Annotated in this window: 56 protein-coding genes, 1 tRNA gene, 1 pseudogene and 1 CRISPR repeat array (1 of these 59 running past the window's edge); of the genes and pseudogenes, 29 read left to right on the top strand and 29 right to left on the bottom strand. The window is 65.6% G+C overall.

Features of this window, described 5'->3' with window-relative positions; all coding sequences use genetic code 11:
- The 3 genes in view from H7841_02825 to H7841_02815 are tightly spaced (at most 4 nt apart) and all read left to right on the top strand, a layout consistent with a single transcriptional unit that may run on beyond the window.
- On the top strand, positions 1–693 hold the 3' portion of the coding sequence (locus H7841_02825) for a 16S rRNA (uracil(1498)-N(3))-methyltransferase (GenBank protein ID MEO5335817.1). Its footprint begins 60 nt before the window's first position; 693 of the gene's 753 nt are visible here — the last part of the coding sequence; the start codon falls outside the window, past its left edge; it ends in the stop codon at positions 691–693.
- 4 nt (positions 694–697) lie between these two features.
- Complete coding sequence (locus H7841_02820) at positions 698–2,065, top strand: glutamate--cysteine ligase (protein ID MEO5335816.1); 1,368 nt, start codon at positions 698–700, stop codon at positions 2,063–2,065.
- The gene (locus H7841_02815) at positions 2,055–3,041 is read left to right on the top strand and encodes a hypothetical protein (GenBank protein ID MEO5335815.1); all 987 of its coding nucleotides are present in this window, start codon (positions 2,055–2,057) and stop codon (positions 3,039–3,041) included. The genes H7841_02820 and H7841_02815 overlap by 11 nt, the downstream gene beginning before the upstream one ends.
- Positions 3,042–3,107: 66 nt before the next feature.
- Here H7841_02815 and H7841_02810 read toward each other — a convergent pair whose 3' ends face one another.
- From H7841_02810 to gltX, 3 genes are all read right to left on the bottom strand, one after another.
- The gene (locus H7841_02810; GenBank protein ID MEO5335814.1) at positions 3,108–3,437 is read right to left on the bottom strand and encodes a hypothetical protein; all 330 of its coding nucleotides are present in this window, start codon (positions 3,435–3,437) and stop codon (positions 3,108–3,110) included.
- 146 nt (positions 3,438–3,583) lie between these two features.
- Entirely contained in the window at positions 3,584–4,897 is a 1,314-nt protein-coding gene (gltA, locus tag H7841_02805; protein MEO5335813.1) for a citrate synthase, read from the bottom strand.
- A gap of 79 nt (positions 4,898–4,976) precedes the next feature.
- The gene (gene gltX, locus H7841_02800; GenBank protein MEO5335812.1) at positions 4,977–6,386 is read right to left on the bottom strand and encodes a glutamate--tRNA ligase; all 1,410 of its coding nucleotides are present in this window, start codon (positions 6,384–6,386) and stop codon (positions 4,977–4,979) included.
- 171 nt (positions 6,387–6,557) lie between these two features.
- On the opposite strand from gltX, the gene H7841_02795 reads away from it, so the two are divergent.
- The gene (locus tag H7841_02795; GenBank protein ID MEO5335811.1) at positions 6,558–8,627 is read left to right on the top strand and encodes a ComEC family competence protein; all 2,070 of its coding nucleotides are present in this window, start codon (positions 6,558–6,560) and stop codon (positions 8,625–8,627) included.
- Between the two features lie 89 nt (positions 8,628–8,716).
- Here the strand turns inward: H7841_02795 and lexA are convergent, their stop codons facing one another.
- Positions 8,717–9,451: a transcriptional repressor LexA gene (lexA, locus tag H7841_02790; GenBank protein MEO5335810.1), complete on the bottom strand. Its 735-nt coding sequence runs from the start codon at positions 9,449–9,451 to the stop codon at positions 8,717–8,719.
- 371 nt (positions 9,452–9,822) lie between these two features.
- Here lexA and H7841_02785 point away from each other — a divergent pair, with 371 nt between their 5' ends.
- From H7841_02785 to H7841_02765, 5 genes are all read left to right on the top strand, one after another.
- A complete protein-coding gene (locus tag H7841_02785; protein ID MEO5335809.1) occupies positions 9,823–9,990 on the top strand; it encodes a hypothetical protein in 168 nt (55 codons plus the stop codon).
- On the top strand, positions 9,983–10,780 hold the full coding sequence (gene hisN / locus H7841_02780; protein ID MEO5335808.1) for a histidinol-phosphatase: 798 nt from the start codon (positions 9,983–9,985) through the stop codon (positions 10,778–10,780). The genes H7841_02785 and hisN overlap by 8 nt, the downstream gene beginning before the upstream one ends.
- Positions 10,777–12,063 (top strand): diguanylate cyclase, encoded by a 1,287-nt coding sequence (locus H7841_02775; protein ID MEO5335807.1) that lies wholly within the window; start codon positions 10,777–10,779, stop codon positions 12,061–12,063. The genes hisN and H7841_02775 overlap by 4 nt, the downstream gene beginning before the upstream one ends.
- Before the next feature lie 20 nt (positions 12,064–12,083).
- Complete coding sequence (locus tag H7841_02770) at positions 12,084–13,901, top strand: extracellular solute-binding protein (protein ID MEO5335806.1); 1,818 nt, start codon at positions 12,084–12,086, stop codon at positions 13,899–13,901.
- 72 nt (positions 13,902–13,973) lie between these two features.
- The gene (locus H7841_02765) at positions 13,974–14,543 is read left to right on the top strand and encodes a response regulator (GenBank protein MEO5335805.1); all 570 of its coding nucleotides are present in this window, start codon (positions 13,974–13,976) and stop codon (positions 14,541–14,543) included.
- Here the strand turns inward: H7841_02765 and H7841_02760 are convergent.
- The gene (locus H7841_02760) at positions 14,538–14,894 is read right to left on the bottom strand and encodes a nucleotide pyrophosphohydrolase (protein MEO5335804.1); all 357 of its coding nucleotides are present in this window, start codon (positions 14,892–14,894) and stop codon (positions 14,538–14,540) included. The genes H7841_02765 and H7841_02760 overlap by 6 nt on opposite strands.
- A gap of 365 nt (positions 14,895–15,259) precedes the next feature.
- Between H7841_02760 and aprB the strand changes: the two genes are divergently transcribed.
- The 4 genes from aprB (at position 15,260) to H7841_02740 (ending at position 20,015) form a co-directional block, all read left to right on the top strand.
- Positions 15,260–15,682: an adenylyl-sulfate reductase subunit beta gene (aprB, locus tag H7841_02755; GenBank protein MEO5335803.1), complete on the top strand. Its 423-nt coding sequence runs from the start codon at positions 15,260–15,262 to the stop codon at positions 15,680–15,682.
- Between the two features lie 83 nt (positions 15,683–15,765).
- The gene (gene aprA, locus H7841_02750; protein MEO5335802.1) at positions 15,766–17,682 is read left to right on the top strand and encodes an adenylyl-sulfate reductase subunit alpha; all 1,917 of its coding nucleotides are present in this window, start codon (positions 15,766–15,768) and stop codon (positions 17,680–17,682) included.
- A 111-nt stretch (positions 17,683–17,793) separates the two neighbouring features.
- A complete protein-coding gene (locus H7841_02745; protein ID MEO5335801.1) occupies positions 17,794–18,696 on the top strand; it encodes a YkgJ family cysteine cluster protein in 903 nt (300 codons plus the stop codon).
- 26 nt (positions 18,697–18,722) lie between these two features.
- The gene (locus H7841_02740; protein MEO5335800.1) at positions 18,723–20,015 is read left to right on the top strand and encodes a FecR family protein; all 1,293 of its coding nucleotides are present in this window, start codon (positions 18,723–18,725) and stop codon (positions 20,013–20,015) included.
- A 4-nt stretch (positions 20,016–20,019) separates the two neighbouring features.
- On the opposite strand, the gene H7841_02735 is transcribed toward H7841_02740, so the two are convergent.
- Entirely contained in the window at positions 20,020–20,892 is an 873-nt protein-coding gene (locus H7841_02735; GenBank protein ID MEO5335799.1) for an FkbM family methyltransferase, read from the bottom strand.
- 16 nt (positions 20,893–20,908) lie between these two features.
- Complete coding sequence (locus H7841_02730; GenBank protein ID MEO5335798.1) at positions 20,909–21,487, bottom strand: hypothetical protein; 579 nt, start codon at positions 21,485–21,487, stop codon at positions 20,909–20,911.
- A 131-nt stretch (positions 21,488–21,618) separates the two neighbouring features.
- On the opposite strand from H7841_02730, the gene H7841_02725 reads away from it, so the two are divergent.
- Positions 21,619–22,071 (top strand): toxin-antitoxin system HicB family antitoxin, encoded by a 453-nt coding sequence (locus H7841_02725; GenBank protein ID MEO5335797.1) that lies wholly within the window; start codon positions 21,619–21,621, stop codon positions 22,069–22,071.
- 485 nt (positions 22,072–22,556) lie between these two features.
- Here the strand turns inward: H7841_02725 and H7841_02720 are convergent, their stop codons facing one another.
- The 7 genes from H7841_02720 to H7841_02690 form a co-directional block, all read right to left on the bottom strand.
- Positions 22,557–23,171 carry a cytochrome b/b6 domain-containing protein gene (locus H7841_02720; GenBank protein MEO5335796.1) on the bottom strand — a complete coding sequence of 205 codons (615 nt, stop codon included), beginning with the start codon at positions 23,169–23,171 and terminating at the stop codon, positions 22,557–22,559.
- On the bottom strand, positions 23,168–24,166 hold the full coding sequence (locus tag H7841_02715) for a hypothetical protein (protein ID MEO5335795.1): 999 nt from the start codon (positions 24,164–24,166) through the stop codon (positions 23,168–23,170). The genes H7841_02720 and H7841_02715 overlap by 4 nt, the downstream gene beginning before the upstream one ends.
- 47 nt (positions 24,167–24,213) lie before the next feature.
- Positions 24,214–24,843 (bottom strand): molecular chaperone TorD family protein, encoded by a 630-nt coding sequence (locus tag H7841_02710; GenBank protein MEO5335794.1) that lies wholly within the window; start codon positions 24,841–24,843, stop codon positions 24,214–24,216.
- Entirely contained in the window at positions 24,843–25,214 is a 372-nt protein-coding gene (locus H7841_02705; GenBank protein MEO5335793.1) for a hypothetical protein, read from the bottom strand. Before H7841_02705 ends, H7841_02710 begins: the two co-directional genes overlap by 1 nt.
- Positions 25,214–25,903, bottom strand: coding sequence for a 4Fe-4S dicluster domain-containing protein (locus H7841_02700; GenBank protein ID MEO5335792.1), 690 nt, complete (start codon positions 25,901–25,903; stop codon positions 25,214–25,216). The genes H7841_02705 and H7841_02700 overlap by 1 nt, the downstream gene beginning before the upstream one ends.
- Positions 25,904–25,916: 13 nt before the next feature.
- On the bottom strand, positions 25,917–28,496 hold the full coding sequence (locus H7841_02695) for a molybdopterin-dependent oxidoreductase (GenBank protein ID MEO5335791.1): 2,580 nt from the start codon (positions 28,494–28,496) through the stop codon (positions 25,917–25,919).
- Positions 28,497–28,740: 244 nt separating this feature from the next.
- Positions 28,741–28,817: transfer RNA gene (locus H7841_02690), tRNA-Arg, on the bottom strand.
- Between the two features lie 135 nt (positions 28,818–28,952).
- On the opposite strand from H7841_02690, the gene H7841_02685 reads away from it, so the two are divergent.
- Positions 28,953–29,690, top strand: a complete 738-nt coding sequence (locus H7841_02685; protein ID MEO5335790.1) for a DUF1223 domain-containing protein — start codon at positions 28,953–28,955, stop codon at positions 29,688–29,690.
- Between the two features lie 113 nt (positions 29,691–29,803).
- Entirely contained in the window at positions 29,804–29,998 is a 195-nt protein-coding gene (locus H7841_02680; protein ID MEO5335789.1) for a hypothetical protein, read from the top strand.
- Between the two features lie 79 nt (positions 29,999–30,077).
- On the opposite strand, the gene H7841_02675 is transcribed toward H7841_02680, so the two are convergent.
- From H7841_02675 to H7841_02630, 10 genes and pseudogenes are all read right to left on the bottom strand, one after another.
- Positions 30,078–31,373, bottom strand: coding sequence for an adenylosuccinate synthase (locus H7841_02675; protein ID MEO5335788.1), 1,296 nt, complete (start codon positions 31,371–31,373; stop codon positions 30,078–30,080).
- Positions 31,374–31,398: 25 nt separating this feature from the next.
- Entirely contained in the window at positions 31,399–32,553 is a 1,155-nt protein-coding gene (locus tag H7841_02670; protein ID MEO5335787.1) for an ATP phosphoribosyltransferase regulatory subunit, read from the bottom strand.
- A gap of 42 nt (positions 32,554–32,595) precedes the next feature.
- Positions 32,596–33,099 carry a complement resistance protein TraT gene (locus H7841_02665; protein MEO5335786.1) on the bottom strand — a complete coding sequence of 168 codons (504 nt, stop codon included), beginning with the start codon at positions 33,097–33,099 and terminating at the stop codon, positions 32,596–32,598.
- A gap of 165 nt (positions 33,100–33,264) precedes the next feature.
- A CRISPR array of direct repeats spans positions 33,265–35,534; the repeat unit is 36 nt; unit sequence GCCGTGGTTTCCCCCCGGCCTTCCCTTTGCTAAGCT.
- 101 nt (positions 35,535–35,635) lie between these two features.
- A complete protein-coding gene (gene cas2 / locus H7841_02660) occupies positions 35,636–35,965 on the bottom strand; it encodes a CRISPR-associated endonuclease Cas2 (GenBank protein MEO5335785.1) in 330 nt (109 codons plus the stop codon).
- Complete coding sequence (gene cas1, locus H7841_02655) at positions 35,962–36,864, bottom strand: type II CRISPR-associated endonuclease Cas1 (protein MEO5335784.1); 903 nt, start codon at positions 36,862–36,864, stop codon at positions 35,962–35,964. The genes cas2 and cas1 overlap by 4 nt, the downstream gene beginning before the upstream one ends.
- Positions 36,840–39,956 carry a type II CRISPR RNA-guided endonuclease Cas9 gene (cas9, locus tag H7841_02650; protein MEO5335783.1) on the bottom strand — a complete coding sequence of 1,039 codons (3,117 nt, stop codon included), beginning with the start codon at positions 39,954–39,956 and terminating at the stop codon, positions 36,840–36,842. The genes cas1 and cas9 overlap by 25 nt, the downstream gene beginning before the upstream one ends.
- 321 nt (positions 39,957–40,277) lie before the next feature.
- The gene (locus tag H7841_02645) at positions 40,278–40,760 is read right to left on the bottom strand and encodes a peroxiredoxin (protein ID MEO5335782.1); all 483 of its coding nucleotides are present in this window, start codon (positions 40,758–40,760) and stop codon (positions 40,278–40,280) included.
- Positions 40,761–40,873: 113 nt separating this feature from the next.
- Positions 40,874–41,230, bottom strand: coding sequence for a thioredoxin family protein (locus tag H7841_02640; GenBank protein ID MEO5335781.1), 357 nt, complete (start codon positions 41,228–41,230; stop codon positions 40,874–40,876).
- Positions 41,231–41,497: 267 nt separating this feature from the next.
- Positions 41,498–42,937 (bottom strand): annotated as a pseudogene (locus H7841_02635) (hypothetical protein).
- An 18-nt stretch (positions 42,938–42,955) separates the two neighbouring features.
- Positions 42,956–43,543, bottom strand: a complete 588-nt coding sequence (locus H7841_02630) for a uracil-DNA glycosylase family protein (protein MEO5335780.1) — start codon at positions 43,541–43,543, stop codon at positions 42,956–42,958.
- 65 nt (positions 43,544–43,608) lie between these two features.
- Here H7841_02630 and H7841_02625 point away from each other — a divergent pair, with 65 nt between their 5' ends.
- From H7841_02625 to H7841_02610, 4 genes are all read left to right on the top strand, one after another.
- On the top strand, positions 43,609–44,325 hold the full coding sequence (locus H7841_02625) for a class I SAM-dependent methyltransferase (protein MEO5335779.1): 717 nt from the start codon (positions 43,609–43,611) through the stop codon (positions 44,323–44,325).
- Positions 44,326–44,397: 72 nt separating this feature from the next.
- Positions 44,398–44,871, top strand: a complete 474-nt coding sequence (locus H7841_02620) for a low molecular weight phosphotyrosine protein phosphatase (GenBank protein ID MEO5335778.1) — start codon at positions 44,398–44,400, stop codon at positions 44,869–44,871.
- Positions 44,868–45,707: a fructosamine kinase family protein gene (locus tag H7841_02615; protein MEO5335777.1), complete on the top strand. Its 840-nt coding sequence runs from the start codon at positions 44,868–44,870 to the stop codon at positions 45,705–45,707. The genes H7841_02620 and H7841_02615 overlap by 4 nt, the downstream gene beginning before the upstream one ends.
- Entirely contained in the window at positions 45,701–46,360 is a 660-nt protein-coding gene (locus tag H7841_02610; protein MEO5335776.1) for an HAD family hydrolase, read from the top strand. Before H7841_02615 ends, H7841_02610 begins: the two co-directional genes overlap by 7 nt.
- On the opposite strand, the gene thpR is transcribed toward H7841_02610, so the two are convergent.
- From thpR to rpsU, 5 genes are all read right to left on the bottom strand, one after another.
- On the bottom strand, positions 46,352–46,891 hold the full coding sequence (gene thpR / locus H7841_02605) for an RNA 2',3'-cyclic phosphodiesterase (GenBank protein MEO5335775.1): 540 nt from the start codon (positions 46,889–46,891) through the stop codon (positions 46,352–46,354). The genes H7841_02610 and thpR overlap by 9 nt on opposite strands.
- 10 nt (positions 46,892–46,901) lie before the next feature.
- Complete coding sequence (locus tag H7841_02600) at positions 46,902–47,168, bottom strand: CCDC90 family protein (protein ID MEO5335774.1); 267 nt, start codon at positions 47,166–47,168, stop codon at positions 46,902–46,904.
- Between the two features lie 31 nt (positions 47,169–47,199).
- Positions 47,200–47,409 carry a hypothetical protein gene (locus H7841_02595; GenBank protein ID MEO5335773.1) on the bottom strand — a complete coding sequence of 70 codons (210 nt, stop codon included), beginning with the start codon at positions 47,407–47,409 and terminating at the stop codon, positions 47,200–47,202.
- 7 nt (positions 47,410–47,416) lie between these two features.
- Positions 47,417–47,851 carry a CBS domain-containing protein gene (locus H7841_02590; GenBank protein MEO5335772.1) on the bottom strand — a complete coding sequence of 145 codons (435 nt, stop codon included), beginning with the start codon at positions 47,849–47,851 and terminating at the stop codon, positions 47,417–47,419.
- A 190-nt stretch (positions 47,852–48,041) separates the two neighbouring features.
- On the bottom strand, positions 48,042–48,245 hold the full coding sequence (gene rpsU / locus H7841_02585) for a 30S ribosomal protein S21 (protein ID MEO5335771.1): 204 nt from the start codon (positions 48,243–48,245) through the stop codon (positions 48,042–48,044).
- A gap of 158 nt (positions 48,246–48,403) precedes the next feature.
- On the opposite strand from rpsU, the gene H7841_02580 reads away from it, so the two are divergent.
- The 9 genes from H7841_02580 to H7841_02540 all read left to right on the top strand — a co-directional run.
- A complete protein-coding gene (locus H7841_02580) occupies positions 48,404–48,988 on the top strand; it encodes a peptide deformylase (GenBank protein MEO5335770.1) in 585 nt (194 codons plus the stop codon).
- Positions 48,989–49,128: 140 nt separating this feature from the next.
- Positions 49,129–49,338 carry a hypothetical protein gene (locus H7841_02575; protein MEO5335769.1) on the top strand — a complete coding sequence of 70 codons (210 nt, stop codon included), beginning with the start codon at positions 49,129–49,131 and terminating at the stop codon, positions 49,336–49,338.
- Positions 49,339–49,459: 121 nt separating this feature from the next.
- Positions 49,460–49,669: a hypothetical protein gene (locus H7841_02570; protein MEO5335768.1), complete on the top strand. Its 210-nt coding sequence runs from the start codon at positions 49,460–49,462 to the stop codon at positions 49,667–49,669.
- A gap of 115 nt (positions 49,670–49,784) precedes the next feature.
- Positions 49,785–50,630: a 23S rRNA (adenine(2030)-N(6))-methyltransferase RlmJ gene (gene rlmJ, locus H7841_02565; protein ID MEO5335767.1), complete on the top strand. Its 846-nt coding sequence runs from the start codon at positions 49,785–49,787 to the stop codon at positions 50,628–50,630.
- A gap of 202 nt (positions 50,631–50,832) precedes the next feature.
- Entirely contained in the window at positions 50,833–51,036 is a 204-nt protein-coding gene (locus tag H7841_02560; GenBank protein MEO5335766.1) for a cold-shock protein, read from the top strand.
- A gap of 252 nt (positions 51,037–51,288) precedes the next feature.
- Entirely contained in the window at positions 51,289–51,492 is a 204-nt protein-coding gene (locus tag H7841_02555; GenBank protein ID MEO5335765.1) for a cold-shock protein, read from the top strand.
- 164 nt (positions 51,493–51,656) lie between these two features.
- Positions 51,657–52,094, top strand: coding sequence for a hypothetical protein (locus H7841_02550; GenBank protein MEO5335764.1), 438 nt, complete (start codon positions 51,657–51,659; stop codon positions 52,092–52,094).
- Positions 52,095–52,183: 89 nt separating this feature from the next.
- Positions 52,184–54,199, top strand: a complete 2,016-nt coding sequence (locus tag H7841_02545; GenBank protein MEO5335763.1) for a TonB-dependent copper receptor — start codon at positions 52,184–52,186, stop codon at positions 54,197–54,199.
- A gap of 97 nt (positions 54,200–54,296) precedes the next feature.
- A partial coding sequence (locus H7841_02540; protein ID MEO5335762.1) for a hypothetical protein occupies positions 54,297–54,509 on the top strand: 213 nt, incomplete at its 3' end.

Genomic DNA, 54,509 nt, shown 5'->3' with positions numbered 1-54,509 from the left:
ATCGCGCCCGCGCCCAACCAGGCGCATTACCTCGCCCACGTCCTGCGTCTCGCCACCGGAGACGCCGTCGCCCTGTTCAACGGCCGCGACGGCGAATGGCGGGCGACCGCCATTTCGTTCGGCAAGAACAAAGCGCTGTTGCGGGTCGAGACCCAGTTTCGGCCCCAGGTTTCCGAGCCCGACATCTGGCTGGCCTTCGCGCCGCTCAAGAAGGATCGCACCGACTTCCTGGTGGAAAAGGCGACCGAATTGGGCGTCGCCCGCCTGCTGCCGGTCTTCACCCGCCATACCGCCGCCGGACGGGTGAACCGGGACCGCCTGGCGGCGCAGGCCGTGGAAGCGGCGGAACAATGCGAACGCTTGTCGGTGCCCGATGTGGCGGAGCCGTGCTCCCTTGATCGGCTCCTGGAATCCTGGCCGCCGAGCCGGCTGCTTTTCGTCTCCGACGAAACGGGCGGCGGCGGCCCCTTGGCCGACGCCCTGGCGGCGCGGCCGGACTTGGCTTCCTGGGGCTTGCTGGTCGGGCCGGAAGGGGGATTCGCCACGATGGAGCTTGACGGGTTGGCCCGTTATTCCCTTGTTGTCAAGATCGGCCTGGGGCCGCGCATCCTGCGCGCCGAAACGGCGGCCCTGGCGGCCCTGGCCATCGGTCAGGCCTTCCGGGGCGATTGGACGAAGAAGCCAAGGAGCTAGAACCATGTCGGGTGTCGTCGAGGGCCAGAGCGAGATCGTCGCCTCCAAGCGGACGCTGGTCGAATACATGGAGGCCGGCTGCAAGCCGCCCGAAGCCTGGCGCATCGGCACCGAGCATGAGAAGTTCGCCTACCGCCTGGAGGATCTGCGGCCGCTGGACTACGAGGGCGGGCGGGGCATCCGCGCGCTGCTGACGGGGCTTTCCCGCTTTGGCTGGCAGCCCATCCTCGAAGGCGGGAACGTCATCGCCTTGAAGGACGCCGGGGGCGGTTTCGTATCTCTGGAACCGGCCGGACAGGTGGAACTGTCGGGTGCCCCCGTCCAGGACATCCACGAGACCTGCACCGAGTTGCAGGAACACCTGCGCCAAGTGAAGATCCTGGCCGGCGAGATGGGCATCGGCTTTTTGGGGCTGGGCTATCAGCCCAAGTGGCCCTTGGCCGAAATGCCCTGGATGCCCAAGGGCCGCTACAAGATCATGCGGGACTACATGCCCAAGGTGGGCGGCAAGGGGCTGGAGATGATGCAGGCCACCTGCACCGTGCAGGTCAACCTGGACTTTTCCAGCGAGGCCACCATGGTACAGATGTTCCGCGTCTCGCTGGCACTGCAGCCCATCGCCACCGCGTTGTGGGCCAATTCGCCCTTCAAGGAGGGCAAGCCGTCGGGGTTCCTCAGCTACCGCAGCCACGTCTGGACCGACACGGACGGGGCGCGTAGCGGCATCCCCGCCTTCGTCTTCGAGGACGGGTTCGGCTTCGAGCGCTACGTGGACTACGCCCTCGACGTGCCCATGTACTTCGTCTACCGGGACGGACGCTACATCGACGCCTCCGGCCAGTCGTTCCGCGACTTCATGGACGCCAGGCTTCCCGCCTTGGCGGGCGAACGGCCGACCCTGGCCGACTGGGCCAACCACCTGAGCACCCTGTTCCCCGAGGTGCGGCTCAAGCGCTATCTGGAAATGCGGGGCGCCGACGGCGGGCCCTGGAACCGGCTTTGCGCCTTGTCGGCCTTCTGGACCGGGCTGCTCTACGACCCGGTGTCGCGGGATGCCGCCTGGCAGATGGTCAAGGACTGGACTCCGGCCGAAATCCAGGAGTTGCGCCGGGAAGTGCCCTATCTGGCGCTCAACACGCCCTTTCGCGGCACTTCGGTGGGCGACATCGCCATCGACGTGTTGGAATTGGCCCACCGCGGGCTTTGCCACCGCAAGCGCTTCGACGCCTTGGGACGGGACGAGACCCATTTTCTCAATCCCCTGTTCCAGATCGCCGATTCCGGCTTCACCCTGGCCGAGGAGCTGCTGTTCGCCTACGAACGGCGCTGGAAGGGCAGCGTCGATCCGGTATTCCGCGAATATGCCTACTGACCTGCCGACCATCCCGCTGATCGAGGTCGGCCGCGCCGGCCCCATCCTGCTCATCGAGGAGGAGCCGGAACGGCTGGAGGAGCTGCTGGACGGCGCCCGCAAGCTTTATACCGAGCCTCTGCTGCGCCTGGGCGACCACCTCGCCAGACGCTGGTTCGCCAAGGCCGCCACGCCCTACGTGCCGGAGATCGCCGCCGTCGCCGAACTGGCGGCGCCGGTCGGGGCCTGGGCGCTGAACTTCAGCTTCGAATGGGCCTGCACCACCGGCGTTGTCGCCGACCCCTGCGGTGTCGGCAACCGGCTTCTCCGCACCCTCGACTGGCCGCTGGACGGCCTGGGCCGCAGCTTGGTGGTGGCCGGCATGGAGGGCACGGCGGGTCGCTTCCTGTCGGTCACTTGGCCCGGATATGCCGGGGTGTTGACGGCCATGGCGCCCGGCCGCTTCTCCGCCGCCATCAACGTGCCGCCCATGCGTCGCCTGACCTTCGTCAAGCCGGCCGACTGGCTGCTCAATCGGCTGCGGGTGCTGTCGCGCCGCGAACAGCCACCCAGTCACCTGCTGCGCCAGGTTTGCGAGACCTGCGCCGCCTACGACGACGCCCGCGACATGCTGATGTCCACCCCGGTCTGCGCCCCCGTCTTCTATACCTTGAGCGGCCGGGAGCCGGGCGAATGCTGCGTGATCGAACGAACCGAGGACGAAGCCTGGGTCCACGACGGACCGGGCAGCATCGCCAATCGCTGGCTGAAATGGCCGCAAGCCGGCCACGACCGCGGCTGGGACAGCCCCGGCCGCTTGGCGCGGATGGAAGCCTGTCGGACGAACGGGGCCCCCGACGGCTTCGACTGGGTCTCCCCGCCCATTCTCAACCCCACCACCCGCCTGGCCGCGGTTGCCAACGCGGCACTTGGAACCCTGCGGGTGCGGGGCTACGAGAAGGATGGGACCGCCACCAAGGACTTCGCCACCGGATGAAGCCGCCCGAGACGGCGAACCCAGCGGTTCCGGCCGGCCCATCGCGGAAATTCGTGCAAATAGGGTTCAGCGCCAACCCCGGTCACGGTTCCGGCCGTGCTCCCGCCGGCTTCGGTCGTCCCGGCGGTCCGGTGCGGCATAGGGGTTCCGAGACCTTGCGGGGACGTCATAGGCATGAGCCGGGTTCGGTGCCTGCACGACGACCGGATAATAGGTGGGGCTGGGCGGCGCGGCGTAAGCCGGCTGGGCGGGATAGCCGGAAACGCCGCCGTAAGGGCCGGCGCCGTACATGGCATCCGCGAGGCCAGCCAGATCGTTCATGGTGCAGGCCGACAAACCCAAGCTTCCCAGGCCGATAAGCATCGCGATCCTGGTATGGCGGAACGGCTTCGACATTTTCTCCTCCCCTCCGGCGGGCTTGCCGGTCGGGGACGATATGACCTCGCCATCGTGGCGGAATTTCGCCGAAAATGTGGAAAGATCGGGGCAAGAGCTTTCCCGGAAAGCGGGAAGGGGGCCTCGCGGCCCCCTTCTTGATTCTATCAGCGCTTGTCCATCGGCAGGTAGGGCCGTTCGACGGCGCCGGTGTAGAGCTGACGGGGGCGGCCGATCTTCTGAGTGGGATCTTCGATCATCTCGTTCCACTGGGCGACCCAGCCGACAATACGGGCCACCGCGAACAACACGGTGAACATCGATGTCGGGATGCCGAGAGCCTGGAAGATGATGCCCGAGTAGAAATCGACGTTGGGATAGAGCTTCTTCCCGACGAAGTACTCGTCTTCCAGCGCGATGCGCTCCAGTTCCATGGCCAGTTTGAGCAGGGGCTCGTCCCGCTTGCCCAGCACGTCCAGCACCTCGTGGCAGGTCTGGCGCATGATCTTGGCGCGCGGGTCGTAGTTCTTGTAGACCCGGTGGCCGAAGCCCATCAGGCGGAAGGAATCGTTCTTGTCCTTGGCCCGCTTGATATATTCGGGGACACGATCCACGCTGCCGATTTCGGTGAGCATGGTCAGCACGGCCTCGTTGGCGCCGCCGTGCGCCGGCCCCCAGAGCGAGGCGATGCCGGCCGCGATGCAGGCGAACGGATTGGCGCCCGAGGAGCCGGCCAGGCGCACCGTCGAGGTGGAGGCATTCTGCTCGTGGTCCGCATGCAGGATCAGGATGCGATCCATGGCGCGGGCGATGATGGGATCGACCTCGTAGGGCTCGCAGGGGTTGGAGAACATCATGTGCAGGAAGTTGGCCGCATAGCCAAGCTTGTTGCACGGATAGACGAAGGGTTGGCCGATCGAATACTTGTAGGCTGCCGCCGCGATGGTCGGCATCTTCGCGATCATGCGGTAGGAGGCGATCATGCGGTGGTTGGGATTATTGATGTCCAGGCTGTCGTGGTAGAAGGCCGACAGCGCGCCCACGATGCCCACCATCACCGCCATGGGATGCGAGTCGCGGCGGAACCCGCGGAAGAAGAACTGCATCTGCTCGTGCATCATGGTGTGGTAGCGGATGTCGTGCTCGAAGTGCGCCCATTCGTCGGGCGTCGGCAGGTGGCCGTATAGCAGCAGGTAGCAGGTTTCCAGGAAGTTGGAATGTTCCGCCAACTGCTCGATGGGGTAGCCGCGGTAGCGCAGGATGCCGACGTCGCCGTCGATATAGGTGATCTTGGATTCGCAACTGCCCGTCGAGGTGAAGCCGGGGTCGTAGGTGAAAAAGCCGGTATCCTGATAGAGACGCCGTACGTCGATCACTTCGGGGCCGGTCGACCCCTTGAGGATCGGGAACTCCCACGCCTTGCCCGACCGGTTGTCGGTGAGCGTCACGGTTTCCCGCTTGGTGTCGGTGGTGTCGGTCATGGCCGCCATATCCCCATGTCTATCCCGTTGAGACGATCCGTTGCATCTGATCGGTACTTGGGCAGGTAGCCCCGCCTCTTCAACCATTCCCCCCGAGGGCGTCCCCGATCCGCCCCAAGGTCTCGTCGCGTCCCAGGATCGCCGCCACCGCGAAGACCGGCGGCGAGACGTTGGAACCCGATAGCGCCGCCCGCAAGGGCTGCGCCACGTCTCCCAGCTTGAGCCCGGCGGCTTCCGCGAAGCCTCGTGCCTCCTCTTCAAGGGCCGCTTCCTTCCAGTCGCCCAAGCCGCTCAAACGGTCGCGGAGCGCCGCCAAGCGGGCGGCTCCTTCGCCTTCCAGGAGCTTGGCCGCCTTGTCGTTGAGGACGAGCGGCCGGACGCGGGCGTAGAAAGCCGCACTGTCCGCCAGTTCCACCAAGGTCTTGGCCCGTTCCTTGAGGCCCTTCATGCCGGCCGCGAGGCGCGATTCCGCCTCCGGCGCCACGGGGCCACCGACCCGTTCCCGGACCTTGGCCAGGATCAGGTCGGCAAGGCGGGCGTCGTCCGCCTGGCGGATATAGTGGGCATTCAGGTTGGTCAGCTTGGCCAGGTCGAAGCGGGCCGCCGCCCGGCCGACGCCGTCCAGGTCGAACCATTCGATGGCTTGTTCGGTGGAGATGATCTCGTCGTTGCCGTGGCTCCAGCCGATACGCAGCAGGTAGTTGCGCATGGCTTCCGGCAGGAAGCCCTGGTCACGGTACCATTCGATGCCCACCGCGCCGTGGCGTTTGGACAGTTTGGCGCCGTCGGCCCCGTGCATCAGCGGCATGTGGGCGAACAGCGGATGCTCCCAGCCCAGCGCCTGGTAAAGCTGGTACTGGCGGAAGGCGTTGGTCAAGTGGTCGTCGCCGCGCACGATGTGGGTGACGCCCATGTCGTGGTCGTCGACCACCACCGCCAGCATGTAGGTGGGCGTGCCGTCGGCGCGCAGCAGGATCATGTCGTCCAACTGGTCGTTGGCGACCTTGACCTCGCCCTGGATGGCGTCCTGGATGACCGTCTCGCCGGAGAGCGGCGCCTTGAGGCGGATCACCGGCTTGACGCCGGCCGGGGCTTCGGAGGGATCGCGGTCGCGCCAGCGGCCATCGTAGCGCGCCGGCCGCTTCTCGGCGATGGCCGCATCGCGCATCGCCTGGAGTTCCTCGGGAGAGCAGTAGCAGTGATAGGCCTTGCCCTCGGCGACCAGGCGCCGGGCCGCCTCGGCATGGCGCTCGGCACGGGCGAACTGCGATATGGCTTCGCCGTCCCAGTCCAGCCCCAGCCACTTCAGGCCGTCCAGGATGGCGTCCACCGCCGCCTGGGTGGAGCGGGCGCGGTCGGTGTCTTCGATGCGCAGCAGGAACTTTCCGCCATGGTGCTTGGCGAACAGCCAGTTGAACAGCGCAGTCCGGGCGCCCCCGATATGGAGGAAGCCGGTGGGCGAGGGGGCAAAGCGGGTAACGACTGTCATGGCGCGATTTGGTACAGTAGTTCGCGTCGGATGTACACCACATTACATCCCGTTCGCAGGCGCAGCAACCAGAATGCGGATATGAACCTACCGGTTAACTCACATCCTGGCAATCCTTGGGCCTCCGGTTGCGAGTGGCTTCGTGCTGCATTGCGGGGTCCCAGGGCTCAGATGACCGCGGACGCCGACCGTTGGGTGCTCTGGCTGCCGGCGTTGCTGGGGGTGGGGATCGGCCTCTACTTCGCCTTGCCGGCCGAACCGGTCCTTTGGGTTGGGCCGGCATTGGTGGGCGTCGCGCTGCTGGCGGCGCGGGTGGAACGGCTTTTCCTATTGGCCACCGCCCTGGGGACGGTGGCACTTGGGTTCGCGGTGGCCGAATGGCGAACGGCCCTGGTGGCGGCGCCCAGTCTCGACGAACGGCTGGGGCCGGCCCAGGTCGCCGGGCGGGTGGTGCTGGTGGAAAGCCTGGAAAAGGGGCGGCGCGCTCTGCTGGAACGGCTTCAGGTCGCCGGTCTGGGGCCGGAACGGACGCCTGAAAGGGTGCGCTTGACCCTGAAGGGGGAACAGCCGGACTTTTCCGCCGGGGACTGGCTCCGGGTGAAGGCCGTGCTGGCGCCGCCCCGGGCGCCCAACGCGCCCGGCGCCTTCGATTTCCAGCGCATGGCCTATTTCATGGAACTGGGCGGGGTGGGCTACGCGGTGGGCAAGGCCGAAGTGGTGGCCCCCCGCGAGGCCGGGCGGCGCGGTATCGACGATTTCGCCGAGGCCATGGCCGACCTGCGCCATCGCATCACCCAACGCATCCTCGCCACCCTGGAAGGGCCGCGCGGCGCCATCGCGGCGGCTCTGATGTCGGGCGAGCGGGGCGCCATCCCGGAAGACCTCATGGACGCCATCCGGGATTCCGGGCTTGCCCACCTGCTGTCCATTTCCGGCCTGCATATCGGGCTGGTGGCGGGCATCCTGTTTGTCGGCCTGCGCGGCCTGCTGGCCCTGATCCCCTTCATCGCCTTGCGCCATCCGATCAAGAAGTGGGCGGCGGCGGCGGCCATCGGCGGCGCCTTGTTCTATTCCCTGCTGGCCGGGGCGACGGTCCCGACGGTCCGTTCCTTCCTGATGATCCTGCTGGTCCTGGCCGGCGTGCTGCTGGACCGGCGCGTCCTGTCCATGCGCTTGGTTGCTTGGGCGGCGGCGGCCATTCTGCTGTTCCGTCCGGAAAGCCTCCTGGAAGCCAGCTTCCAGATGTCCTTTGGGGCCGTGGTGGCGTTGATTGCCGCCTACGAGTGGTTGGCCGACCGGCGGCGCGAGCGACCTGCCGAGACGCGGCCTCTGGCTTGGCGTCTGGTCGCCTATCCGGCCGGCATCCTGCTCACCACCCTGATCGCGACGCTGGCCACCACGCCCTATGGCGTCTACCACTTCAACCGGCTGGCGCTCTACGGCATCGCCGGCAATCTGATCGCCATCCCGGCGACCTCGTTCTGGATCATGCCTTGGGCGGTCCTGGCCTTCCTGCTCATGCCCTTCGGCCTGGAGGATTGGGCCCTGGTGCCGCTGGGCTGGGGCGTCGACCTGGTGATCTGGGGAGCGGAGACCGTTGCCGCCTGGCCCGGTGCCGCCGTCGTTCTGCCGACCATGCCCGTGGCCGCCCTGACCGCCATGACGGCCGGCGGGCTGTGGCTCTCCTTGTGGCGGCGCCCCGTGCGCCTTTGGGGATTGGCGGGAGTCGCGGCGGGTATCCTGTTGAGCCTTTCCGGCCGCCTGCCCGATGTCCTGGTGGATGGCCAGGGCAAGCTGCTGGCGGTACGCACCGCCGATGGCGGCCTATCCGTTTCCAGCCTGGCGGCAGGGCGGTTCGAGCGCGAGGCTTGGTTGCAACGCGCCGGCCTGGAGGACGAGACGCCCTGGGATGAGGCCGAGGAAGAGGAGGGAGGAGACCGCCTGCGTTGCGATTCCCTGGGCTGTGTGCTGCGCACCGGAGGCCGCAGCCTGGCCCTGGTCCGCCAGCCGGGGGCGCTGCTGGAAGATTGCCGGATGGCAGACGCTGTAATCAGCTTGGTGCCGATCCGAAGGACCTGCCGGGGGCCGCAGGTGGTCATCGACCGCTTCGACCTTTGGCGCGAAGGCGCCCATGCCCTCTGGGTGGAAGGCGATGGGCGCATCCGGGTGGAAAGCGTCAACGGCAACCGGGGGAACCGCCCCTGGGTGATCCGGCCCCGCAGCCGCGACAAGGGGTTGTAGGAACTAGAAGGAAACCACCCGCGCCGGGCGCCGCCTCCTCAACGGCCGCTCGATACCGGCCAACGAATCAGTTCGTGTGTTGGCCCGCATCAATACTTGCGGATCAGTCCCACCAGGGTACCCTGGACGCGGACCTGATCGGGCCCGAAGACGCGGACCTCGTAGTCTTTGTTGGCCGGTTCCAGGGCGACGGCATGGCCTTTTCGGCGCATGCGCTTCAGGGTCACTTCTTCATTGTTGACCAAGGCCACCACGATGGTGCCGTTCTCCGCATTCTCGGCGTAGCGGACGACCACCACGTCGCCATCGTGGATTCCGGCTTCGATCATCGAGTCGCCTTCCACTTCCAGGGCGTAGTGTTCGCCAGCCCCAAGCAGGCTGGCCGGGATTTCGACGAATTCGGTATTGTCGCGCAACGCCTCGATGGGCGTGCCGGCGGCGATCTTGCCCCACAGCGGAAGTTCGACCGAGGCCCCGCGCGGCCGTGCCTGGGTGTTGATGCCGGCCAAACGGAATTCGCCGCGATGGAACAGCGAGGGGACACTGCGGCCGCGGGCCATGCGTCGGGTATAGGGCGCACGGGTTGGCAAGCTGACCCCGGCCCCCATGTTTTCCGGCAGGCGGATGACTTCCAAGGCCCGCGCCCGGTGGGCGAGGCGGCGCAGGAAACCCCGTTCCTCCAGCCCGGTGATCAGGCGGTGGATGCCCGACTTGGACTTGAGCTGCAGAGCCTCCTTCATTTCCTCGAAGGACGGCGAGATGCCGGTGTCGCGCAGGCGCTGGTCGATGAAGATCAGCAAATCGTATTGCTTCTTGGTCAGCATGGGGCGTCCCTCGATTCTCTTGTTCTTCGGATGACGGCTCCGAACGGGCCGCGCAACCTTCCAGCCCGAACAAACAACAAACGCAACACTGTTCTATTTTAGTTCCACGCGAAGGTCAAGTCCTTTTTTGCCAGGGGGTTACCTGGCGTCACCCGGAACGGGAGGGGACCGGAAAATCCCTGGAAATCAGAAGGATATCGGCCCCACCGGCAAACGGGGATAGGCCAAATCGAACCGAACGGATCGCAGGCTGCAAAATCCGGTCATATCGTGTGCTGGCGACACTCGTATCCGCCGCCGTTGAACCGGCCGGGGCTTGGCGGTAGACTGCGCCGCAAAGCGCATGGGCTTCATGGGGATTGGGCCAACGGATGTTCGATTTGTTTCTGAAGTTGATCGGCGTGGCGACCTTGGTCACGTGGTTGTTGTGGGCCGTCAGCATGACCGGCAACCTGCTGGTGCCGCGCCCCGAATTCGCCGGGGCGCCCATGGAGGTGCCGCTCACGCCCATCTACCGGATCAAGCCGCAGCATGAGTGAGCCCACCGGCCGCGACCTCGACGTCTTCGCCGCGCTGGCCATCCGGCTGGCGGACGCCGCCCGTCCCATCGCCAGGAAGTACTTCCGCGGCGCTTTTGCCGTGGACGACAAGGCCGATTCCTCGCCGGTCACCATCGCCGACCGGGAAATCGAAGCGGCGTTGCGCGCCCTGATCGAACAGGCCTTCCCCGACCACGGCATCTTCGGCGAGGAACACGGCCGCACCCGCATGGAAGCCGATTACATCTGGGTGATCGACCCCATCGACGGCACCCAGGGCTTCGTCACCGGCAAGCCCTTGTTCGGTAGCCTGATCGCCCTGACCTACAAGGGCCGGCCGGTGGTCGGCGTCATCGAGACCCCGGCGACCGGCGAGCGCTGGGTCGGCGTCAAGGGCCGCCCCACCCTCTTCGATGGGCGGGAAGTCCGGGTCCGGGCCTGCGCCGACCTCGCGCGGGGCTGGCTCTACGCCACCACGCCCCACATGTTCGCGGGGGCCGAGGCGGAAGCCTTCGACCGCCTGCGCGGCCGGGTCAAGAAATCCCTCTATGGGGCCGACTGCTACGCCTACGGCCTGCTGGCCAACGGCACCGTGGACCTGGTCTGCGAGGCGTCCCTGAAGCCTTACGACTACTGCGCCCTGGTGCCGGTGGTGGAAGGCGCCGGTGGCGTCATCAGCGACTGGGAGGGTCGGCCCTTGACCGTCGCCTCCGGCAGCCGCGTGCTTGCGGCCGGCGACGCGGCCGCCCACCGCGCGGCTCTGACCGCGCTGGCGGGGGAAAGCGGGTGAACGACGGCTGGGTCGGCAGCGTGGCAAGGAACGATGACGAAGACGTCGGGCTGCGCCTGGTCAAGTCCGTCGTCAATCTGGTCTGCCTGTGCCACGGCGATCGCATCGTCTACATCAATCCGGCGGGCGCGCGGATGTTGGGAGCGGAAGGCGCGGCCCACCTGATCGGCCGCACCTTGCCCGACTTCATCGATCCCGACTATGCGGAGCTGATGGCCGCCGGGCTCGACACCTTCGCCGAGGAAGAAAACGGCGTCCCGCTCAAGATGCTGCCGCTGAAGGGAGAGCCGCGCGACGTCAAGCTGTTCGTCACCCGGCTGGAACTGGCCGACGAACCGGTGTTCATGGTCGAGGCGCTCGACATCACCGAATTCATCCGCGCCGCCGAGGCCACCAAGCTGCGCGAACAGCGGCTCAAGGGCATCCTGGACACGGTGGCCGAAGGCATTGTCGCCATCAACGAACAGGGCCAGATCCTCGCCTTCAATCCGGCGGCCGAACGTCTGTTCGGCTACAAGGCACGCGAGGTGATCAACCAGAATGTCTCGATCCTGATGCCCGAGCCCCATCGCGGCCAGCACGACGGCTATATCGCCCGCTACCTGGAAACCCGCCAACCCAAGGTGATCGGCCGCTTGGTCGAGATGGACGGCCAGCGCAAGGATGGCACCCATTTCCCCATGGAGATGAGCGTTTCGGAACTGCGCGAGGGCCGCTCTCGGGCCTTCATCGGCGCCATGCGCGACGTCACCAAACGCAGGGAGTACGAAGCCCAGATCAAGAAGATGGCCCATCACGACACCCTGACCGGGCTGCCCAACCGCAATCTCTACAACGACCGCCTGGCGGGCTGCCTGGCCCGTTCCTACCGCAGCCAGGCGATGTTCGCCCTGATGTTCATCGACCTGGACAAATTCAAGCCGATCAACGACACCTACGGCCACGACGCCGGCGATTTCGTGCTGAAGGGCGTCGCCCACCGCCTGCGCCAGCACCTGCGTGGTTCCGACACCATCGCCCGGGTCGGCGGCGACGAATTCGTGGTCATCCTGGAAAGCATCCACGGCAAGCAAGATGCCGCCCGGGTCGCCGGCACGCTGATCACCTCTCTCACCAGCTCCCTGGACTTCAACGGCGTCTCGCTGACCGTCGGGGCCAGCATCGGCATCGCCCTCTACCCCGACGACGGCAAGGATGCCGAAAGCCTGACCAAATGCGCCGACGAAGCCATGTACAAGGTCAAGGACGCGGGCCGCAACCACTACCGCTTCTACGGCGACTGACCATCCGAAGGAGGCCCCCCATGCGCCTGTTCCCCGCTCTGCTGGCCGTCCTGGTGGCCGCCCCGGCCTTAGCCGCCGATCCGGCGCCGCGCCACGGGCTCGCCATGCACGGCGAACCCAAGTACCAGGCCGGCTTCGCCCATTTCGACTATGTCGATCCGGCGGCACCGAAGGGCGGGAGCGTGCGCCTGGGCTCGGTCGGCAGCTTCGACGACCTGAACGGCTTCATCGTCAAGGGCGATGCGGCCGACGGGCTGGGACAGATATACGACTCGCTGCTGGTTTCCTCGGCCGACGAGGCCTTCACCGAATACGGCCTCCTGGCGGAATCGGTCGAGGTTCCCGAGGACCGGTCCTGGGTCGTCTTCAACCTGCGCAAGGAGGCCCGCTGGCACGACGGCCGGCCGGTCACCGCCGATGACGTGATCTTCACCTTCGCCACCTTGATGGAAAAGGGCCAGCCCCACTACCGGCTTTATTACGCCGGCGTCGCCAGGACGGAAAAGCTGGGCCCCCATAAGGTCAAATTCTCCTTCAAGCCGGGCGAAAACCGGGAACTTCCCCTCATCCTGGGCCAGATCGAGATCCTGCCCAAGCACTGGTGGGAAGGGCGGGACTTTTCCAGGACGACGCTGGAACCACCTTTGGGCAGCGGGCCCTATCGCATCAAATCGGTCGATGCCGGGCGCTCCGTCGCCTACGAGCGGGTGGCCGACTACTGGGGCAAGGACCTGCCGGTCAACAAGGGCAGCCACAACTTCGATACCATCCGCTACGACTACTACCGCGACGGCACGGTGGCGCTGGAAGCCTTCAAAGCCGGCGAATTCGACTACCGGGCCGAGAACTCATCCAAGGACTGGGCGACCGGCTACGACGTTCCCGCGGTCAAGAAGGGCTGGATCAAGAAGAGCGAAATCAAGCACGACCGCCCCGCCGGCATGCAGGGCTTCGTCTACAACCTGCGCCGCGACCTGTTCAAGGACCGGCGCGTGCGCGAGGCTCTCGCCTACGCCTTCGACTTCGAATGGTCAAACAAGAACCTGTTCCACGGCCAGTACCGCCGCAGCCGCAGTTACTTCGACAATTCGGAGCTGGCCGCCACCGGCCTGCCGTCGCCCGACGAGATGAGTATTCTGGAGAAGTTCCGCGGCCGGGTGCCGGACGAGGTCTTCGCCAAGGCATACGCTCCGCCCGGCACCGACGGCTCCGGCCAGATCCGAACCAACCTGAAGGAAGCCGACCGGTTGCTCAAGGAAGCTGGCTGGACCATCAAGGATGGCGTCCGGGCGAATGCCGCCGGCAAGCCCTTCGAGTTCGAGATCCTGCTGGTCAGCCCGCTGTTCGAACGCATCGCGCTGCCCTTCGTCGGGAACCTGGAACGCCTGGGCGTCAAGGCCCGCGTGCGAACCATCGATTCCGCCCAGTACGTCCGGCGCGCCGAGACCTTCGACTACGACATGGTGGTGATGACCTGGGGCCAGTCGGAATCGCCGGGGAACGAGCAGCGCAACTACTGGACCGCGGCCGCCGCCGACCAGCCGGGCAGCCGAAACTTTCCGGGCATCAAGGACCCGGTGGTCGACGAGTTGGTCGACCGGCTGATCGCCGCCCCGGATCGCCAGTCCCTGGTGACCCGCACGCGGGCCCTGGACCGAGTGCTGCAATGGGGATTCTACGTCATCCCCCATTGGCACCTGGACTACGACCGCATGGCCTACTGGGACAAGTTCGGCATGCCCAAGGTCACGCCCCGGCGCGGTGCCCAGTTCACCACTTGGTGGATCGACCCGGCCAAGGAGAAGTCCCTGGAGGAACGCCGCAAAAGCGGGCAGTGACGACTGGCGACCCGTATTGATCTTTTCGGCCAAGTGAATTAAACGGCCAGTCATGCCCTTGGGGGGCCAGACATGGCGAAGCTGCCCGAGTATGTCCTGACGCGCCTGCGTTTCATGGTCATCGACGACGACCCGCACATGCGGTCCATGGTCATTAACATTTTGCGTTCCTTCGGCGTTCGCGAGATCGAGGAGGCCGAGGACGGCGAAAGCGCGTTCGAGCGGCTCAAGGATTTCTCTCCCGATATCGTGTTCTGCGACTGGCAGATGGGGCCCATGGACGGGCTGGCCTTCACGCGGCGAATTCGGGGCAACGCGGATAGCTCGGGCGCCTTCGTGCCGCTGATCATGATCACCGCCCATACCGAAGTGGGCAGAGTATGCACGGCTCGCGATTCAGGAATTACGGAATTCCTCGCCAAGCCGATATCGGCCACCACGCTCTATGCCCGAATCTGTGCCGTGATCAACCGGCCGCGCCCCTTCATTCGGGCCAAATCCTTCGTCGGTCCCGACCGACGGCGGCGGCGCGATCCTTACCAGGCCGGCAAGGCCCGCCGGCAGGAGGACCAAGTCGCCGTCAAGGAAAGCGGCGTCGATGTATCGCAGGACGATATCGACAAGATGCTGGCCGGCTTATAGCTCGGTGTACTTCCGCGCCGAACCTCGCGCCTTGTGGGCCGGGTACTTGGCGGCGTTGAGGTCGATCTTGCGTTCCGCCGCCCGGGCGAGGTCGATGCCTGCCCGCTCGCAGACCAGCAGCAAATAGAGAAAGACATCCGCCACCTCTTCCTCGAGGCGGGCCTTGACCTCGGGACGGTGCAGGTCGGCCTCCAGGGCGCCGTCTTCCTTCCATTGCGCCAGTTCCAGAAGCTCGGCCGATTCGATGGTCAGCGACATCAGCAGGTTCTTCAGGCTGTGGAACTGGGCCCAGTCCCGCTCTTCGCGGAATTCCACCAGGCGGCGCGTCAAATGGGCGATGGTCTCGGGCATCCTCGGTCCTCCCTGTCGGGCTCCATGGGAGCACAGCCGCCCTCGGATGGCAACGCGATTGCTTGCCGGGGGGCTCGGGCTACCAAAAAATTACCCTTGTTCGCCAATACCTTGAAAGGATCGTGCGCCAGGCGGCGCGGACATCGATCCAAGTCATTTGACAGCCTTCGCGGACCCGCGTATATGAATAAACCATAATATATTCGGGTCACCGAAGTCTGGGAGCGGCCATTTGGCTTTCCGGATGGCGCAACGGGGTTGCGTCGTGCGGTCGCTATATGGGTGGGGGCGGAGAAGTTCCCCGCTTCTGGATGTCATCTCAACCCGGATGTCATCTCAACTGAGGAAATCAGGGGAAACGCTCAATGCCCACCTTCGTGCACACCGAGAAGTGCGATGGCTGCAAGGGCGGTCAGGTGACCGCTTGCATGTACATCTGCCCGAACAACCTCATGAAGCTCGATACCGAGCGCATGAAGGCCTTCAATCAGGAGCCCGACCAGTGCTGGGAATGCCAGTGCTGCGTGAAGGCTTGCCCGCAGCAGGCCATCGAGGTTCGCGCCTACCAGGACGTGGTGCCGATGGGCGGCGCCTGCATCCCGCTGCGTACCGATACCGCCATCATGTGGACCATCAAGTTCCGCGACGGTGAAGTGAAGCGCTTCAAGTTCCCGGTCCGCACCACGCCGGTCGGTTCCATCGACCCGTACGGCAACAAGCCGGCACCCGGCAGCCTGGACGACAACCTGCTGTTCACCGAGACCGGCAAGACCCTGCCGACTCCCTGACACGGGACCGTTCCGAGACATATTTCCACACGCGGGAGGCCCGTCGGGACGACGGGTAACCGCGCAGACAGGAGAATGAGACAATGGCTGGTACTTTCGGGGATCCCGAAATCATCGACGTCGAAACCGACATCCTGATCGTCGGCGGCGGTATGGCGGCTTGCGGCGCGGCCTTCGAGGCGAAGCGCTGGGCCGGCGACGACGTCAAGATCACCCTGGTCGACAAGGCTGCCATGGACCGCTCCGGCGCGGTCGCCATGGGCCTGTCCGCCATCAACACCTACCTGGGCGACCAGGACCCGAAGGACTACGTCCGCATGGTCAGCGCCGACCTGATGGGTTTGACCCGCGACGACTTGGTCTTCGACGTGGGCCGTCATGTGGATGCCACCGTGCAGCTCTTCGAAGAGTGGGGCCTGCCCGTGTGGAAGGAAAAGGGCAGCGAAGGCGTGCCCCTGAAGGACGGCGGCAAGCCGGTCCGTTCCGGCCGCTGGCAGATCATGATCAACGGCGAAAGCTACAAGCCCATCGTCGCCGAAGCCGCCAAGAAGGCGCTCGGTATCGAGAACATCATCGAGCGTTGCTTCATCGTGAAGTACCTGCTCGACACCAACGAGCCCAACCGCATCGCCGGTGCCGTCGGCCTCAGCGTCCGCGAGCACAAGCTGTTCGTCTTCCGCGCCAACACCATCCTGAACGTCTGCGGCGGCGCGGTGAACATCTTCCGTCCGCGGTCCAACGGCGAAGGCAACGGCCGCACCTGGTACCCGGTGTGGAATGCCGGTTCGACCTACGCCATGGCGGCGGAAGTCGGCGCCGAGCTGACCATGATGGAAAACCGCTTCGTGCCCGCCCGCTTCAAGGACGGTTACGGCCCGGTGGGCGCTTGGTTCCTGCTGTTCAAGTCGCAGGCCACCAACGGCGCGGGCGAGAACTACGTGATCAAGAACGCCGACATGCTGAAGGAGTTCGCTCCCTACGATACGGCCGCCGTGGTCCCGACCTGCCTGCGTAACCACGCCATGCTGAAGGAAATGAAGGAAGGGCGCGGCCCCATCCTCATGAACACCCACACGGCCATGAAGAAGCTGGCCGAGACCATGACCCCGCAGGAAATCAAGCACCTCGAAGCCGAGGCTTGGGAAGACTTCCTGGATATGTGCATCGGTCAGGCCGGCGTGTGGGCCGGTATGAACATCCGTCCGGAAGAGACTCCGTCCGAACTGATGCCGACCGAGCCGTACCTGCTGGGTTCGCACTCCGGTTGCTCCGGCATCTGGGTGTCCGGTCCCACCGACATCGCTCCGAAGGAGTGGCAGTGGGGCTACAACCGCATGACCACCGTCAAGGGCATGTTCACCGCCGGTGACGGCGTGGGCGCTTCCGGCCACAAGTTCTCTTCGGGCTCCCACACCGAAGGCCGCATCGCCGGCAAGGAAATGGTCCGCTTCGTCCGCGACCACAAGGGCTTCAAGCCCTCGCTCAAGGGCGACATCAAGGCCATCGCCGAGGAAATCTACCTGCCTGTGCGCAACTACTTCCAGCACAAGGACAAGACGACCGCCGAGGACGTCAACCCGTTCTACATCACCCCGGCCATGTTCCAGAAGCGTCTGCAGAAGTACATGGACGAGTATGTGGCCGGCGTGTCCACCTACTACCAGACCAATGCGAAGATGCTGGAAATCGGCCTGCAGCAGCTGACTTGGCTGAAGGAAGACTCCAAGAACCTGCGTGCGAAGGACCTGCACGAACTGATGCGCGCCTGGGAGAACTACCACCGCCTGTGGGCGGCGGAAGCTCACCTGCGCCACATCATGTTCCGCGAGGAAACCCGGTATCCGGGCTTCTACTATCGCACCGACTTCCCGAAGCTGGACAACAACAACTGGAAGTGCTTCGTCAACTCCCGCCACAACCCGGATACGGGCGAGTGGGAGATGAAGAAGATTCCGCACATCGACATCGTCGAGAAGTTCTACGGCGGCCAGAAGCACTAAGCTTCGACTGCCGGGGAATTCCGGAAATCGGGGGGGCGCCGGCTTGACCGGCGCCCCTTTCCGTTCTTGAATAAGATGCCGCGCCGCCAGGACCAGGAAGGAAGATACGCGATGACCGAAGGCTACGAACGGAACTACCTCGACCGCGAGATCGAGGTCGATATCCTCGATGCCACGCGCGTCAAGACACAGAAGAACCCGGTGATGCCGGTCCGCCTCACGGCCGCGGATTCCTTCTGCTTTTCCTGCAAGCGCGAAAATTCCTGCTGGAACAAGTGCTGCCATGGCGCCGACATTACGTTGACACCCTACGATATCCTGCGGTTGTCCAGAAACCTGGGTGTCCGTCCGGCCGAGTTTCTGCTCGAACACACCTTTCCGGCGCTCTGGGACAAGGCCGATCTTCCGGTCGCCAAGCTCAAGATGGCCGGTGAGGACGGCAAGGGGGCCTGTCCCTTCATGCGCGAGAACGGCTGTTCCGTTTACGAGGACCGACCCGCCACCTGCCGCTATTATCCGCTGGGCTTGGCCAGCGTGAAAATGAAGGGCAGCGAGGAAAAGGAGGATTTCTTTTTCCTGGTGAAGGAAGACCATTGCGAAGGCCACACCAAAACCAAGGAATTGTCTGTCAGCGCCTTCCGCGAGGAACAGGGCGTTCCCCATTACGACGACGTCAACCGCGGCTGGATCGACATCCTGATGAAGATGGCCTCCTGGAAGGTGGTCGGCGGGCCTTTCGGCCAGGACCTCACGGCCCAGACCAAAAAGATGTTCTTCATGGTATCGACGGACGTCGATTCCTTCCGCCGTTTCGTGTTTGGCAGCAAGTTCCTGGAGACCTACGACATCGACGCGGAGGCGCTCGAAACCCTGAAGACCGACGACGAGGCGCTGGTCCGTCTGGGATTCGACTGGATGAAGAATGTGATTTTTAACGATCCGACGATTAATCTCAAGCAGGAAGTCCTGCAGAGAGCGATCGTCAAGGCCCGTCAAGACATGGGAGCCTGCTGATCGGCATTTAGGGGGGCGGAAAGGGCATGGCCCTGGGGCTGGGACGCTGGGAGTTGACCGACGACGAGCCGGCGCCGCAGGCGCTGGCCATCGACCCGTCGGGACGGGTGCGCCTGCCGGCGGATCGGCCGCCGGCCCTGGCCGCCTATTCTCGCGAGGAAGGCAATTTGGTGCTGACTTGGCGGGATGGGAGCGCCTTGTCGGTCGCGGGCTTCTTCATGGCCGCGGAGCCTCCCGACCTGCAGGGCGACGACGGCTGCCGGGTTCCCGGTTCCCTGGCCCGCCATCTGGGAGATCCGCAGCCGACCGCCGGCGAGTCGGTGGCTAAGGTCGCCCTGACCGGTGGCGAGACCTTTATTCATCGCGCCGGAAAGTCGGAGGCGGCCGGGCCTGGTTCGGTGCTGATGGCGGGCGACATCCTGGACACGGGCGAGGCGGCCGTGCTTGCGCTGCTGCTGCGCAAGGGCGGGGTGGTGGTACTGGGGGAGGCTTCGCGGCTCGCCTTGTATGTGGTCGACGGGTCCACCCTATCGATGCTTAAAGGCAACATGGTTTTCCAGACGACGGCGGACCCGGGCTTGAGCGTCGACACCCCGGTCGCGACCCTGCGGCTGCAGGGCTTGCGTTGCGGCCTGGACCTGCCCGACGGCCGCAACCTGACGGCGGTGCACATGGGCGGCAAGGGCGAGGCCTCCATCGTCAATGGACGGGGAACCCGCGCCCTGAAGGCGCCGGGCACCTTTACCACCGTAACCTCCTTTGGTTTGGAGGCTTCGTCGGTCGGCGTCATGGAAAAGGACGATGCCAATCACCTGTTCGAGGCGCCCCTGGGCGCAATGGGGATGTTGGAGGGGGCGGCGAAATCGGCACCTCAGGGGCCGGCGGGCGAGGCCAAGGAACCCCTAAGGCAAGCCTTGGGAACGGTGGCGGAGGCAGTCAAAGGCAACGTCGCACCGAAGTCCGGACCGGAGGTCGAACCCGCCAAGCCGGAACATTCCGCCGTCGAGTCTCCGAAGGCGGTCATCAAGGCGGCCATCAGTGCCAAGCCTGCACCGCAGCCCGCACCCAAGCCGGCACCGCAGCCCGCACCCAAGCCGGCTCCCCCACCGGTTCAAGGCCCTGTTCCTGTGGCAGGTTCGTTGGGGCCCGCGCCTCGGAGGGAGATACGCTACTTCCTGGCTCCCGATATGGAAACGGCGCGGCGGGGGGGGATCGGCATCGATTTTCTCTATGGTGGCGCTCCGGACGAGCGCCTGGGCAGCGGACTGCCGGACGGAACCGTGGTGCGTGGCCGCTCGCGGCGCGAGGGCGACGGCTGAGCGCCTACTTCTTTCTCTTTCTCTTTTTTGGCGTCGGTGCCGAGGGCTCGATCGTTTCCGGGACGCGCCACCAGTCCTCGGCCCCTGCCACCGGGCGCAGGCCCTGGACCGAGGGGCCTTTCTCGCGCGGCAGTGCCAGTAGGTTGATCGATACGATGACGCCGAAAATGTTGTCCGGATTGCGGTGGAAATTGTCGACCCGGAACAGGGGGGGCAGATGCCACCAGAGGGCGTAGTCCATCTCTTGCAAGAGGGCGATGAGGGCCGCCGACTTCTCGCGACGGTCGTTTTCGACGTACAGGGCGGGGCGCAGGCGGCGGATGGTCTCGGCAGTCCCGACAAGGACCTCCGACTCGCTGCCTTCAACGTCGATCTTGAGCAGGTCGAGTCTGGGCAGCTTGAGGTCGTCGAGAGCGATTACGGCAATGGCCTCCCTGGCTTCGGCGCCCTGGATATCGCCCACCGAAACCCCGCCGTAATTACCCTTTCCGTGGTAGGGAAAGACGGGAAGAATCGTCTGGCCGGCGACACGGCCGGCGGCGGCGCGCAGGGGCACGACGTTGAGCAGGCCGTTGAGGGCCAGATTACCGCAAAGGACGTTGAACAGGGCACGTTGGGGCTCGATCGCCACCACCCTTCCGGTGGGCCCCGCCAAGCGGGCCAGGGGGATCGTAAGGGCGCCGATGTTGGCGCCCGCTTCGACCACCACGGCGCCGGGCTTGACGAACTGGCGAAACAGCAGGACCTCATCCTCGGAATATTCGCCGTAGAGTTCCAGGCTGCGCCCAACATAGGCATCGCCGCGGAGATACATGAAATGACCATGCCGGCCCCGGCGAATGGCGACGGAGGCTTCGGCGGCGGGGGCCTTGTTCATGGAGGGATATTCCTTTCTAGTCGGGGCGAACGGGATCGTTGCCGGAGATCCGACGGTAGGCCTCGCCGTCACCAAACTCGGCGAACCGCCAGTAGCGGCGGTGCGGGTCCCGGGTGCGACGGGCGTGCTTGATCGGGCACCAGTGCGCTTCGGAACGGCTGGCGACCTCGCGAGCATAAGCGATCACTCCGTTGGCGTACCCGCAGTAGACGCAGTTCAGCTTCTCGATCAGGTTGAGATAGGCCAGTTGATGGCGGTCGAAAACCACGTAGTCGGCGCGTCGTACCTTGGCGATGCCGTAAACCGGAAAGCCCAGGTGGACGAACATCAGGACCAGCAGGTCGAGCAACGCCAGCGGCAGGAAGAGCGCGTAAACCAAGGGCGAGGCCAAAAGAGCCAATACCCCGGACTCGGCAAGGAACCGCCCCGGCCCCTTCCGTAGCCGGCGGTGCAGATCGATCCTCTGCTGTTCGAAGCGGACCTTCTTGGCGACGACTTGGTAGTGGAAGCGGCGGCGACCTTCCTCAAGCTCGCGCTCGAAGGTCTCCTCCAATTCATTGAGCTTGTCGAGGATCTTCGAAAAGTCGACGGGCATGGACGGCTCCTTTACCTCGTCCCCAGGGTGTGCCATCCGGTTCCATCTGGCAAGGGCCCGACGCCTTCACGCAAGATATCAAAGGGTCCTGCACCGCACCGTCTGGAAAATCTGGCCGAACTGGAAGCGTCATGCATCCTTCCCGCCGATCCGACAAACGGAAGGTATTCATTAGATCAGCCGGGCGGCATGGCTTTGCCTCGCTTGCGAATGAAAAGGGCCGTACCGAGCCCACCGTCGTCGCCCTGTTGGGCCATTCCACCGGCAGCGTGACGCGGCGCTATATCGCCACGGTCGAATTGGACGAAGAGGCCGGGTTGTTCCACGGGGAGGTGGTCAACACCCGTGACGTGTTGACCTTTCAGGGACGAACCATCATTGAACTGAAAACTGCCTTTGCCGACACTATCGCGGACTATAGGGAGTGGTGCCGGGAAAGGGGGAAGGAGCCGGAGAAGCCGTATTCGGGAAGCTTCACGGTGCGGATTGGCCCGGAGCTACATCGCCGCATCGCCGATGCAGCGGCACGGAAGGGAAAGAGCCTCAACGGCTTCGTCGCCGAGACCCTTGAGCATGTCGCCTGAGCGCGATTTAGGCAAAAAATCGCAAACCAGTTGAAGCCATGGGCCAACGGCGACCGCCTTGCCGATTTTATCATTCCGATAAACGCTGTATGTCTTCATGCTTCGCCCCTGCCCCCATCTGCATGCCTTCGGCCTTCCCCGAGGGACGTCTTTTCGGCTGCCGAACGATCCACGAAAACCGACCGCGCCATCTCGGATTCGATGACCGCCGCCCAGGCCTCGGCCTCGGGCTTGGTGTCGAAGGTCGCCGTCTGGACGGCGTAGCCGACCTTGCGGACCTTCGCCTGCCAGGCCTTGCCGCGCTACATGAGGGTCGCCATCGCCAACCTCCGGGGAACTTTGGGAGCCGACTGTCCCAAAATTGTCCCAAATCACGGTCTGGCGGGGAAGGGATTCTTTCTAAGTCATTGAAAGAATGGCGCACCGGACGGAATGAAGATGGTCACTGGAAAATCAGGATTCCTTTGCCTGAACGAGGAGAGAGCCTATTCCTCGTGCCAGCCGGTGATCATCATCTTGAACAGGCTGGTGACCTTGACGCCGGTGGTACCCAGGTAGATGTGGGCGACCATAAAACTGACGATGACGATGCCGACCAAGTAGTGAAGCACCGCCACCGGCACCAGGCCATCCATGCCGAAGATGCGCTTCGGGGCCAGGTCGGGCCACTGGAAGATGAGCCCCGTCAGCACCAGCAGCGGCATGAAGAAATACATGATGATCCAGTAGACGATCTGCTGCAGCGAATTGAAGTTCGCCTCCTTGGTCGGCGGATATGGGTGGACCTCGCCCTTGAAGATGCCGAACAGGTAGAACCGGGTCTGGCGGGCGCAGCGTTCCACGAACCCTCCGGGCTTGGGAACGTACTGCCACCAGTTGCCGCTGACGATGTTGGCGATCACGAAGAAGCCGTATAGGCCGGCCAGGGACAATCCGGCGACGTCATGGACCCGCGCCGCCGTGGCGAAGGGAACCAGCGGAAGTGTGGGATCGGCGAAGTGGAGGCTGGCCCCGGTGACCGTCAGGGTGATGATCAGCAGGGCATTGGTCCAGTGCCAAAGCCGGATCCACAGCGGCAGGATGAAGATGCGATGGCTCATGGATCCCTCCTCTTCCGCCCGACCAGGATGCGGATGATGCCGTGGCCCACCACACCGGCGAAGGTCAACCCCACCAGTCCCAGGCCGAAGAAATCGAGATAGGCGTTGCGGGTGGCGCCGATGACGTAGGACTCGCCCAGGATGGCGCTATTCAGGAAGCCGAGCTTGGAGGCCTCTTCCTCGGCGGTCCAGCGGTAGAGGCTGGTCCGGAGCGCGGTGTCCTTGGTATGGCAGACGACGCAATCCTTCTGCGCCTTCTCCTTGTTCAGAACCTCATGGGACATGGCCAGGGTCCGGGTGGTGGCCTTGGGCGTATGGCATTCGATGCAGCGCACCGCCTGCCAGTGCCGCTTGGTGTTGGGCAGCCACTTGTGGATGGCGTCGATGTCGGGTCGCTTCTTGCCTGGAATCAGGATGCCGCCGAATTCGACGAATTTCTTGTCGGAGTCGTGGCAGCCCATGCACATGCCGTTGTCCTGGGCGACGATCTTCGCCGAATCTTTCAGGATCTCCGCCTTGGCGTAGACGTGGGCGTTGTGGCAGGTGTTGCAGGTGAACTTGTCCTTCAGCTTCTTGGCGTGGGTACTTTTCGCCACCTGCTCCTCGACCCGCCAAGTCTGCTGGGCGTGGCACTCGTTGCACTCCAGGGTCCTGGCCTTTTCCTTCACGGCTCCGGCGTGGGGATATTCCCGATAGGCGCCCAGATGGCAGGTCTTGCAGGCCATGCCGGCGTGATTGGACTTGGCGTAAGCCTCGGGATCGGTCAGAGCTTGGCCAAGCTTGACCAAATCCATGCCCTCACGGGGCGGCCGGCGCAACGCGGCCTCGACATGGCATTCCAGGCATTCCGCGTTCCATTTGCGGACCTGCTCGATGGTTTCCGGGTCCTTGGGTGCGGCGCCCAGGGTCTGTGCCCAGGCCGGCCCCGCCAGCAGCAAGGCGGCCAGAAGAAGCAGCGCGACCCCGACCGGGCGATGGTGCAGAGCGGTGATCATCTCTCCCCCTTGGAGCCGTTCGCGGCTCCGATCAATCTCTCTCATCCTCAGTCGAGGCCATCCTCGCGCAGATAACGGGCGTCTCCCGCCACGGTTTCCACGGTGATCCTGGCGAGTGCCTGGTACAGCGGCTCCCTCGCTTGGCTTTCCAGGGCGCGGCAATAATCGGGAACCCAGCCCATCAGGTGGCGTTCGACGAAATCGGCCTGACGTTCCCGCGCCCACCAAGCCTCGTCCTTCCGCCCTGCCTCCCGGGCATCGCCCTCGCCATTGGCCAGAGCGGCGACGAAGCGCAGTTCCTCGGCCAGATGGTCCGGCGGACCCCAGCGCCCCTCGGGCTGGAAGCCGGCCTCCCCATAGGCCCGCATGGCGGCGGCGGCGGCCTCGCCCATCATGCGCCCTTCGCGCCACAGGGATTCATACGGGGGCGGGGGGCCATACCCCTCGCGCAGACCTCCGAACAGCCGGATGTGCTCGACCGCCAAGCGATCCGCCAATTCGGCTGGGGACTCGCTCCGTAAGGTAGCGACGATTTCGCCGGCCGGTCCATCCGACTGGACGTCCAGGGCCGTCAGCCGGACCAGTTGGTTGGCTTCCGGCGGGCCGGCGAACAGGGAGGCCAGGAACCAGTAGGCCTCGGCCCGCTGCCGGCTTTCCGGGGACCGTTCCGCCCCCATCACTTCACCGTCGCTTCGTAGAATTGGGTAGCCATGTTGTCCTTGCCGCGATGGCAGCCCAGGCAAGTTCCGCGATCCACGGCACCGGGGTAGGCGGCTAGGGGGAATTCCTCGCGGCGCAGGAACTGGACGTTCTCGGGGAACTTCACTCCGGCATGGCAGGTCTGGCAGCCGATGGCCATGTACTTGGTGTGGATGCTGTGGAAGCGGCTCCCCACTTCCAGATTGTACTTGTCGCCGGGATTAATGTCCCCCTCGCGCAGCTTGACCGCCAGGATGCCGGCGCCTTCCGGCTTGGGCGGCGCGGCCTCCTGGGCGAAGGCCGTGGAGAGGGAAAGCACGAAGGCGGCGAGCAGAACCAGAGTTCTCATCACACTTCTCCCGCTTCCAGCACGTAGTAGACTTGAGGCCGGGTACCGTAATCCCGCTTGATCTGGGCCGCCTTGCGCGCGCCGATCTGGCGGGCGACGTTGGAGTTCGGGTCCTCGATGTCCCCAAAGACGCGGGCGTCCACGGGGCAGACGATGTCGCAGGCCGGCGTGAATTCCGGGTCCTTGCCGATGCGATCGGCCTTGCCCGCCTGGATCGCCTTTTCCAGCTTGTGCCAGCAGAAGGTACATTTCTCCGCGACATTGGGTTTCTTGCGGTGGGTGGGATGGCGCCCTTCCGCGGGCAATGCCTCGGGCGGGGTCGGCCCCTGTCCGGGATAGAGGGCTCCCAGCTTGGCGCCGTTGACCTGGGGCACGCCGTAGGGACAGACGGCCGCGCAGTAGCCGCATCCGGAACACTTCTCGTAATCGATCAGCACCACGCCCTGGGCATTCTTGGAGATGGCCTTGAAGCCGGCCTTGTCGCAGGCCAGCTTGCAAGACGGATTCTCGCAGTGCATGCAGTTCATGGTGACGAAGGTGCGGTAGACGTTGGGGAACGTCCCGCCCTCGGACTCGATCATCACGTTCCAGGGCGCCCCCGGCGTGAAGTGGTTTTCCACCGCGCAGGCGGCCACGCAGGCCCGGCATCCCATGCAGCGCTTGGTATCGATCACCCGAACCAGCTTCATGACCGTGGCCCCCCTATGCCTTCGTGACGTTGCACTTGGTGTCGTTGAAGGAGTTCATGCCCGAGATGAGGTCGGGGTGAAGCTCCAGGATGCGGTTCACGTCGATACCCTTGCGGGAATACTCGGGCCAGCCGGCGATGGCATGGCCGTAATGGTAGGAGATGCCGATGGTGTCGGGACGGATGCCCTCGGTGAGCTTGCACTTTCCCGTCACCTTGCCGATGCGGCTTTCGACCGTGACCATGTCGCCGTCCTTGATGCCCAGCTTGGCCGCCGCCGAGCCGTTCATCATGACGTGATTCTCCTGGGTATCCTTGCCCAGGGCGAAGTTCAGGATCGGATTGGTGTTCGAACAAGCCGTCTGGTTGCGGTACATCCGCTTGAAGGTGATCAGGTAGAAGGGCAGATGGCCCGCCTCCCGATGCGGTACCGGGAAGGCGTGATCCTTCAGGGGGAAAGGCGAATAGGCGATCAGGTAACGCTCCAGGTCGATATTCTTGATGCCTTCCTTCTCGACCGTTTTCTTCAGCTTGGCGAAGGTGCCGACCATAGAATCGGCATAGAACTGCATCTTCGGCTTGCCGGGCCCCTTGAACTTGTCCTCGATGCCCTTGGTGTAGACATCGGCAGGCTTTTGCTGCCCGCCGACGAAACCGTCCTTCAGAGCGACTTCGAAGGGCTTGCCCTTCGTGGCGTTCAGCCAGAGGACCTCGACGGATTCCTTGGGCGTGTAGTCGCGACCCTTCTGGAAGGTATGTTCCTTGAGCTTCCAGGTTTCGTTGATGGCGTCCACGTACTTGTCCCGGAGGTCCAGGCGCTTGGCCAGTTCCCAGAGGATGGTGAAGCCGTCGTGCTTCAGGTTGTAGGCATTGACCACCGGCTGGCGGATACCCGTGTGCTTGGCGTGCGGATTGGCACGGACCGGGGCGAAGTGCCAGGATTCCAGGTAGTTGAGGTCCGGCAGGATGATGTCGGACATCCAGGCCGTCTCGCTCATGTGCACTTCGATGGTGACGTTGAAGGTCTTTTCCAGGGAGCGGTACTGGACGTCGGTATCCGACGTCGATGCCGGCCGGTTGGTCGCATAGAAGATCTGCATCTCCGGTTCGTACTTGAGGCCGTAGGCCTTCGGATCGAGAACCGTCAGGGCGACCTGCTGGCAGACGTCGTGATGGCCGTTGGGGAAGTAGACGCTCTTGGCCAGGTCCACCCGCTTCGGCGGGTATTCGCACTTGGAGGGTTCCATGTAGGCCGGGCTGTTGAACACCCGGCCCAATTTGTGGCCGCCGATGGCATCGGGAATGCCAAGGATCATCTGCAGCATCAGGGCGGAACGCCAAGTCTGCACACCGTGCTCGCGCGCCGACATGCCGCGCCAGGTGTGCAGGGAGACCGGACGGTAGCGGTGGCTGAAATCACCCAGATTGGTGGTGGTGCCAAGGCGGATTTCGCGGGCGATCATGGCCGCCAGCTCGCGGATGGTCTCGGCCGGAACACCAGCGATCTCGCCCGCCGCCTCGGGCGTCATGTCCTTCAAGCTGTCGGCGTAGACGTCGAAACCGGTCCGGACCGGCTTGCCGTCCACGGTGAAGGCGCCGCGCAGGGCCGGCGTCACACCCTCGGTGAAGGGCTTGGCGGATTTGCTGGCGGTATCCCAGACCAGGGGCTTGCCCTCGCCGTCGCGCAACACCAGACCGTCGGCCCCCACCAGTTGCGGAGCGTTGGTGTAGGTGACGAGGAACGGCTCGTCCACCTTGCCGTCGTCGATCAGCAGCTTGGTCAGCGCCAGCACCAGGACCACGTCCTTGCCGGGACGGATGGGAATCCACATGTCGGCCTTGGCGGCGGGATGGGACAGGCGCGGTTCCACCACCACCACCTTCATGCCGCGCTCCTTGGCGCGGGTGACGGCATGGTCCATCCAGCGGGCGAACTGCTCCGCCTCGAAGTAGTTGGAGCCGAACACCACGAACAGGTTGCAATTCTCGATGTCCGGCAGGAAGCCGTGATAGCCCCAGGTGATGTCGTCCGCCACGTGGCGAGCCGACTCGCAGGTGGTGGTGCGATGGATGACGTTGGGCGTGCCGAAGGCCTTGCAGAAGGCCTTGGGGAAATTGTCGCCGATCAGGTATTTGCCGTGGCCGTGCTGCCAGATCAGCTTGGAGGGATTGTCGGCCTTGATCTTGGCCAGGCGCTCCGTGATCGTGTTGAAGGCCTCGTCCCAGGAGATTTCCACCCACTTCGGGTCCTCGTTCAGGCCCTTCTTGGGATTGGTCCGCTTGAGGGGGGTCTTGACCCGGTACGGATTGTAAGCAGTGAAGGCGCCGGCCACGCCCTTGGGACAGATGCCGTGGTTATAGATATCCCGCCGCGCGGCGTCGGGCTGGATCGCCTGGATGACGCCTCCCGCCTTCTTCACCTCCAGGGCGCAGAAGTTGACGCAGTGGACGCAGACGGTCTTGACGGACTCTTCGATGACGGGGCCCGGCGCCGCCACTCCGACCTTGGGAAAGGCCGGTACGATTCCGGCCCCCGAAGCGACGGCGGCCAATGAGCCCATTCCCTTGAGAAAATCCCGGCGTGTCGAGAACATCTTCGGCGCTCCCCTCCCATGGGCCATGTTTGGGAGAGGGTACCCCAGGGAAACATGAAAAGTCCACACGATTAACATGGGTAATAGATTATAAATACATCATGAAGACGTCATTAAGGCGAGTTCAAGGACCGCCATTCCCTTGCGGGCGCCAGAACTGCCTTTGGCTTCCGGTAGTACCGTGAATTGAAGGTCCAGCAAGCCGAAAGGGGCTAGGCCCTTCGGCCTAACCCATTGAATCTAATGGCGCACCCGGCGAGATTCGAACTCACGACCTCTGCCTTCGGAGGGCAGCGCTCTATCCAGCTGAGCTACGGGTGCCAAGTCCATCGAGGACGACGGCAAGTTAGCGGAAACCTGTCGACGATGCAAAGGGGAAACCCCGCTTTCCCCCGGCGTGCTCCGGTCACCACCATGTGATTGGCGGCCATCTCCGGTCCCTGCCACCTTGGAGGCATGGGAACGCGAACCGAGATCATCGTTGCCGCGCTGCTGCTCATGCCGTGGAGTCCCTTGTCCGGACTGCGCGCTGAAGAACGTTCGGCTACGGTGGTGGAACTCTTCACCTCCCAGGGCTGTTCCTCCTGTCCGCCTGCCGACGCCTACCTCTCCGAATTGGCCGGCCGTCCCGAGGTCCTCGCCCTCTCCTTTCACGTCGACTATTGGGACTACTTGGGATGGAAGGACCCCTACGCGACACCCGACAACACCCATCGACAAAGGAACTACGCGAAACTCTTCAATCTGCCCTATGTCTATACCCCGCAAATGGTGGTGGCGGGGGCCGTGCAGACGGCCGGAACCGACCGGACGACGGTTGACGAGGCTCTTCTCCGGCGCCGTGAGCGGGAAGCCCGGTCGCCGGCGGTGGAATTGCGTCGCCAGGGACCCGAAGAGGTCATCGCCCGGCTTCCCGCGCTGACGGGAAGCGGTGCCGGCTGGGATCTCTGGCTGGTCGCCTACGACGACGAACACCTTACCCAGGTCCGACGCGGCGAAAATCAGGGGCGGACGATCCGCAACCGCAACGTGGTTCGGGGGGTGGATTTCCTGGGAAGCTGGGAGGGTGGCGCGGGCGAGCGCCGAATCGTGTCGCCGAGGTCTCCCTCGGCAGGGCTGGCGCTTCTGGTCCAGGATCGGGAGACCGGCCGTATCGAGGCCGTCGGCCGCCTTGACCCAGTCACGAAGCCGTGATCCCGGAAAACTAATTCCCGGAGGCGGTTGCCATCCCTTCGTCGGGCCCCATATCGGGAAGGCGGGCCCTCGCGGCGCCATGAATTGGGACAGGGACAGGGAAGGACAACAAGATGGCTTACGGAACCCCGGAGTATCTGCTGTGCCGTGCGGGCCGCGAGCCGGCCCTGGACGACCTGTTGCGCGATCCGACCACCCATGCCGTGATGGCAAGCGATCACGTTCAGCGAGACGCTCTGCATGAGATGCTGTTGGCGGTCCGGGCGGGGCTGATGGCCAAACAGGACGAGGTCCGGGCCCTGGTCTAGAACCCGGAAAAAGGAATGACCAAGGGGCCCGGTCAGCATGCCCGAGACGGCCGCCTCGACGGCGGCCTGGGGCCCGGCCTCAATCCGCGAAGGGATCGCGGACCAGGATGGTGTCGTCCCGTTCCGGGCTGGTGGAAAGCAGGGCGACCGGAGCTTCGATCAGTTCCTCGATGCGCCGCACGTACTTGATGGCGGTGGCCGGCAGGTCGGCCCAGGAGCGTGCGCCCTGGGTGCTTTCGGACCAGCCGTCCATGGTCTCGTAGACAGGCTCGATTCGCGCCTGCTGGGCGCTGGAGGCCGGCAGATGGTCCAGCATCCTGCCGTCCAGCTTGTAGCCGACGCAGACCTTTAGTTCCGTGAAGCCGTCCAGCACGTCCATCTTGGTCAGCGCGATGCCGTGGATGCCGTTGATCTTCACCGACTGGCGCACCTGGATGGCGTCGAACCAGCCGCAGCGGCGCGGACGGCCGGTGACGGTGCCGAACTCGCGACCGCGTTCGCCGATGCGCTTGCCCACGTCGTCGAACAGTTCGGTGGGAAAGGGGCCGCCGCCGACGCGGGTCGTGTAGGCCTTGGTGATGCCCAGCACGTACTTGGCGGCGCCGGGGCCCTGGCCCGAACCGGTCGCCGCGTTGGCCGCCACCGTGTTGGACGAGGTGACGTAAGGGTAGGTGCCGTGGTCGATGTCCAGCATGGTGCCCTGGGCGCCCTCGAACAGGATGCGCTTGCCGGCCTTGCGGGCATCGTCCAGGGTCTTCCATACGCAGCCCACATAGGGCAGGACTTCGGGGGCAATGGCCTTGATCTCGGCGATCAGCTTGTCGCGATCCAGTTCCGCCATGCCCATGCCGCGCAGCAGGGCGTTGTGGTGGAACAGCAGCTTGTCGACCTTTTCCGCCAGAAGTTCCGGTTCCGCCAAGTCGCCGGCGCGGATGGCACGCCGGCCCACCTTGTCCTCGTAGGCCGGGCCGATGCCGCGCCCGGTTGTCCCGATCTTGGCCTTGCCGGCGGCTTCTTCCCGCGCATTGTCCAGATGGGCGTGGACGGAAGGCAGGATCAGCGTGGTGTTTTCGGCGATCTGCAGATTGTCCGGCGAAACCGTGACGCCCTGGCCGCGCAGGATGCCGATTTCCTTGGTCAGGGCCCAAGGGTCCATGACGACGCCGTTGCCGATGATCGAAAGCTTGCCGCCGCGCACGATGCCCGACGGCAACAGGCTCAGCTTGTAGGTGATGCCGTTGATGACCAGGGTATGGCCGGCGTTGTGGCCGCCCTGGAAGCGCACCACCACATCGGCCCGTTCCGACAGCCAGTCGACGATCTTGCCCTTGCCCTCGTCGCCCCACTGGGCGCCCACCACCACGACGTTGGTCATCCCCTTCGCGTCCTTCCTTGCTGGATCAGAGTTCCGTGACTTTGCCATCTTTCCATAGATGGCTGCAATTCATCAGGCGGGCCTCGGCGGCGGCGTCCCGGCCGGCGTCCAGGCCGGCCACCGTGGTCCAGCCCTCGTCCCTGAGCCGCCGCCCGTCCGCGCCCGGCGTGCCGGCCGGCAGGAAGATGGCATGGCGATCCGACGGGGCGGGCAGGGACTGCAGGACTGGGTCCATGAACAGGGTGACGCCGGTCGCCGCTTCTGCCCGTCCGACCCCCACGCCGGCCCGATAGCGCCCGCCACGCCCCAGTTCGCCCGTCACACCGCGGGCGAACAGGGTGAAGCTGACGCCGGCGTGGTATTCGAAACCCCGGTTTTCCACGGCATCGACGGTCAGGTTCAGGTCGGGGGCCTCGCGGCGCACCCGGCGGGCCACTTCGACAAGGGCCTCCCGCTCGGTGGCGGCGGCCGGCGGCAGATCGAGGTCCTCCAGTACGGCCAGGGCCTTGTCGGCCGCTCCCGAGGCGGCCAGCAGGGCCGAAAGGACCGCGGCCAAGCGCTCGCCCAGAACGTCGGCCTGCCCGGCAAGGGCCGCGGCGTCCTTGCGATCCAGGGCGGCGCGGGCGTTCGCCAAGGCATCGCCCTCCAGACCGGCCAGCAGGGCGCCCACCAGAGGCGGCATGCCGAGATCGACGCTCAGGCCGGCCACGCCCAGCTCTATCAGGGACTCGACTGCCATCAGGATGACCTCGATGTCTCCCTCCGGGGCCGAAGCGCCGATCAGTTCCACGCCGGCTTGGTCGAACTGGCGTTCCGGGTTCGACTGGGAACCCTTGACCCGCAGCACCGGCCCGGCGTAGCTGAGCCGCAGGGGGCGCGGGGCCTTCTTCAGACGGGTGGTGGCGATGCGGGCCACCTGGAGCGTCATGTCGGGCCGGAGCGCCATCATGCGCCGCGACACCGGGTCCATGAGCCGGAAGGCATGCTTGGCCATGGCTTGGCCGTTGCCGGCGAACAGGCTTTCCTCGAATTCCATCAGGGGCGGACGCACCCGCTGGTAGCCGCGCGCCGCGAAGGACCGCATCAGGCGCGCCACGGCCTGGGCCTCGAAGGCGGCCTCCGGGGCCAGCGCATCGTTCAGGCCGGCCGGCAGCAGGGCGATTTCGGCAAGATCGCTCATGGTCACTCGATGGGGCGGCGAACGCCACCTACCTTCAAGAGGTCAAGGAATGGTGATGGCTTGGCGGCGGACCGTGCGGCCGATGTTGTCGACCAGAGGACCGATCATGGGCTTGCTGGCGGCGACCGACGATCCCAGGCGGGTTTCCGCGGTGGCCCAGCCCTGCCAGAGGCGCTGCCCCTTTTCCTCCAGCGTCAGGTCGAGCCGGTAACGGTCCGGAGTCACAACCCGGGTGCCGCCCTGGCCTTCATTGAACAGGCCGCCGGCTTGGCTGTCGAAGACGTTGATGCGGGCGCGCTGAGTGTCCCCGCCGATGCCGCCGCCGGAAGCCTGCAGTTCCAGCAAGGTGCGGCGGCCGCCGTCCGACCAGGAACCGGCTTCGTCGCGCGTCTCGAAGACGAGAACCAGGGGAGCATCCTTGACCACCGTGTAGCCCTTGGCCTGCAGCACCCTCACCAGTTCGGCTTGCAGAACCAGGTTCTCGTCCGAATTATCCATCGGGCGGACACTGACGGTCCGGCTTTCGGGCACGGGCTTATAAACCATGGCATTCAAGGTCCCCTGTCCCACTTCCTGGGCGAAGGCGAAGGGCGAGGCCAGAAGCAGGGCCGCCATGGCGGCGGGCAAGAGCGGTGGAGATAGTCTGGCCGGATGATGGGCCCGTGCGCCGGCCCTGTCAACAGAGGCGCGATGGCCCTGCAGCGCCTTGCCGCCGTGGTTTCCCCCCGGCCTTCCCTTTGCTAAGCTGACGACGGGCTGCCGGTAGGGGGTGGGTCAGCCGTGGTTTCCCCCCGGCCTTCCCTTTGCTAAGCTGAAGCCATCACTTCCCATCCTTCCAGGCCGGCCGTGGTTTCCCCCCGGCCTTCCCTTTGCTAAGCTCCGCAGTATCGAATGGCTCGGGACAAGTTGGCCGTGGTTTCCCCCCGGCCTTCCCTTTGCTAAGCTAACACGGCCTGCAAGGGCATCCTCCGCCGCGCCGTGGTTTCCCCCCGGCCTTCCCTTTGCTAAGCTTATGACCGACGCGACGATGGGCGGCAGCGGGCCGTGGTTTCCCCCCGGCCTTCCCTTTGCTAAGCTCCGGTCGACATGATCGGGCTGGTGATTTCGGCCGTGGTTTCCCCCCGGCCTTCCCTTTGCTAAGCTGCAAGCTTGCTTCGGCCGAGATCACCATCAGCCGTGGTTTCCCCCCGGCCTTCCCTTTGCTAAGCTCGGTGTCGGTGGCCCCGTTGGTGCCATCGAGCCGTGGTTTCCCCCCGGCCTTCCCTTTGCTAAGCTGGACGCCGGCATTTCCGCTCAATGATCAGGGCCGTGGTTTCCCCCCGGCCTTCCCTTTGCTAAGCTCGCGGCGGAGGATGCCCTTGCAGGCTGTGTGCCGTGGTTTCCCCCCGGCCTTCCCTTTGCTAAGCTGCCGGGGTTGCGGGCCCTGTGCGTCCGCGAGCCGTGGTTTCCCCCCGGCCTTCCCTTTGCTAAGCTCGGCGCCGACGATCTGTGGCCCGCGCCATGGCCGTGGTTTCCCCCCGGCCTTCCCTTTGCTAAGCTACGGGGTCGTGGTAGGGCTTGAGGCGCAGGGCCGTGGTTTCCCCCCGGCCTTCCCTTTGCTAAGCTCCGCGTCCCCGCCGGGAGGTTCGGCCATGCGCCGTGGTTTCCCCCCGGCCTTCCCTTTGCTAAGCTGAACACAAGGCCGAAGGGGGGAGGAGCCAGGCCGTGGTTTCCCCCCGGCCTTCCCTTTGCTAAGCTCAAGCCAAGCTGCAAGGTATCGTCCAAACCGCCGTGGTTTCCCCCCGGCCTTCCCTTTGCTAAGCTATGAGGGTTTCCCGCGTCTCCTCGCGCTGCGCCGTGGTTTCCCCCCGGCCTTCCCTTTGCTAAGCTCTGATCCTCGCCCACCGTACAGCCCTTTGTGCCGTGGTTTCCCCCCGGCCTTCCCTTTGCTAAGCTATACCAGTAGACGGCCCCGTTACGGCCGCGGCCGTGGTTTCCCCCCGGCCTTCCCTTTGCTAAGCTCATTGCCTAGCGGGGCGCCGATCCCCGCCCGCCGTGGTTTCCCCCCGGCCTTCCCTTTGCTAAGCTATGACGGCGTGATAGCCGCGCCCGAAGTGAGCCGTGGTTTCCCCCCGGCCTTCCCTTTGCTAAGCTGCCACCACCGTCACTTGGGCGGCGACCCGCGCCGTGGTTTCCCCCCGGCCTTCCCTTTGCTAAGCTTGCGGGCCATGCCATGTTCGACCTGTTCGAGCCGTGGTTTCCCCCCGGCCTTCCCTTTGCTAAGCTCATTGGCGCCCTCACCGTCCGCCGTGGTTTCCCCCCGGCCTTCCCTTTGCTAAGCTCTTACCAACGACACGGTCAATTGGGACGGGGCCGTGGTTTCCCCCCGGCCTTCCCTTTGCTAAGCTCGTCGATCACGTGTTCCCAATACCAGGACGGCCGTGGTTTCCCCCCGGCCTTCCCTTTGCTAAGCTCCGGGACGGAAACGATGCTGATCTCCAACGGCCGTGGTTTCCCCCCGGCCTTCCCTTTGCTAAGCTGTCGACCCTGGCATGGATCGACGAATGAAGGCCGTGGTTTCCCCCCGGCCTTCCCTTTGCTAAGCTTGGGGTTAGTTGGCCGTCACGAGGCCGAGCGCCGTGGTTTCCCCCCGGCCTTCCCTTTGCTAAGCTCCGGCGATGCGGGCCGCGCCTTTTGCGTCCGCCGTGGTTTCCCCCCGGCCTTCCCTTTGCTAAGCTTTCTACGCCCTGCGCCATTCGGAGATGCCCGCCGTGGTTTCCCCCCGGCCTTCCCTTTGCTAAGCTGACCTGATCGGCGGCCCCTTGACCATCTCGGCCGTGGTTTCCCCCCGGCCTTCCCTTTGCTAAGCTGATGACATCTCTGCGGCCCTGACGCAATCTGCCGTGGTTTCCCCCCGGCCTTCCCTTTGCTAAGCTCTCGAATACGAGCAGCGCATCGGTCATCTGGCCGTGGTTTCCCCCCGGCCTTCCCTTTGGCCGTGGTTTCCCCCCGGCCTTCCCTTTGCTAAGCTCCTTTCTCTATAACCCCCTGAGAAACCGGATATAACCGGTCTCAGGGGGAATTTTTCTCGAGGGGTGGAGCTTCACAACAGCAGCAACTGATCCCCGGCTGGTTTCTCGTGTGCTTTCTTCTCGCCCAGCAGGGTCTTCATGCGGGCGTACTGGCGTTCGGTGACGATGAGGGCGCGCACGCTACCCTTCCTCGGCATGTTGCGGGTCAGCCGGGCCATGTGCTTGTCGGCGCCATCCTGGTCTCGGACCACCCGGACGTAGACCGAGTACTGCAGCATGTTGAATCCATCGCCCAGCAGGTAGTTGCGGAAGCGGGTGGCGGCGCGCCGCTCCTCCTTCATCTTCACCGGAAGGTCGAAGAAACAGAACAGCCACATGAAGCGGGCCTCCTCGACGCTCACGGAACCACCGGCTCCGGCAGGGGCAGCAGGGCCGGGTTCTTGCGCCGGAAGGCCGCCGCCAGGCCGTCCGCCATGCGTTCGATGCCGGTGACGACCGATGTCGTTTCGTCACCGAAGCGGGCCTCCGCGACCAACAGGCGAGCCAGTTCGCGCCGGTCGGCGACCGTCAGATCCTCCCCTTCGTCCGCGCGCCGTTCCAGGTGGCGGACCACATGCAAGTCGGCCAAAGGGCGCCAGGGCTCGATCAGGTCGTCGGCGAGGTTGAAGGCGTTGCCGACGCCGTCGTGATGGATGCCCAGCGCCGGGTGGAAGCCCTGCGCCGCCAGGCCGCGGGCGATGCCGGCCCGCAAGATGGCGTAGGCGTAGTTCAGCATGGAATTGCGCGGATCGCCGTCCTGAGGCTGGCGGCGGAAGTCGTCGAACAGGCCGCCGAAGTGGTCGCGGGCGGCCCGGGCTTCCACGTTGTCGGGATCGCCCGGTTGGACCCGTTCCGCCATGGCCCGGAAGGCCCGTCCCGCCCCGTCGCCCTTCACCGCTTCCAGCACGCGGCCCTGGTTGAGAATCTTGGCGCGGATCAGACGTTGCCAGAGCTTTCCCTTGAGCCCCTCAGGCGCCGCCAGTTGCAGGCGCAAGGATTCGGTCTGGCGATGGTGTCCTTGCAGGGGCAACAAGGCACCCGTGGGAAGGTGGCTGCCGTCACAGGCGACAAGCAGCACCTTCTCTTCCGCAAAGCGGGCCAGCAGGGCGCCGGTCAAGCTCACCCGCTGGGTGTCGAGCACCAGGTAGGAGATGTCCTCGAAGGCCAGGCGGATCGCCCCGTCCTCGCTGTCCACCAGGCAACAGCCGCCGTCCAGGGACAGGGCGGCCGGCCGGGTCAGGACCACACCGCGCCACGCCATATCCGGGGCTCCTTCTCGATTTCGTGCAGGCGGCCGAAGCGGTCGACGTGGAACTTCTTGAATTCGGCGAGGAGCCGGGTTCCAGGACGGGCCGGCTTTCCGTTTCCGTCATGGGGGCGAAGCGTCAAGCCTCCCGTGGCCCGGTCGACCCCAACGTAGTATCCCTCGAAGACCTCGCCCGTCCTGTTGCGAGCTTTGACATAGGCATCCGGATGCAGGCTGAAGTGGAAGACATGGGCTTTGTCCAGCGTCTCCCACTGGTCTTCCGGTTTGGCGGCGACGATCGCCCGCATGGGCGGTTCCGCCATCGTGGCGACCTGCCAGGCGTAGACCGGCACCAGGTAGTATTTCCCGCCCTTCTCGAAGACGTCGGTGCGGACCAGGGAATCCATGTCCACATGGACCTGGGCATCGCCGCGCGGGATCTTGATGCCGCTCTGGGCCTTCTTGCGTTCCAGCCGCACCCGGCGCAGTACCGGGCCGTTGACCCCCGGCATGCGCGGCGGATCGTCCTTGAACAGCTTTTCCGGCTTGACCTTGAGGTCGGCGGCCTTGGCCAGCCAGGCGGTCAGGACTTCCCGCAGGGGCCGGATGCGTTCCGGATCGCCCTTGAGCCGATCCAGGTCCTCCGGCTTCAGGTCGACCACCGCAACCCGCTCATACTGGACTTCCTGGCCATCGTCATTCCGAGAGAATCCGTAATGGGTCGCGTTGTGAAAGCCACCCCGCCCGCGCCGCGTCTCCGAGCGCGAGACGAAGACGCCTTCGGCGGCGGCCTTGACCATCTGGCGGAAGCGTTCCTTGTTTTCCTTCCCCGCGCCCAGCGGCGTAGGCAGCCGGGCCGTCACCTTGCCGTAGCGGATTTCCTCGCTGACCTGGGCCAGCTTGGTCAGGTGCTGCAGCCAGGCCTCGCTGATGCAGGCCAGCACGATGGCATCCAGGGCGTGGTCGCGATCCCCCAGGATGCCGTCCGCCTTCAGGCCGTTCAGGCCCCAGGCCTTACGGGCCAAGGCGGTGACGGCGCCGGGGCGGGTGAACAGGCGGCGCTTTTCGTCCTCTTTCGTCTCCAACTGCGGGCAAAGGGTTTCGATCTCGCGTTTCAGCACCCGCATGGCGTAGCGGGTGTCGTTCATGTGCCGGGCGCGGTAGTCCTTCTCCCGGTCGGCGAAGGTCCGCATCAACAGCTTGCGGCGCTTTTCCTTGTGCATGGACTTGCAGCCGTCGACGCGGGCCTCGAACAGGGCCCAGCGTTCCGGATCGGATTCGCCGAACCATTCCCAGGCGGAGCGGTTCCTCTTTTCCTGGTTGGCCTTTGTCGTGCAGAGCACCTTGTTGCGGAACGAATCGTCGCCCGAACGCGAGTAGGGCAGGATGTGGTCCACCTGGAAGGCGTCGTCCAGGAAGCGGCCGGGCGGAATCGCTTCGTCGGTGTAGGGGCAGCGATGGTTCTGTTCGCACCACAGTTCGTAGCGTTCCATCTCCTCGCCGTTCGGTTCCTTCTTCAGAAGTTCGCGCAGCGTCTCGCGGATCTTCTCGCGTTCGGCGGTCCGTTCGTTCAGGCCCTTGGTGATCTTGTCCCGTTCCTCCGGGCTCTTGCCCAGGTCGCGGGCCATTTCCAGATGCACCAAGTCGGGCTTGAACGCAGCCATCGCGACCCTGACCTGACCCATGGCCTCGCGCACCGACTTGGCGACCACCGGGTTGTTCACCTTGTCGAGACCGCCGTCCAGGGTCTCGCGGTGATCCCAGCCTTCGCGGTTGCAGGCGTCGCTGTAGACCAGGCCTTCTTCCAGGTGGGGGCGCAGACGGCGGCAGGCGGCGGTCGACAGATGCCCGATGCCGGTGAAGCCCGACCAGGCCTTGAGCGACGCCGGTTCGGTCAGGGCCTTGACGTCCCCTTCGTCCAGGCCGGCGAGGGCGAGCCTTTCGCGGAGGCAATCCAGGTCGTCGACGAAGCGCAGAATCCCGGCCGCCGCGTCCAGGGTCTCCGGCGACAGGGCGGAGAAGCGAGCCTCGCCCAGGGCATCCTTCAGGGCGATGGTCCCTTCGAACGAGGCGATCTTGCGGGTTTCGGGGTCCTTGTTCTCCTTTTCCTTCACCACCCCTTCGAAGCGGACGGCTTCGGGAAGCTTCAGCTTGCCGCGCAGGGTCTTGTAGGTGATCTCCTTGTGGCTGGCGAACAGCCCTTGGGCTTTGCGCAACTCGTCCGGCGAGAAGGCGCGCGGCCGGATGCCCGGCGCCACGAGGCGCAGGCTGTTGAGCTTGGACAGGAAGCGGAAACGTTCGAAGGACGGCGCCTGCCGGGGGGCGCGCTTCTCGCCTTTGACGAAGGCGCACTCGCCTAAGGAGTCGGTGTCATGCCGCGGCTTGCGCTGGTCGAAGGCCACCTTCAGATAGGCCGCCGCGAACCCTTCGCCGACGGCCGGATTGCCGTGGGCGGCCTGGGCGGAGAACAGCTTCGCCGTTTCCTCCTCCAGCAGCCAGCGCGGCAGCGTGTGGCTGTAGTCGCCGGAACGGTTGCGCTTGCGGTCGGCGAAGTCGGGATCGCGGGCGAGCAGCGCTCCGACGGTCGTACCGCCGACCATGCGGCCCTCCATGGCCTTGATGGCGGACAGCATCTTGCCGGAATCGCTGTTGTTGTCGCCGTGGTCGCGTTTGCTGGTCGACTTGAAGCCCCGGTGTTTCGCCAGATGGATGAGGACGCGCGCCCATTCATCGGATGTCAACTCGCGTTCCAGCCCTTCGGCCCGCAGATGCCAGACCAAGCCGGCCCGGCGGGCCGCGTCGCCCTCCGTCTCCCGGACCGGTCCGGGATCGGCGGGCAGGCCCTGCGCGGCAAGCAGGGCCCGGATTTCCTTCATGCGGCCCCGGCGGCGGCGGATCACCTTGCGCTGGCCGCGGAACTGGCGGCGCTTCTTGTTGCTCAGTTCCTTGGTCTTCGCGTCCTCGGGCACCGGAAAGCAGCGGCTTCCGGCTTCCAGGATGGCGAAGTCGCCGACGATTTCCCCGGTTTCCCGTTCGATATCGGGCAAATCCACGATCGCCCAGCCCACCGAACCGATTCCCACATCCAGACCCAGAATCCGCGACATAACCAAATCCTTTGTCATGAATAAACGCTTGCATCTTTGATGATCGTCGCTAAAATCGTCTCGCTTAGCAAGGGAAAGGCCGTGGGCGATTCCACGGTAAAATACATAGAAGGGTGACCCTCCCGGCCGCAAGGCCGGGAGGGGATCTCCTTCGGCCGGCCCCTAGAGCAATTCCGGCTTTGACGGAATTGCTCATCGCTCCGCCCGGAGGGCGGGCGGCCAGAGGCGGACTCGAGAGCCTCATCTCTCTTCTCGGAATCCGCTCCAAACGAAAAGCGGGGCCCGAAGGCCCCGCCGGATCGCCGCGATTGCGGATAAAACTCAGACTTCCTTCAGGATCACCTCGCAGGCGGCTTGGTCCAGCGCGCCGGGGTTGGGTTCCACGTGCAGGGTCTTCACCACCCCGTCTTCCACCATCATGGAAAAGCGATGGCAGCGCAGGCCCATGCCGAAGCCCGACGCGTCCAGATCCAGCCCCATGGCCTTGGTCAGGGTGCCGTTGCCGTCGGCCAGCATGCGCACCTTGCCCGCCGCGCCCTGGGCGTCGCCCCAGGCCTTCATCACGAAGGCGTCGTTGACCGCCATGCAGACGATTTCGTCGATGCCCTTGGATTTCAGGTCGCCGGCCTTGGAAACGTAGCCCGGCAGGTGCTGCTGCGAACAGGTGGGGGTGAAGGCGCCGGGGATGCCGAACATCACCACCTTGCGTCCCTTGAACACGGCGTCCGTGGAGACGTCGTTGAAGCCCTCGTCGCCCAGTTCCTTGAAGGTCCCGGACGGAATGCGATCGCCGACCTTGATCATGGCTGTACGAACCTCTTTCCGATTATTGACGAACTCCCCCGCACCGGCGAAGGCCGGGGCCGGTATCGCACTTAGATAGGGAAGGCTTGGAACGATTCCAAGCCCTCCTTGCGCTATTTCTCCGCCGCTCGCGCCAGGGCCTCCAGGACTTTGTCGCGGGTCAGCAGTTCCGGCAAGGCGAGGCCTTCGGGCAGGCCGGGCCCATAGACCGCGTTGAAAGGGATGCCATAACGCCCGAAGCGCGCCAGATAGCGGGAAATGGCCTCGTCGGGCCGCGTCCAGTCCGCCTGCATGGCGATGACGCCGGGGACCGCCAAGCGTTGGCGCACCTCGTCCTGGGACAGGACAAGGGACTTGTTGACCCGGCAGGTGATGCACCATTCGGCCGTGACGTCGACGAAGACGGTCCGGCCCTGGGCCACCAGGGCCGGGATGGCCGCCTCGTCGAAGGGCTTCCACAGCCCTTGCATGGGATCGGCGGCCTTGCCGGTTCCGCCGTTGTCCAGGCCCAAGGCGGCCGCCACCGCCAGGACGGCGCAGAGCAGGGCGATTCCGGCCGCCCGGCCGCCCAGGCTCTTTTGCCAGCGGTGGCGGACGTATAAGGCCATGCCGAGGCCCAACACCAGCACGCCTACCGCCGTGGCTCCCAGGGCTCCCACTTCGGCCGCCAGCACCGCCAGCAGCCAAAGCCCCGTGCCGGCCAGGGCGACGCCCAGCACCTGCTTGAGGATGACCATCCAGCGGCCTGGCCGGGGCATGCGGGTGGCGAGCCCGGGCGCGGTGGCCACCAGCAGGTAGGGGGCCGCCAGCCCCACCCCCAGGGCGGCGAAGACGGCGAAGATCTCCATGGACCCGCGCGCGAGGGAAAAGCCCACGGCGGTTCCCAGGAAGGGGGCCGAGCAGGGCGTGGCCAGCAGCGTCGCCAGCATGCCGGTGAGGAAATGGCCGCCCAGGCCGTGCACATGACTGGCATGCTCGCCCAGGTCGGAGACCCATTCCGGCAGGCGCAGTTCGAAGAATCCCCAGAGATTGCAGGCGAACAGGGCGACGATCACCGTCATGGCGGCCAGGAACCAGGGCTGCTGGAACTGGATGCCCCAGCCCACCGAGGCGCCCGCCCCCTTGAGCGCGGCCAAGGCGCCGGCCAGCATCAGGAAGGCGGCGACGATGCCGAGGGCGGAGGCGATGAAGCTGTAGCGCACCAGACGCCGTTCCGCGCCGCCGTGCTTGACCGCGCCCAGCAATTTCAGGGACAGCACCGGCAGTACGCAGGGCATCAGGTTGAGCACCAGCCCGCCCAACAGGGCCAGGCCCAGGATGGACAGCAGCGATGGGCCGTCTACCGTGGTCGTGCCGCCTGCCGCCACGACCGTCCGGGTCTCGGCGGAACGGTCGCCGTCCACCAGGGTGAGGATCAGGGGCGTGCCCGCCAAGGGTCCTTTCGCGCCTGAGACCTCTACCTCCAGCAGGGCGCGGGAATTGCCTTCCGTCAGGGCGACCTTGGGTGCGGAGAAGCTCAGGGACTCGGGCCCTTCCAAGTAGATATCGGGCGCCACGAAAGGCGATGTGGAACGGGCGGCGATGCGTAGCGTCCGGCCGTCGGGCGTGGCCTTCGCCGCCTCGATGGTCATGCCGGCGGCGGTGCCGTCGCCCGGCACCTGGGCCAGGAACCGCCCGATCAAAGGGGCCTGCGGGCTGGGGCGGGCCGGACCAGCCGGCAGGTCGAGGGCCACCTGGGCGGCGAAGGGCACGCAGATGTCGGCGCAGGCCAGATAGTCGACGCTTCCCTTGAGGACCAGCGGCCGTCCCGGCTCCTTCAGGGTGACATGAAGCGGCAGAACGACCTCGGTCTTGTAGCCCAGGGTCTCGATACCCAGGATGGAAAAGCGGTGGGGCGCCGGCCAGCGGACGTCGATCTCGTCGACGTTCTCCGAGCCGCTCCAGTCGGGCCGCGGCGGATAGCCGGCGTCGCCCGGCGAACGCCAATAGATCTTCCAGTCCCCGCCCAGGCGGAACTGCAGGCCCAGGGTGGCGGTACGGCCGTCGCCCACCGCCTCGGTCGCAGCGACGAGGCGGACCGCCGTCTCGCCGCCCGGAACCCAGGGCGAAACGGTATCGGCCCGCACCGGCGGGGCGGACAGCAGAAAGACCAGCAAGGCGAGAACGAGGCGCGGCATGGCGCGGATCATAGCGGCTCACGACAGCCCGGTCACCCGTCGACGCAGTTCCGGCAGTAACTCTTCGGTGAACCAGGGATGACGCTTCAGCCAGGCGGTGTTGCGCCAGCTGGGATGAGGCAGGGGCAGGAAGTCCGGCAGGTAGTCCCGCCAGGCGGCCACGGTTCCGGTCAGGTCATTGTGCCGCCTAGTTCCCAGGTAGAAGGCCTGGGCATATCGGCCGACCAGCAAGGTCAGGCGGATATCGGGCAGCAGCGGCCGGATACGGGGGTGCCAAAGGGGGGCGCATTCGGGACACGGCGGATTGTCGCCTCCTTTGGCGTCGCGGCCCGGATAGCAGAGCCCCATGGGGACGATGGCGATGCGGGTGGCGTCGTAGAAGGTTTCGCGGTCCACTCCCATCCAGTCCCGCAGGCGGTCGCCCGACGGATCGTTCCAGGGAATGCCGGTTTCGTGCACGCGGGTACCGGGCGCCTGGCCGACGATCAGCAGGCGGGCGCCCGCTTCCGCCCGCAGCACCGGCCGCGGGCCCAAGGGCAGGCGGTCCCGGCACAGGATGCAGGCGCGGGCTTCGGCGAGGGCTGTGGCGAGGGGCTCGATACTCATTCCTGCTTTGCGAGGAGGGGGCGTTTGTGCCAGCATGACCTTGCCCCAGTCCGATGGAAAGCCCCATGCTTTATGTCCCCGCTTCGCGCGAAGACCTGATGTTCCTGATGCCCAAGGGTGGGCAGGTGGCGGAGATCGGAGTAGCCCGAGGCGATTTCTCCCGGCGCATCCTCGATGCCGCCGAACCTGGTCGCCTGCATTTGATCGATCCCTGGACCCACCAGGACCGCGAGGACTATCGCAACGATCCCTCCAATTGGAGCGAGGAGGAAGGCGACGCCCTCCACCGCAGCATCCAGGTACGTTTCGCCAAGGAGGTCGGCGCCGGCCAAGTGGCGGTGCACCGGGGATTCTCGGGCGATGTCGTCTCCCGGTTTCCGGACGGGTCGCTGGACTGGATCTACATCGACGGCCTGCATAGCTACGAAGGCGTCAAGGCGGACCTTGACGCCTTCGCGCCCAAGATCAAGCCGGACGGTTTCATCCTTGGCCACGACTATGCCAAGCATGAAGAGGCCCAGGCCATGGGGTTCGGGGTGGTCGAAGCTGTGGACGAATTCGTTCGAACCCAGGGTTGGGCTTTCCTGGCCTTGTCCGCGGAGCGCTATCCGACCTTTTTCCTCGCCCGCAACGCGGACGGCGCGACCGCGAAGGGATTGTGCCTGCGCATCCTGTTCTCCGTGCCGGGAGTCTCGGAAATCCGGGACTTCCCCGGCCGTTCCTGGGAGCAGACGATCCTGACCGCCCGCCAGGGCGGCACGGTGAGCCTGATCCGCTTCTGAGCCCTTCTTCCGTTCTTGTCGGCCATGGAGCGCCATGGTATCCGACGCCGAAGGCAACCGGAGGAGCCGCCCATGGTCCGCGTCCTGTTCGTCTGTCTGGGCAACATCTGCCGTTCCCCCACCGCCGAGGGCGTGTTCCGCGCCCTGGTTGAAAAGGAGGGGCTGGCCGGGCATATCCACGTGGATTCCGCCGGCACCGGCGCCTACCACGTGGGCGAGCCGCCCGATGCCCGCAGCCAGGCCGCCGCCGCCCGGCGCGGCGTCGATCTCAGCCCCCTGCGGGCCCGTCAGGCGGTGCGCGAGGACTTCCACCGGTTCGACTACGTGCTGGCCATGGACCGCGACAACCTGCGCAACCTGCAGGCGCTCTGCCCGAAGGGGGAGGAACACCGCTTGCGCCTGTTCCTCGACTTCGCGCCCCAGGCGGGCCGTCGGGAAGTGCCCGATCCCTACTATGGCGGGCCGCAAGGCTTCGATACGGTGCTCGATCTCGCGGAAGCGGCTTCCCGGGGCCTGCTCGCCCATATCCGGGAGAACCATCGGTGAGCGACCTCCGGACGGCCATCGGGGAGGCCGTCGGGGTCCGGCCGCTGAAGCTGACGCCCTTGTCGGGCGGCTGCGTCGGCGACGTCTATCGCGTCGAGTTGGAAGACGGCCGCCGGCTGGTCGCCAAGGCCGGGGACGCGGGCAGCGGGCTTGGCATCGAAGGCTACATGCTGTCCTACCTGGCCGCCCACAGCCGCTTGCCGGTGCCTCAGGTCCTGCATGCCGACGACGGCCTGCTGCTGATGACCTGGATCGAAACCTCGGGCAGCCTGGACGATAGCGCTGAAAGCCACGCGGCCGAACTGCTGGCCGATCTGCACGGCATCGCGGCGCCCCGCTTCGGGCTGGACCGCGACACCCTGATCGGCGGCCTGCCCCAGCCCAATCCCTGGACGGGGTCCTGGGTCGAGTTCTTCCGCGACCGTCGGCTGTTGCACATGGGGCACCGGGCGGGCCTGCCGGCCCGCACCCTGGCCCGGCTGGAAACCTTCTGCGCCCGTCTGGGCACCTGGATCGCCGAACCGGCCGCCCCCGCCCTGCTGCACGGCGACATGTGGGGCGGCAACGTGCTGTGCCGCAAGGGACGCATCGCCGGCTTCATCGACCCGGCCATCTACTACGGCGATCCCGAGATCGAACTGGCCTTTTCCACCCTGTTCGGCACCTTCGGCGAAGCCTTCTTCCGCCGCTACGGGGAACTGCGGCCGCTCAGGCCCGGCTTTTTCGAGGAACGGCGCGACATCTACAATCTCTATCCCTTGCTGGTACATGTCCGGCTGTTCGGCGGTTCCTACCTGGGATCGGTGGAACGGATTCTTTCCCGGTTCGGATGCTGACCATGGACATCGACCTGATTATCTTCGACTGCGACGGCGTGCTGGTGGACAGCGAGCCCATCGCCAGCCGCCTGCTGGCCCGCGAACTGACGGCCTTGGGCTATCCCATGAAGCCCGAAGACTGCCGGGCCCGCTTCACCGGCATCAGCATGCGCCGGGTGATGGCGATGATCGAGGCCGACAGGGGCCGGCCCCTGCCCGCGGACTTCGAAGCGGAAATGCGGCGCAAGGACTTCGAGGCCTTCGCCGCCGAACTGACGCCCTGTCCCGGCGTGGCCGAAGCGGTGCCGGCGCTCGCCTTCGCCAAGTGCGTGGCCTCGTCGGGGGCGCCGGAAAAGATCCGCCATTCCCTGACGCTCACCGGCCTGATCGCCCATTTCGACGGCCATCTTTTCAGCGCTTCCCAGGTGGCGCGCGGCAAGCCGGCGCCCGATCTGTTCCTCCACGCCGCCCGGACCATGGGGGCGGCACCGGACCGCTGCGTCGTCGTCGAGGACGCCCGCGCCGGGATCGAGGCCGGCCTCGCCGCCGGCATGCGGGTGCTGGGCTTCGCCGGCGGCGGCCACTGCGGTCCTGGTTACGGCGACATGCTCCGTGCCGCCGGCGCCTCGGCGGTCTTCGCCGACATGCGCGACTTGGCGGGGCTACTGTAGCGGATATTCGGCCAGCGCCTCGTAATGGGCGCCTTCGCGGCCCAGGTGGCTGCGATAGAGGATGAATTCGCGTACCGCGAAGGGCCCGGCGCGAAAGGACGCGTTGTGCAGGACGAAGGCGGCCAGGCGGTCTCGGGGCGGGTTTTCCTTGAAGCGGGCCAGGGTGACGTGGGCGGAGAACTTGCGGCCCTCCGGCGCCAGACCGGCCCGCACCGCCGCCGATTCCACCTTGGCCTGCAGGTGGTCCAGGACCGGCTGGTGCTCGATGCCCGCCCACAGCACCCGCATCCGCCGTCCCTGCTCGAAGGTTCCGACGCCGCTCAAGGCCAAGTCGAAGGCAGGCGCGCGAACGGCGAGAAGATTGGCGTCGATGGCTTCGGCCTGGATTTCGTCCACCTCGCCGATGAAGCGCAGCGCCAAGTGCAGACTTTCGGGCGCTACCCAACGGGCCTTGGGCACCCCGGCACAAAGAAAGGCCAACCGCTGGCGCGCTTCCGCGGGTAGGGCAAGGCCGACGAACAGGCGGAGCATGGGGTTGGCCCTAGAAGAAGGCCTTGAGGATCAGCGACATCACCCCGGCCAAAAGCAGGCCGGTCATCCAGCGGTTGAGCTTCAATTCGCCATCGATCCGCTCGAAACGGGCATCCATCCGGGCTTCGAGGCGTTCGACGTCCCGCCTGGTCGCCAGTTCGGCGTCGCCCGTGGCGTCCTTGAAGGCCTCGGCAATGGCTTCCGCCTGGGGTTCGGGAAATCCCCCATCCCGCAGCCTGTGGACGAATTTCAACGTGTCGAAGGTGATCGTCGTCATGGCTAGACTATGCGCCCCGGCCGTTTGGCCGTCAACCGGCCGGGCTGTCCTTCAAGGCCTTGTGCCGCTCGGCACGCGTCCGGACGGCGATGCCCGCGTTCTTTTCCGTGCTGTTGGCGAAGCGGAAGCGGCCGTGCAGGACGCAGCCCTTCATGCCGGGATCGCAGGCCCGTCCTGCGACCTTGGCGCATCGGCCGCCACGTTCGTGCGGGCAGCCCCAGCCGCCGTGCCCTTCGCCCATCGCCGGCCTATCGGCGGGCGATGGCGATGTCGCGCATCAGGCCGGCTTCCATTTCCGATTGTTCCAGGCGGAGCTGGACCACGTCGCCCTGGCTCACCATGCCGACCAGTTCCCCATCGTCGACCACCGGCATGTGGCGGAAACGGTTGGCATGCATGGATTCCATCACCGCCTTCACGTCGTCGTCGGGGGCGCAGGTGCGCACATTGCGGGTCATCAGTTCGCCGACCAGCAGGCCGGGGACGAGATTGCCCTTCTTGTAGATACCCTTGACGATGTCGCGTTCGGACAGGATGCCCACCAGATGGCCGTCGGAATCCCGCACCGGCAGAGCGCCGATCTTGTTGGTGGTCAGCAGCGTGCAGGCCGTCTGGATGGTGTCTTCGGGCCGGAGCGTCAGCAGGTCGCGGTGCTTGCGGGCCATGATGGTGCGGATCTTCATTGCGGGCTCCCTGTCCTTGATCGCGCGGGCTGGACACCTTAGTCCGATTCAAAAGTCGGGGGAAGGCCTGTTCGCCAAGGCTTGGGGGCCGGGCGCCGCTTCGAGAAGGAAGTTCATCAGCCAAGCGAAAACGCACCCCGGCGATCGCCGCGAGTGCGCTTCAAGGCGGGTCGAGAGGGTGGCGAAAGGCTCAGAAGCCTTCGCGTTCGAGGCGCTTGCGTTCCAGCTTGCGGGCGCGGCGGACGGCCTCGGCCTTTTCGCGCGCCTTGCGCTCGGAGGGCTTCTCGAAAGAGCGGCGGAGCTTCATCTCGCGGAAGATACCCTCGCGCTGCATCTTCTTCTTGAGCGCCTTGAGGGCCTGATCGACATTGTTGTCGCGGACAATGACCTGCACGTTGAACGACCTTCCTTTGCCAACAAGATATCTGCCGGAACGCCCTTACGCTCCGGAGGGAGGGGCTTCTAGCATATCCCGAAGCGGCTGTGAAGGGCCGAGAAGGGGGCTGAAGCGAAGGGCTTGGAAAACCCCGGATGCCGCGCCATTATCGGAGCATGTCCATTCTGAAGATCGCCCGCATGGGACACCCGGTCCTGGCAGCCCCCGCCCAGCCGGTGGCCGATCCCACCGCACCCGAGATCGCCGCGCTGGTCGTCGATATGGTGGATACGCTGAGGGATGCCGGTGGGGTGGGCCTGGCGGCGCCGCAGGTCCATATTCCCCTGCGTCTGGTCATCTTCTTCGTCCCCGAGGCGCGCGCGGCCGCCGAGCGCTACCGGGCGGCCGGGCTAGGCGACGATCCCGACCCGGAGGGAGGGCCGGTGCCGCTCACCGCCCTGATCAATCCCGTCATAGAACCCCTGGGCGAGGAAATGGCGGAAGCCTACGAGGGGTGCCTGTCCCTGCCGGGGATGAGCGGGCCCGTGCCGCGCTACATGCGTATCCGCTACCGGGGGTTGGATCTCGAAGGGCGGACGGTTGACCGGATCGCCCGCGGTTTCCACGCCCGGGTCGTGCAACATGAATGCGACCACCTGGACGGGATCCTCTATCCCATGCGGATCAAGGACCTGTCGCGCTTCGGCTATTCCGACGAAATGCGCAAGGGCTCCAGCCCCGATTCCACCGCCGATGAATGAGCGGGCCGCCGCGGCCATGCCGGGATGCCGATGACGGCTGCGGAGCCGTCATATTCACACAAAATTCACGGACTTCATCTAGACCGGCAGGGCGAATCACCTTAGATCGGGGCCCGACGACGGAAGAAAAGGGGGCGGTCATGCAAAGCAGCGATTTCCGGCGCGTGATGGCGGAAGCGGCGACCTGGATGGTACGGAACCGGAGACTTTGCAGCGATTTGAAATGTCTTTCCGGCTTGTTGGCCGCAAGACTGCGTTACCTGGCGCTCAGGAATCGGACGCTCGCTCCAGGCCTTGAGGCGGCGGCACGCCGGGTGGATGCCGATGCGGAGGCCATGGGAACCCTTTGATCCGCCCGATCGGGTTACGGTAAAGCCCCGCGATATTCCCGTGGCCGCAGGAATTATCCCTTGACGTAAATTCAAGAATAATTATGACTCGCAATGCCGGCGAGGCGGCGACGGGTGCGTCATGAGCGGCGAAACGATGCGACAGGTTATGGCCGACGCCTGCGGCGCGGCGGTACGGAACCGCAGGTACTGCGGCAATGTGATGTGCCTCTGGGGCTTGATCGCGGCCCGACTGCGATACGCGGCTCTCTGCCATTCGACCCATGATGACGAACTGATGACGGCGGCCCGCCGCCTGGAAGCCGACGCGAAAGCCCTGCACGGCCGTTGATCGGCCCCTCGGCCAGGCGCTGTTGCGGTACAACCCCGATTTCGATTGAATATTCGGCGGGGCGACGTCACTTCTCGCCAGGAAAGGGGACACTGTCGGTGTCCTGGGGACAGCCATGAACTACCGCCATGCCTTCCATGCCGGAAATTTCGCCGATGTTCTCAAGCACGCGGTGCTGGCGCTGCTGATCGAGCGGCTGAAGGAAAAGGACAAGCCCTTCGCCGTGCTGGATACTCATGGCGGCCTGGGACTCTACGATCTGTTCGCCGCCGAGGCGCTGAAGACCGGCGAGGCGGAGTCCGGTATCCGGCGCCTGCTCGCCCACCCGGCTCCCCATCCCGCGTTGGCACCCTATTTGGCGGCTGTGGCGTCGGCCAACGAGGGAGGGGATGGACCTCCTCGCTTCTATCCCGGCTCACCCCGTCTGGTGCGGGCGCTATTGCGTCCCGGCGACCGGTTGACGGTTTGCGAGCTGCATCCGGTCGACGCGGCGACGCTGACCGCCGAATTCCGCGGCGATCCCCAGGTCCGTGTGCGCGAGGGCGACGGCTGGACGGAGATCAGGGCCCAGTTGCCGCCCGCGGAGCGGCGGGGCTTGGCGCTGGTCGATCCGCCGTTCGAGGCGCCCGGAGAGTTCCAGCGCCTGCATCGCGCGCTGAGGGAGGGACATCGGCGATTCGCCACCGGACAGTTCCTTCTTTGGTATCCGATCAAGGACCGGCGCGAGGTGGAAGCCTTCCATCGCGACCTGCGGGCCGGCGATATCCGCCGCATCCTGGCGGTCGAACTGCGGGTGCGTTCCGACAAGGACGTTACGGTATTGAGCGGTTCCGGCCTCGTTCTGGTCAACCCGCCGTGGAAGATGGAGGAAGCCTTGGCCGGCTTGCTGCCCTGGCTGGCCGAGGCTCTGGCCCAGGAGCCGGGGGGCGGATTCCGGCTCGATTGGTTGGTTCCGGAATGATGATTTCATTTTTATTGGCGATTTCCATTGACACTCGCGATGCAATGGCGTTCCCTTGGGGGGTCTAGGAATTTGGCTCGCGTGCTTGTTCGGTCCTTCGGGGCCCTTGATCGAGACACTCCCCAAAATCCGGATTCAACGGGTCCCGCACCTCAGCGGGGCCGCTAACGCATGCAGATGCCTGTTCAGGAGACGAGATACTATGGCTACCGGTACCGTAAAGTGGTTCAACACCCAGAAGGGTTTCGGCTTCATCCAGCCTTCGGATGGCTCCAAGGACGTGTTCGTCCACATCAGCGCCGTCGAGCGCGCTGGTCTGCGTTCCCTCAACGAGGGGCAGGCCGTGTCCTTCGATCTGGTGACCGAGCGCGGCAAGACCGCCGCCGGTAACCTGAAGCTCGCCTAACCGGATTTCCGGCTCGCGGCGCGGCTCCCAACGGGGGCCGCGCCGTACCGGTCCGCTCCTTATCGTTTCCCGTTGACAGACATGCGGCGATGGTGTTTGCTGTCGGCGCCATGGCGTTTTTGGCGCGCGTGCTTGTTCGGCCCTCCGGGGGCCACGACTGACACTCCCCCAAAAATCCAGGCTTTACCAAGCCATGCGATGGTCGCGTGGCAGCCGAAGCTGTGCTGAGGCGTGTTCAGGAGACGAGAGACGATGGCTACCGGTACCGTAAAGTGGTTCAATACCCAGAAGGGCTATGGCTTCATCCAGCCCTCCGACGGGTCCAAGGACGTGTTCGTCCATATCAGCGCTGTCGAGCGCGCAGGGCTGCGAGCCCTCAACGAGGGGCAGGCCGTGTCCTACGACCTCCTCACCGAGCGCGGCAAGACCGCCGCTGGTAACCTCAAGCTCGCCTGACCGGACTTCCGGCGGGCACCGCTAAGGTACCTCCAAGCCCCGGCCCCACGGCCGGGGCTTTCGTATTTGTGAATCGACTTGCAAACGACTGGCGATTTCGATAACCATGGCCGGCCCTCGGGAAAACTACCGGGGGTAGGGGTATCGGAGGGGGCGTGACGAGGGTGGCGCGGTTTCGCGCATTGCCGGGTTTGGTTAGCGTTCTGCCGCGTCGGCGTCGCGTCGGCGCTTGGCTGACGTTGCTGGCCGTCGTGCTCAACTTGGCGGCCAACATTCTCTATGCTCCCAGCTTGCAGGCGGCCGGATTCACCCGGGTCGAATGGGTCGAGATCTGCACCGCCCACGGCTTGCAGGCCATGCCCGTCCAGGTTCCGGACGAGTCCGGCGGCGGCGCCGGGAAGGGCTATTGCCCGGCCTGCCCGGTTTGCCCCGTCCAACTGTCGGCCGGGACCGCGCCGGTCCTGCTGGTGCTGGTGGGAATCCTGGTCGCACCGACGACGGCGGCCATTCCCAGCGTCCAAAAAGGCACGGGAGCCGATCGCGCCCCGCCCGCCGCCTCCTGCCTGCCGATCCGGTCCCAGGCTCCGCCCACTTCCGTCTGATCCATCCGGTCTTCCGCGGCTTTCGTCGCCCTTGCGCTGGGGCTGCGGTGTCGTCGCGGTTCCAGCTCCATTGGACAGAAGGAAGTCCCATGTCTCCCATCTATCGCAGCCGGGCCGCTCTGGCCGCCCTGGCGGCCGCCGCGGTGGCCTGCGGGTCCGCGGTCCGCGCCGACGAATCCCAGACGCCGCCCGCCAACGAGCCCGCCCCAACCATCATGGACGAAGTCGTGGTCACCGCGCCCAAGGTAACCGAGCCGCTGGTCGTCGAGACCGATTCGAAGAACCCCCGCCAGCCGGTGCCGCCGGCCGACGGTGCCGGGTACCTGAAGAACATCCCCGGCTTCACCGTGGTGCGCCAGGGCGGCATCGACGGCGAGCCGCTGCTGCGCGGCCAGGGGGGATCGCGGCTCAACGTACTGCTCGACGACGCGCCGCTGTTCGGGGGTTGCCCGAACCGCATGGACCCACCGACGGCCTACATCTTTCCCGAATCCTTCGACAAGCTGACGGTGCTGAAAGGGCCGCAAAGCGTCGTCCATGGCGGCACCGCGCTTGGCACGGTTCTCGTCGAGCGCGAGACCAAGCCGTTCGACAAGCTGGGGGTCCGGGGCAACGCCACCGGCCTTTACGGCAGCCGTAACCGTAACGACCAAGTCCTCGACCTGACCGGAGGTGCCCAGCCGGGCTATATCCGGGTGATCGGGACCCGCTCCTTCAGCGACGACTACCATGACGGTCATGGCACCCCCGTTCATTCGCTCTACGACCGCAAGAGCGGCTCGGCCATCCTCGGCTGGACTCCGGACAAGTCGACCACCCTCGAGGCCGTCGCCGACCGCAGCGAGGCGGAAGCCGCCTCTGCCGCCGGCGGTATGGACGGCTCCCAGTTCGACCGCGAAGGCTACACCCTACGCTTCACCCGCAAGGACCTGACGCCCCTGTTCGCCAAGGTGAACGTGATGGCCTTCTACAACTACGCCGACCACATCATGGACACCTACTCGCTGCGGCCCCTGAGCACCATGGCGACGGCGGCTTCCCAAGTGGATCACCTTATGCAGGGTGCCAAGGCGTCCGTCGAGATGAAACCCGTGGACGATCTCAAGCTGACCTTCGGCGCCGATTACATCTCGGACGACCACACCAAGCGCAGCCAGACGCGAACCCAATATCTCACCGGGGTCGGGCTGGACAGCAAGATGCGGGTCCGCGACCTGAGCTTCGAGACGGTTGCCGGCTTCGGCGAGGCCAAGTACGACCTGACCGACGTCGACCGGGTGATCGGCGGCTACCGCCTTACTCACATCGATGCGACCAAGCACGACGTTGGCCCCAACCTGACCGATGACCGTTCGCTGCACGCCGGCTTCGTTCGCTATGAACGAGACGTCGACCTCGGCCTGCCTGTGACCGCCTACGTCGGGGTCGGGCATGCGGAACGAGCCCCCGACTTCTGGGAGCGCAACAAGTCGATCGCTTCCTTCTCGGTCGCCACCGAAAAAACGGATCAGGTCGATATCGGGGCTCTGTTCACCACGCCCACTTGGCATGGATCGGTTTCCGCCTTCTACGCCCGCACCGAAGACTACATCCTGGTTTCCAGCGCCATGAGCAAGAACGTCGATGCTTTCACGGTCGGCGGCGAGGCGGAGTTGTCCTACAAATTCCTGACGGACTGGACCGTCGAGGGCACCCTCGCCTATGTGCGCGGCACCAACGAGACCGACGGCAAGCCGCTGGCCCAGATGCCGCCGCTCAACACGACGCTCGGGGTCAAGTACGACGACCGGACCTTCTTCGGCGGCCTGCTGATGCGTGCCGCGCTGCGCCAGGACCGGTACGATTCCGGCTGGGGCAACGTCATCAGCACCGACATCGGCCAGACCGGCGGCTTCACCGTCTTTTCCGCCAACGCCGGGTGGCGGCCTTTCGAGGGCGTCGCCCTCACGGCCGGCGTCGACAATATCTTCGACAAGGGCTACGCCGAACATGTCAGCAAGACCGGTAACCTGACCGGCATGTCGAACTTGGCCGAATACGCCGACAACGTCCGCGTCTACGAGCCGGGGCAGACGTTCTGGCTGCGGGGCAGCGTGAAGTTCTGATGACGTATCCGGGCGCTTGCCGGACCGATCTCCCGCCGGTGCCTTGGGTGTTCTGCGCCGGGGCCCGGCGGATATCCCGTCCGGGGGGTGTCCCGCCATGACGGTTATCGGTCGCTTGCCGGATCCAACCGTCGCTACCGCGACGCCGGCACTCGATGCCGCTGCGACGGCGCTGGCCGTCCTGCTGCATGTCGGGGCGCTGGTCGCCATGGTCTGGCTGCCTGGGACGTCCGAGACGTCCGTGGAAGTCCTGGAGGTATCGTTGATCGCCGCCTCTCCCGCCGCCGAGGGGGCGCCGCCGGAAGCGCCC

The sequence above is a fragment of the Magnetospirillum sp. WYHS-4 genome, from assembly GCA_039908345.1.
Lineage (GTDB): Bacteria > Pseudomonadota > Alphaproteobacteria > Rhodospirillales > GLO-3 > JAMOBD01.
The sequence above is the reverse complement of the archived record's forward strand: the minus strand, read 5'-3'. Positions and strand labels throughout refer to the sequence as shown.

What these genes read in the sequence shown, in the direction of transcription:
- H7841_02820 (MEO5335816.1), top strand. Translation starts at nt 698, where the DNA reads ATGTCGGGTGTCGTCGAGGGCCAGAGCGAGATCGTCGCCTCCAAGCGG.
- H7841_02815 (MEO5335815.1), top strand. Translation starts at nt 2,055, where the DNA reads ATGCCTACTGACCTGCCGACCATCCCGCTGATCGAGGTCGGCCGCGCC.
- H7841_02810 (MEO5335814.1), bottom strand. Translation starts at nt 3,437, where the DNA reads ATGTCGAAGCCGTTCCGCCATACCAGGATCGCGATGCTTATCGGCCTG.
- gltA (MEO5335813.1), bottom strand. Translation starts at nt 4,897, where the DNA reads ATGACCGACACCACCGACACCAAGCGGGAAACCGTGACGCTCACCGAC.
- gltX (MEO5335812.1), bottom strand. Translation starts at nt 6,386, where the DNA reads ATGACAGTCGTTACCCGCTTTGCCCCCTCGCCCACCGGCTTCCTCCAT.
- H7841_02795 (MEO5335811.1), top strand. Translation starts at nt 6,558, where the DNA reads ATGACCGCGGACGCCGACCGTTGGGTGCTCTGGCTGCCGGCGTTGCTG.
- lexA (MEO5335810.1), bottom strand. Translation starts at nt 9,451, where the DNA reads ATGCTGACCAAGAAGCAATACGATTTGCTGATCTTCATCGACCAGCGC.
- H7841_02785 (MEO5335809.1), top strand. Translation starts at nt 9,823, where the DNA reads ATGTTCGATTTGTTTCTGAAGTTGATCGGCGTGGCGACCTTGGTCACG.
- hisN (MEO5335808.1), top strand. Translation starts at nt 9,983, where the DNA reads ATGAGTGAGCCCACCGGCCGCGACCTCGACGTCTTCGCCGCGCTGGCC.
- H7841_02770 (MEO5335806.1), top strand. Translation starts at nt 12,084, where the DNA reads ATGCGCCTGTTCCCCGCTCTGCTGGCCGTCCTGGTGGCCGCCCCGGCC.
- H7841_02765 (MEO5335805.1), top strand. Translation starts at nt 13,974, where the DNA reads ATGGCGAAGCTGCCCGAGTATGTCCTGACGCGCCTGCGTTTCATGGTC.
- H7841_02760 (MEO5335804.1), bottom strand. Translation starts at nt 14,894, where the DNA reads ATGCCCGAGACCATCGCCCATTTGACGCGCCGCCTGGTGGAATTCCGC.
- aprB (MEO5335803.1), top strand. Translation starts at nt 15,260, where the DNA reads ATGCCCACCTTCGTGCACACCGAGAAGTGCGATGGCTGCAAGGGCGGT.
- aprA (MEO5335802.1), top strand. Translation starts at nt 15,766, where the DNA reads ATGGCTGGTACTTTCGGGGATCCCGAAATCATCGACGTCGAAACCGAC.
- H7841_02745 (MEO5335801.1), top strand. Translation starts at nt 17,794, where the DNA reads ATGACCGAAGGCTACGAACGGAACTACCTCGACCGCGAGATCGAGGTC.
- H7841_02740 (MEO5335800.1), top strand. Translation starts at nt 18,723, where the DNA reads ATGGCCCTGGGGCTGGGACGCTGGGAGTTGACCGACGACGAGCCGGCG.
- H7841_02735 (MEO5335799.1), bottom strand. Translation starts at nt 20,892, where the DNA reads ATGAACAAGGCCCCCGCCGCCGAAGCCTCCGTCGCCATTCGCCGGGGC.
- H7841_02730 (MEO5335798.1), bottom strand. Translation starts at nt 21,487, where the DNA reads ATGCCCGTCGACTTTTCGAAGATCCTCGACAAGCTCAATGAATTGGAG.
- H7841_02725 (MEO5335797.1), top strand. Translation starts at nt 21,619, where the DNA reads ATGCATCCTTCCCGCCGATCCGACAAACGGAAGGTATTCATTAGATCA.
- H7841_02720 (MEO5335796.1), bottom strand. Translation starts at nt 23,171, where the DNA reads ATGAGCCATCGCATCTTCATCCTGCCGCTGTGGATCCGGCTTTGGCAC.
- H7841_02715 (MEO5335795.1), bottom strand. Translation starts at nt 24,166, where the DNA reads ATGATCACCGCTCTGCACCATCGCCCGGTCGGGGTCGCGCTGCTTCTT.
- H7841_02710 (MEO5335794.1), bottom strand. Translation starts at nt 24,843, where the DNA reads ATGGGGGCGGAACGGTCCCCGGAAAGCCGGCAGCGGGCCGAGGCCTAC.
- H7841_02705 (MEO5335793.1), bottom strand. Translation starts at nt 25,214, where the DNA reads ATGAGAACTCTGGTTCTGCTCGCCGCCTTCGTGCTTTCCCTCTCCACG.
- H7841_02700 (MEO5335792.1), bottom strand. Translation starts at nt 25,903, where the DNA reads ATGAAGCTGGTTCGGGTGATCGATACCAAGCGCTGCATGGGATGCCGG.
- H7841_02695 (MEO5335791.1), bottom strand. Translation starts at nt 28,496, where the DNA reads ATGTTCTCGACACGCCGGGATTTTCTCAAGGGAATGGGCTCATTGGCC.
- H7841_02685 (MEO5335790.1), top strand. Translation starts at nt 28,953, where the DNA reads ATGGGAACGCGAACCGAGATCATCGTTGCCGCGCTGCTGCTCATGCCG.
- H7841_02680 (MEO5335789.1), top strand. Translation starts at nt 29,804, where the DNA reads ATGGCTTACGGAACCCCGGAGTATCTGCTGTGCCGTGCGGGCCGCGAG.
- H7841_02675 (MEO5335788.1), bottom strand. Translation starts at nt 31,373, where the DNA reads ATGACCAACGTCGTGGTGGTGGGCGCCCAGTGGGGCGACGAGGGCAAG.
- H7841_02670 (MEO5335787.1), bottom strand. Translation starts at nt 32,553, where the DNA reads ATGAGCGATCTTGCCGAAATCGCCCTGCTGCCGGCCGGCCTGAACGAT.
- H7841_02665 (MEO5335786.1), bottom strand. Translation starts at nt 33,099, where the DNA reads ATGGTTTATAAGCCCGTGCCCGAAAGCCGGACCGTCAGTGTCCGCCCG.
- cas1 (MEO5335784.1), bottom strand. Translation starts at nt 36,864, where the DNA reads ATGGCGTGGCGCGGTGTGGTCCTGACCCGGCCGGCCGCCCTGTCCCTG.
- cas9 (MEO5335783.1), bottom strand. Translation starts at nt 39,956, where the DNA reads ATGTCGCGGATTCTGGGTCTGGATGTGGGAATCGGTTCGGTGGGCTGG.
- H7841_02645 (MEO5335782.1), bottom strand. Translation starts at nt 40,760, where the DNA reads ATGATCAAGGTCGGCGATCGCATTCCGTCCGGGACCTTCAAGGAACTG.
- H7841_02640 (MEO5335781.1), bottom strand. Translation starts at nt 41,230, where the DNA reads ATGCAAGGGCTGTGGAAGCCCTTCGACGAGGCGGCCATCCCGGCCCTG.
- H7841_02630 (MEO5335780.1), bottom strand. Translation starts at nt 43,543, where the DNA reads ATGAGTATCGAGCCCCTCGCCACAGCCCTCGCCGAAGCCCGCGCCTGC.
- H7841_02625 (MEO5335779.1), top strand. Translation starts at nt 43,609, where the DNA reads ATGCTTTATGTCCCCGCTTCGCGCGAAGACCTGATGTTCCTGATGCCC.
- H7841_02620 (MEO5335778.1), top strand. Translation starts at nt 44,398, where the DNA reads ATGGTCCGCGTCCTGTTCGTCTGTCTGGGCAACATCTGCCGTTCCCCC.
- H7841_02610 (MEO5335776.1), top strand. Translation starts at nt 45,701, where the DNA reads ATGCTGACCATGGACATCGACCTGATTATCTTCGACTGCGACGGCGTG.
- thpR (MEO5335775.1), bottom strand. Translation starts at nt 46,891, where the DNA reads ATGCTCCGCCTGTTCGTCGGCCTTGCCCTACCCGCGGAAGCGCGCCAG.
- H7841_02600 (MEO5335774.1), bottom strand. Translation starts at nt 47,168, where the DNA reads ATGACGACGATCACCTTCGACACGTTGAAATTCGTCCACAGGCTGCGG.
- H7841_02595 (MEO5335773.1), bottom strand. Translation starts at nt 47,409, where the DNA reads ATGGGCGAAGGGCACGGCGGCTGGGGCTGCCCGCACGAACGTGGCGGC.
- H7841_02590 (MEO5335772.1), bottom strand. Translation starts at nt 47,851, where the DNA reads ATGAAGATCCGCACCATCATGGCCCGCAAGCACCGCGACCTGCTGACG.
- H7841_02580 (MEO5335770.1), top strand. Translation starts at nt 48,404, where the DNA reads ATGTCCATTCTGAAGATCGCCCGCATGGGACACCCGGTCCTGGCAGCC.
- H7841_02575 (MEO5335769.1), top strand. Translation starts at nt 49,129, where the DNA reads ATGCAAAGCAGCGATTTCCGGCGCGTGATGGCGGAAGCGGCGACCTGG.
- H7841_02570 (MEO5335768.1), top strand. Translation starts at nt 49,460, where the DNA reads ATGAGCGGCGAAACGATGCGACAGGTTATGGCCGACGCCTGCGGCGCG.
- rlmJ (MEO5335767.1), top strand. Translation starts at nt 49,785, where the DNA reads ATGAACTACCGCCATGCCTTCCATGCCGGAAATTTCGCCGATGTTCTC.
- H7841_02560 (MEO5335766.1), top strand. Translation starts at nt 50,833, where the DNA reads ATGGCTACCGGTACCGTAAAGTGGTTCAACACCCAGAAGGGTTTCGGC.
- H7841_02555 (MEO5335765.1), top strand. Translation starts at nt 51,289, where the DNA reads ATGGCTACCGGTACCGTAAAGTGGTTCAATACCCAGAAGGGCTATGGC.
- H7841_02545 (MEO5335763.1), top strand. Translation starts at nt 52,184, where the DNA reads ATGTCTCCCATCTATCGCAGCCGGGCCGCTCTGGCCGCCCTGGCGGCC.